The following is a 47,229-nucleotide window of genomic DNA, read 5'->3' as shown; positions in this document are numbered from 1 at the left end:
GCCTCGCGTTCGCGCTGCTTGCGGATGTGGTAGGGCGAGGCGTTGATGTTGATCACGAACGTGGCCTCGCTCCTGGCCAGACTCGCCAACGGATCGCCGGTGCGCCACAGATCCTCGCAGATGGTGATTCCGAACGGCATGCCGTGATAGGCGAAGCCGCGCACGCTGGCGCACGACTCGAAATAGCGCTGTTCGTCGAACACTCCGAAGTTGGGGAGCCACCGTTTGCCGGCAAACCCCTCCTCGCGACCGTCACGCACGAACACCCCGGCGTTGATCAGCCCGGAACCGCCGTGCCGGATCGAGCCGTACACCGCATCGATGCCCAACTCCCCCAGGGCGTGGTGGAAACGACGCTCCACCGCGCGCAGTTGATCCAGAAACAGCGGCTTGTGCAGCAGATCCTCGGGGGGATAGCCGGTAAGGGCCAGCTCCGGAAAGATCACCAGACGCGCACCCGCCTCGGCGGCGCGCCGGGCGTGCGCGAGCAGGGTCTGAAGATTCTTCTCCAGGGCGCCGACATGCGGATTCACCTGGGCCAGGGCCAACAAAAGTTCCATGGGCTTCGTGACGACGCTTTCCAAGCGGGTGGCGAGAGGGTGTTTTCAACAAACCGTCACAGTGTAACGGATCGCGACGCGTTTTCCAAAGATCGAAATCAATGCCAGGCTGCGAACGGATCGATCCGGGACAATCCGGGGACGGATTCAAAATCGGCGCGGTTACGGATTACCAGGGGCAGAGCGCATTCCAGTGCCGTGGCGACGACGGCATCCGAAATTTTCAGACACCGGTACTCCCGGCCATGCTCGCCAATCGCCTCGCCAATCGCCGGTATGCGCGTCTCCCTTGGGAATCCCTTGATTTCGTTCCTCGACCCGATGCGTCTACTCTAGCACGGATCCGTGCCCGGATTAAACCATCTCCCGTTCACCCCGCGCCCTGAACCAGGGCGATCATGGCCGTCTCGTCCAGAATCTCCACCCCCAGTTCGCGCGCCTGGGTGAGCTTGGAACCCGGCGCCTCGCCTACGATCAGATAGCGGGTGCGTTTGGAGAGACTCCCCGACACCTTGGCGCCCAACGCCTCGAGCCGGGCCTTGGCCTCCTGACGGGTCCAGGCGGTCAAGGTGCCGGTCAACACCACGGTGGCCCCGGCCAGGGGATGACCGATCGCGACCGCGCGCGCGGCTGCCCGATGCCAGCCGGTAGCGGGCTCGGCCAGAAGCCGCTCGAGAAGCGCCTGACTCCCCGGAGCCCGGAAAAAGGCCCACACCCGCCCGGCGGCCACCGGTCCGACCTCGGGAGCCCCTTGCAACTCCGCCTCGGATGCGGCCATCAGCGCCTCGATGGTACCGAAATGGCGCGCCAGACTCGCCGCCGTCGCCTCCCCCACCTCGCGGATCCCGAGCGCGAACAAAAAGCGCTCCAGGTCGCGTCCGCGACTCTCCTCGATGGCGGCCAACAGGTTTTCCGCCGATTTCTCCCCCATGCGTTCCAGGCCCGCCACCCGCTCCGACATCCCGTGCAACCGGTAAAGATCCGCCACATCGCCGATCAACCCGCCGGCAAACAGCGCCTCGACCAGCTTTTCGCCCAAACCCTCGATGTTCATGGCGCGCCGCGAGGCGAAATGACGCACCGCCTCCTTGCGCTGCGCCGGGCAGAAAAACCCCTCGATGCAGCGAATCACCACCTCGCCCTCGGGTTTGGCCACCGCCCCGCCGCAAACCGGACAGCTCGCAGGGGTCACCACGGGCAGGGCATCCGCCGGACGCTTTTCCAGCACCACCTCCACCACCTCCGGGATCACATCCCCGGCACGCCGCACCCGCACCGTATCGCCGGCACGCACATCCTTGCGATACAGCTCCTCGAAGTTGTGCAGGGTGGCGTTGGTCACCGTCACCCCGCCCACCCCCACCGGTTGCAACCGCGCCACCGGGGTCAAGGCGCCGGTGCGCCCCACCTGCACATCGATCGCCTCGACCGTGGTGAAGGCCTCGCGCGAGGGGAACTTGCAGGCGGATGCCCAGCGCGGCGCACGGGCGACAAACCCCAACCGCTCCCGCCAGGCAAGCACGTTCACCTTGAAGACCATGCCGTCGATCTCGTAGGAAAGCTGATCGCGCCGCGCCCGCAACCGCTCATAATAGTCCCGGCACCCCTCCACCCCGACCACCACCTCGGCATCCGGACAGGTGGGCAATCCCCAGTCGCGAAACAGCGCCATCACCTGGTCATGCCGGGTCGGCCACCCCTCGGCCCTCACCTCGCCCACGCCGTGACAGTAGAGTTTAAGCGGGCGTTGCGCGGTGATGCGCGGATCGAGCTGACGCAAACTCCCCGCCGCCGCATTGCGTGGATTAGCAAAGGTTTTTTCACCCGTTTCCAGCGCACGGGCGTTGTACGCATCGAACGCCGCCAGGGTCATGAACACCTCGCCGCGTGCCTCCAGCAACTCCGGATGCCCCTCCCCGAGCAGACGCAGCGGCAACGACGGAATGGTGCGCGCCTGGGCGGTCACCTCCTCCCCCTCCCGGCCATCGCCGCGGGTGGCAACACACACCAGCAGACCCCGCTCGTAGATCAGACTCACCGCCACGCCGTCGATCTTCGGCTCGGCGGCATATTCGACCTCCGCCTCGCCCAACCCCTCGCGCACCCGGCGATCGAACTCGGCCACATCCGCCACCGTGTCGATGGAGAGCATCGGCGCCCGATGGACCACCTTGGCAAACCCCTCCAGCGGCGCCGCCCCGACCCGCCGGGTGGGCGAATCCGGGGTGATCAACACGGGATGGAGCTGTTCCAGGCTCTCCAACTCCCGAAACAGCGCATCGTAGGCGTCGTCGCCGATCTCGGGTGCATCGAGCACATGATAGCGATGGTTGTGATGGGCCAACTCGGCGCGCAACGCCCGCACGCGGGCCAGGGTCTCGGGGGTGGGGGTGGTCATGCTTGCAATGTTTCCAGAGTTCGGCAGGGCAATGGAGAAGACGAATGGCGCGCGGAAGATGAGTTGCCTTCGGTAGCAGACTCCGGGCCATGTCCGCGGCATCGTTTCGCCAAAGACGCGCGCGGAAGATTGAGTTGCCTTCGGTAGCAGACTCCGGGCCATGTCCGCGGCATCGTTTCGCCAAAGACGCGCGCGGAAGATTGAGTTGCCTTCGGTAGCAGACTCCGGGCCATGTCCGCGGCATCGTTTCGCCAAAGGCGCGCGGAAGATTGAGTTGCCTTCGGTAGCAGACTCCGGGCCATGTCCGCGGCATCGTTTCGCCAAAGACGCGAAACGATGCCGCAGCCAAGGCGGCGCGCAGCGTTTTTTCGCAAAAAACGCGAAAAAACGCTTTTTTGAAGAGCGCGCTAAAAAGCCAAAGTCAAAAGCCGAGGTCAAAAGCCGAAGCCAAAAGCCGAAATCAAAAGCCGAAGCCAAAAGCCGAAGTCAAAAGCCGAAGTCAAAAGCCGAGGTCAAAAGCCGAAGCCAAAAGCCGAAGTCAAAAGTCAAAAGCCAAAAGCCAAAAGCCAAAAGCCAAAAGCCAGAGTCAAAAGCCAGACCTCGGAGGCTCTGCCTCCGAACCTCCGCCGGGGACCTTGCGGTCCCCGGTCCCCTGCAATCGTGGAATCCTGAATCGGGACCTCACGGGAAGCGTCGGCAGGCCGTCCTGACCAAAAAACGCCCCCGCCAGTCCCCATCACGCCCGCCCAGGACGCAGCCGCCGGATAAAACTCACCAGGTCGTCCACATAGCCGTAAATCACCGGGATCACCAGAAGCGACAGAAAGGTCGAGGCGAGCAGACCGCCGATCACCACAATGGCCATCGGGGAGCGGAAGCTCGGTTCAGCGCCGATCCCCAACGCCACCGGCAGCATGCCGGCGCCCATGGCGATGGTGGTCATGACGATCGGACGGGCCCGTTTGCGGCAGGCATCGATCAGAGCATCGCGGCGGTTCAGACCCCGTTCGCGACGCGCCACCACCGCATATTCCACCAACAGAATCGAGTTCTTGGTGACGATCCCCATGAGCATCAGAATGCCGATCACCGAGGGCATGGAAAAAGCGTTGTGGGTGACCAGCAACGACACGAACGCCCCGCCCAGGGAGAGCGGCAAGGCCACCAGGATGGTGATCGGCTGAAGAAAATCATGAAACAGCAGCACCAGAACGATGTAGATGCACATCACCCCGATGGCCATGGCCCCGGCGAAACTGCCAAACAGCTCCTTCATGCGCTGGGCGTCGCCATCCGGGGGACGCTGCACCCCCACCGGGAGGTTCTTGAGCGCCGGGAGGTCGTTGACTTCGGTCAGCAGTTCGCCGATCACCCGTTTCCCCAGCTCGATGTCGATGCTCACGCGCCGCTGCCGGTCCATGCGGTCGATGCGGGTCGAACCCCCGAGAATTTCGATCCTGGCCACCGTCTCCAGAGGAATGACTCCGGCCCGCGAGGCGACCGGCAGTTGGCGGATCGCGGCCAGATCGTGACGCACCCCCTCGGCCAGACGCACGCGAATCGGGATCTGGCGTTCCGGAAGATTGAGCTTGGCGAGCATCATCTTGAAATCCCCCGCCGTGGCGATGCGCACCGCCTGGGCGATCGCCTCGCTGGAAACCCCCAGATCCGCCGCACGGGCGAAATCCGGGGTGATCTGGATCTCCGGTCGCTCCAGATCGGCGTTGGAGCGCACGTTGCCGATCCCCTGGATACCCCGTATTTGCGGTTCCAGCGCGTCGATGACCCGCGACAGAGTGGTCGGATCGTTGCCGGTGAGCACGATGGTCAGCTGGATGCCCGGACCGCTGGAGATCATGGCCACGCGGATGCCGGGCAGTTCACGGAGTTTGTTGCGGATCTTCTCCTCCACCCCGGACTGCTTGAGCGCCCGTTCGCGGCGATCCACCAGGTTGACCACCAGGGTGGCCTTGCGGGTGTCGCTCATGGTGCTGACGTTCATGGGACCGCCGCCGACGTTGGCCGAAGAGCCCACCGCCGCATGGACGCTGGTCACCTCCGGGATCTGCTTCAACAGAGCGATGGTCTTTCGGGAGGCCTCATACGTATCCTCCAGCGCGCTGCCAGGAGGCAGTTCCACCTGCAACATCATCTGGTTGCGATCCGCAGCGGGCACGAAGCCCGAAGGGAGCATGGGCGCCAGGGCCAGGGAGCCGACCAAAAAAAGGATCGCGGCGATCAGGGTAATCCTGGGATGATCCAGACAGCTCGTCACCCAGCCGAGATAACGGTGCAACAGGGCCCCCTCGTGGATCTGGCTGTCGTGAGGCCGCATGAGATGGGCGCACATCATCGGCGTCAAAAGACGCGCCACCACCAGCGAGGCGAGGATCGCCGCCACGGCGGTCATGCCGAAGGGACGGAAAAACTTGCCCGGAATCCCGGCCATGAAGGCGGTGGGCATGAAGACCGCGACCAGGGTCAGGGTGGTGGCGATCACCGCCATGCCGATCTCGTCGGCGGCCTCCATGGCAGCCTCAAAGGGTTTTTTCCCCTGTTTGAGATGGCGGACGATGTTCTCCACCTCGACGATGGCGTCATCCACCAGGATGCCCACCACCAACGCCAGGGCGAGCAGGGTGAGGGTATCCAGGCTGAAACCGGCCAGCCGCATCACCAGGAACGCCGGAATGATCGACAAGGGGAGCGCCGCAGCGGAGATCAAGGTGGCACGGATGTCGCGCAGAAACCACCACACCACGATGATGGCCAGAAAGGCCCCTTCGTACAGCAGTTCCATCGATCCCTTGAAGTTATCCAGGGCCGGGGCGAAGGTGTTGTACCCCTCGCGGATGGTCACCTGGGGGTGCTCCTTGGCAAAAACCCCCACCACGCGGCGCACCTCGGTGGCCACGCTCACCTCGCTCCACCCCTTGGAGCGGGTCAGCTCGAAACCGATCACCGTTTCGTCGTCCAAAAGAGCCATGGTGCTCCGTTCGGCGAAGCCGTCGGTGATGGTGGCGATTTCGGACAACGGAACCGATCGACCGCCGGAGAGCGGGATCTCCAGACGGCGCAGATCCTCCACCGATTCGGGCGCAGCCAGGGTGCGGATCGACTGCACGGCGCCGGAGATGTCACCGCGTCCGCCCGAGGCATCCTTGCGGATCTGGCGCAGGGCGCGGGAGATCTCGTCCGAGGTGATCTTGAGGGCGCGCATGCGGGCCGGATCCAGATCCACCTGGATCTCGCGATCCACGCCGCCGGTGCGGGAGAACTTGCCCACGCCCGGCACCGAGAGGAGACGCTTGGAGAGTTCGTTGTCCACCAGCCAGGAGAGTTCCGCCTCGTCGAGCTGTTTGGAGCTGGCCACAAAGGCAATCATGACGCCGCCGGTGGTGGTTTTTTTCGAAACCACCGGCACGGTGAGATCCTGGGGAAGGTCGGAACGCACCGAATCCACGGCGTTGCGCACCTCGTTGAGGGCGGCATCGGCGTTCTTGTCGATGTCGAACTCCACCGAAATCGACACCGAGCCATCGGTCAAGGTGGTGCGGATGTGCTCCACCCCGCCCAGGGAGGCCACCGAGTCCTCGATCTTGCGCGCCACCTCGGTTTCGAGCTGGCTTGGGGCCGCCCCCTCCAGGGTGGCGTTCACCGAGATCACCGGAACCTCGATGTCGGGGAAGTTCTGGATCCCCAACGCCTTGAACGAAGCAAGCCCCAGCAGCGTCAGCAGGGCGAACAGCAGAATCGCCGGCACCGGATGGCGAATGGAAAGGGCTGAAAAATTCACGGTTTATCTCCGCTCACTTTCACCCGGTCGCCATCTTTTAAAAAGGCCCCGCCATGGGCGATGATCCGGGCGTTATCCCCAAGACCCGAGAGGATCTCCACCTGATTCTCCATGCGCCGTCCGGTGGTCACCTTGCGACGGCTCACCCGGTCGGTGTTTTCAGGCAGCTCGAACAGATAGGTGAAGCCGTCGTGAAACACCAGGGTGCTCTGCGGCAGAACGACCGCCGGCTGTTCCCCGAGCTGGATTTCTCCCTGGGCGAACATCCCCGGCTTGAAGGGGGTATCCTCCGGCAGATCGAAATAGACAAGCCCCTTGCGGCTCTCCGGATTCAGGGTCGGGGCCACCTGACGGGCGCGCGCCTCGACCGGCGCCTGGCCCGGCAGCTCCAATCTGGCCTGCTGACCCGCCTGGATGCGACCGATCTGGCTGTCGGTCACCTCGGCGCGCCACTCCAGACGCCCCTGCCGCACCAGTCGGAACAGCTCCACCCCTGGCTGCACCACCGCCCCAAGCGTGGCGTTGCGCGCCGAGATCACCCCATCGTCCGCGGCCAGGATGCGGGTCTGGCGCAAGCGGATCTCCTCGTGTTCCAGGGCGGCCTTGGCCGCCGCCAGTTCCGCCTCCGCCGACTCCTCGGCGATCAGGTGCTGGGTGATCTGCTGCTCGGAGTAGGCGCCGATCCCATCCACGGATTTCACCCGGTTGGCATTGGAGCGCGCCAGGGCCAGGGCCGCCTTGGCCCGCGCCACCATGGCCTTCTGCTGGGCGAGGGCCGCCTTCACCGACTCGTCGGAAAGGCGGGCCAGCTCTTGTCCCCGTTTCACCGGCGTGCCCACATCCACCGGCAACCAGACAATCGCCAACCCCCCGATCTCGGCGGAAACCACCGCCTCCTGCCAGGCATGAACCGCACCGCTCACCAGCAGGGTCTGGGGCCAGACCACCTGGCGCGCTTGGGTGAGGGTCACGGTCAGCGCGGCGCGCTCCTCGCCATTGGCCGCGCCCTTCTCGGCATGAAGATCCCCGATCGGTCCCGCCATCAACCATCCCGCAACCACCAGGCCAAGCAGCGCAAGCTGTCTTTTCATGCAAAAATCCTTTTCTTCAAAACAGGTTCCACGCCAACCGCAATCCAGTGTGGAAATGCGTTTGATGAGGCGGATAGAGTTTGATTTATCTTCCAAGAAAGCAGTTATCGGCATACTATTGACATTCGAACCAATTTGCAAGATTATGAAGCGTTAAATATTGTCAAGGGAGCATGATATGAACACAATCCTGCAACACATCATCGCAGCGCATCAGGACAACTGGCCCGAAGAGTTCGATCCCATGGCCCTGCCATTCGCCCTGGCGTTTCATCGGTCCCACGGGCTGATGTATGGACGGGCCTGCGCGGCCATGGCCACGTTCGAACTCACCCCAGCCGAGTTCGATGTCCTGGCCAGTCTGCGTCGATCCCCCGCCCCGCACGCCCTCACCCCCTCGCAACTGCGGCAGGCGCTGTTGATCACCTCGGGCGGTTTGACCAAGGTGTTGCATCAACTGACCGCGCGCGGTCTGGTCGAGCGTCCGCCCGGCGTCGGCGATCGCCGGGTCAAACCGGTTCGTCTGGCCGAGCCGGCCTATCCGTTGATCGATCGAGCCATGCGGGAAGTCATGCAAGTGACTCGCCAACGACTGTTGAAGTTCCTGTCCGGCGAGGAAATTCGTGATCTGACCGAACTTTTGGCCAAACTGGCCGCGGACGAGCAGGAGGATTGATCCTTCGCCGCCATGGGGAAATCGCGTGGTCCGGCTGCACAACAAAAATATAAGTTATCGTTTCGACCGGAAACAACCGGTTCAGAGGTGGGCATGAATGCCCACCTGCCGCTTGCGTTGACCTGCCGGTTGCGTTGACCTGCCCAGAGGTCTAGTTGTCCAACTCGTCCACGCCCACCCAGCGTCCCGAGGGGAGATCGGCAAAAGGATCGCGCGGCGCCGGCTGAATCTCCCGGCGGACCGGTTTGGCCCCGCGACGCGGCCCGGCGCCGCGAGTCGCGATCCCCTCGCTCTTCACCTTCACCCCGCGCCAGACCGTGAAGGTTTCGTCCCCGTCGATCTCCTCGACCGCGCCAAACCGCTCGGAGAGCAGCGCGCCGTAGTCCAGAAAACGATTGCCCACCAGACTCAAGGTACCCCCTGGGTTCAACCGGTCGCTGGCCGCGGCCAGGAAGGCCATGGTCGCCTCGTGATCGGTGCGCACCCCGCGATGGAACGGCGGGTTGGTGACCAGGGCATCGAAACGCATCCGGCTCAACCGCTCGCCCATGCCATCCTCGGTGATCACCGTGCAACGCTCCTGGAGTTGGTTCAGCTCCACGGTCCGGCTGGCGCAGCGGGTGGCGGTGACCAGATCGTCGCTGAGGATCACCTGGAGCGACGGGAACCGTTTGGCCAGGGTGACGCCGATCACCCCGGAGCCGCAGCCCCAGTCCAGCACCCGCGTGCCGGGCGGTGCGTCGCGCAGGGTGTCGAGCAGCAGCAGCGTGGCCGGATCGATGGCGCGCCAGGAGAAGATGCCCGGCTTGACCGCGATTGTCATCCCCTCGTGCCGCACATGGGCGAAACCATCGGCCTCGGGTGTGAAAGGGCTCTCCTGGTTCTTCTCGTCGAGCGCGCGGCTCTCCGGGGTGAGGGTGTGCAGCCGGAGATGGCCCTTGCAAAGCGCGGTTTCGCAGTCGCTGAAACGTTTGGACAACGACCGGATGCCCGATTCACGCTCCCCGAAGAGCCACAGCCGTCCATCGGGCGTCAGGGTCGCGAGCGCGCTTTCGATGGCCAGTTTCGCGGCCTCGCGGCCTTGGGGCAGCTCCATCAGCAGGTTGCGGGTCGGTTCTCCGGCACTGGGATGGTCATCGAGCCGGATGTTCACCCCCGGATGTTGCTGACGGATCGCGGCGGCCAGCGAGGCGCGCGCCACCACCACGGAACCGGTGAAACCGGCGTCGCGCAGAACATCGAGCGGCGTGGGGGCGTCGAGGGGCCAGTGGACCAGATGCAGGTGGTCGATCCGGTCGATCGGGCAGACCTCGCCCAGACCGGAGAAGAAACGCTGAATGGAGCGGGAATCGGGAAGCACGGCGGATGTCTCGTCAAGAGGCTGGATGCCCGTTGCCTTGGCTCCGCGGATCGGACCCAAGGCAACGGGCGAGGAACATTCATCCAGGAATCGGCACCGGTTGGACCGGAACGCCCTGGAGCAACTCACGAAAAATGTCGCGCACATGCACCAGACCGGTATGACGGGTGGCGTTGGTGCCGGTGAAGACCAGACCGTTCTCCATGTCCCCCTGCTGGGCGCGATGCAGGGCCAGGGCGATGCAGAAGGTCTCCTTCTCCTCGCGACAGCGACAGGCGTCCAGACAGGTGGCGATGCAGGTGTCGGCCACTTCCCCACCCCGCAACAAGGTCTTGGTGAATGGGGTGTTCAGGGCCCGTCCGGGCAGACCGGCGGGCGAATCGACGATCACCACGTCGCCATCCTGGGCGTCGATGAAGGCTTGTTTGTAACGGTCGTGGGCATCGCACTCGAAGGTGCAGATGAAGCGGCTGGCCATCTGCACCCCCTTGGCGCCCAGAGAGAAGGCGCGATCGATATCCTGGCGATCCCAGATCCCGCCCGCGGTGACGATGGGGATCTCGTCCGCGTACTCGACGCGGGACCATTCGGCCAGCTCCGGCACCACGATATCGGTGTCGTATTCGGCAGAGAAGAGCTGCTGGGCGTTCTTGACCCCCAGGTGCCCCCCGGCGCGATTCGGATCTTCGAAGACGATGGCGTCCGGCAGTCGCTTGTAGAGCTTGTGCCAGCGCTTGGCCAACAGTTTGGCGGCGCGCAGCGAGGAGATGATCGGGACCAGGGCGGTCTTGGGATTGGCGGTGGCAAATTCGGGCAGACGCAGCGGCAGACCGGCCCCGGAGATGATCAACTGGGCGCCGTTCTCCACCGAGGTGCGCACCATGGCCTCGAAGTCGCGGATGGCCACCATGCAGTTGACGCCGATGATGCCAGCCGGACTGGCCGCGCGGGCCATCTGCAGTTCGTCGATGAGCGCCTTGACGTTGGCGCGGTAATAGTCGCGTCCCTTCACATAGTATTTCGAGGCCAGGGAGAGCGCCACGGCGGCGATCACGCCGACCCCCCCCTCGTTGGCCACGGCGGAGGCGAGCCGATGCGCCGAAACACGCACCCCCATGCCACCCTGAATGATCGGGACCGGGATGGTATATTCGCCGATGCGCAACGGTGGCAGGGGCGGCAAAGTCGGTTGGACATCGGTCTGGGTCATGAAACGGGCATCCTAGAGTGAAACTTCCAAACGGTTTCCGGCGCGTTCGTCCGTGTTGAACGCGCCACCATCGCGGGCCTCCCGAACCAGGAGGTCACCAGGCGGCCCAATCGGGTTTGCGCGCCACGACCTGAACCGACCCGCACGACAACACCCGCTCCGCTTCGACATCGGAGGGATGGACGATCCCCAATCCGCTCCGTTGGCCATGGCCAGGGGTCACGCTGGTCAGGACGCCGGTCTCCTTGCCGCTCGGCAACAGGATCGGCGTGCCTGGCGCGACCTCGGCGCCAGCGGACAGAATGAGGGAATAGAGCCTTTTTTTCAAGGTGCCGCGATGATGGGTGCGCGCGGTGGTCTCCTGTCCGACATAGCACCCCTTGGCAAAATCCACGCCGTTCATCTCCAGAAGCCCGCTCTCCAGGGGAAGGCTCACCTCCGGGATGAAATCGCTGCCGCCGCGCGGCAAGGCCAGGTCGATGCGGCGGGTCTCCCAGGCCAGAAAACCGGCGGGCGGAATCCGTTTGACCAGCTTGTCCCACCACCCCCCGACCAGCGCGGCGGGAACGAGCAGTTTCCAACCGAATCCGGCGTGACGCGGATCACGCCACAGACGAATGCCCGGCTCCGGGGCCATGGTATCGCCCGGATTGGCCTGCTCGATGGGAAATTCCGGGAAGATCCCCTGCAAAACCCGGCTCGCCTCGGGACCGGCGATGGTGAGCAGGGCCGGATCCGGATCCACCTCGACCCGAATCCTGGCGCGCAGGATGAATTGCGCCAAACGGCGGGCCAGGGGGGCGCCCGAACCGGGTTCGGTGATCAGAAGCAGTCGGTCTCCATCGCGCAACAGGGTGCAATCCCACAGAAAACGACCCTGGGGCGTAAGATGGGCCGCATAGATGCTCCGTTGCGGGGAGACGTTCTTGACCTGATTGGTGATCAGACCGCCCAGAAAATCGTGGATGTTCTCACCCGAGATGGCGACCGCTTCCATGTGGGTGGAATCCACCAGCGCCACGTCGTCACGCAGGGCGCGCAACTCGGCCTCCGGATCGCCGAAGTGCATGGGCACCGTCGCGGAACGGTCCGAACTCCAGGCGATGCGCCCTCCAAAATGGGATTCAAGCCGACTCATGGGAAAACTCCTTGTGAATAACGGACAGGGGTTGGCACAATTGCATCCGGCGCGGCTCGATCCTGGCACTCCCGGATCGGGAACGGGCGCTTTTTTTCGATTGGACCCTTCATTTCGCCAAGGAGTTCGCATGAGCGCCTTTCGCTCCGCATGGATACAGGGCCGCACTGGGAACGTTACCCAGATGCATTACGCGCGGCAAGGTCAAATCACGCCGGAAATGGCTTTCGTGGCCCAGGAGGAGGGGCTGGATCCCGAGCTGGTGCGCGCCGAGGTGGCGCGCGGACGCATGGTGATCCCGGCCAACATTCACCATCCGGAATCCAGACCCGTGGCCATCGGCATCGCCGCGCGTTGCAAGATCAACGCGAACATCGGCAATTCGCAGATCTCCTCCGGTCTGGACGAAGAGGTCGAAAAGCTGCGCCTGTCGCTCCACTACGGCGCCGACACGGTGATGGACCTCTCCACCGGCAAACGGATCCGCGAGATCCGCGAGGCGATCCTGCGCAACTCGCCGGTGCCGATCGGAACCGTGCCGATCTACGAGGCGGTGGAACGGGTGCCGGACGTGCGCGCCCTCACCCCGGAGATCATGCTCGAGGTGATCGAGGAGCAGGCCAGACAGGGGGTGGACTACATGACCGTCCACTGCGGGGTGACGCTGGAGGTGCTGCCGCTGATCGAATCGCGCATCACCAAGATCGTCTCGCGCGGCGGGGCGTTGATGGCGCAATGGATGCTTCATCACGAAAAGGAGAACCCCCTGTTCACCCACTTCGACGCCCTGCTCGAGATCTGCAAGCGTCATGACGTCACCCTGTCCCTCGGCGACGGGCTGCGACCCGGCTGTCTGCACGACGCCTCGGACGCCGCCCAGTTCACCGAACTGCGCATTCTCGGCGAGCTGACCCGACGGGCCTGGGAGCAGGAGGTGCAGGTGATGATCGAGGGTCCGGGCCATGTGCCGCTGGATCAGATCGAGGAGAACATGCTCAAGGAGCGCGAACTGTGCCACGAGGCGCCGTTTTATGTCCTGGGACCGCTGGTCACCGACATCGCCGCCGGCTACGACCACATCGCCTCGGCGATCGGTGGCGCGGTGGCCGCCTGGAAGGGGGCGTCGATGCTCTGCTACGTCACCCCGAAGGAGCATCTGGGACTGCCGAACGCCGAGGATGTGCGCGCGGGGATCATCGCCTACAAGATCGCCGCCCACGCCGCCGACATCGCCCGGCATCGACCCCGCGCCCGGGATCGCGATGACGCGATGAGTCGCGCCCGCTTCTCGTTCGACTGGAACCGGCAGTTCGAATTGGCGCTGGATCCGGAACGGGCCCGCGAGTATCACGACGAGACCCTGCCGGAAAACGCCCACAAAAGCGCGGAGTTCTGTTCGATGTGCGGTCCGCGCTTCTGCGCCTACAAGCTCTCCCAGGATGTGGCCGAAAAGTCGCGGCACCTGGCCGAACGGTTCACCCCGGACTTCTGCCCCCAGACCGGCGACGCGGCCAGGAGCAGGCTGGCGGGCAACACCTGAAAAACCCGTTCACATGGGATCGGGGGCGGTCTCCGTCCCCTGGCGCGAGATCGATCGACAGCCTATGCCATCCCCACGCCCTCCCGTGACCATTCCCCTGTATCGACCGGATTTCACCGGTGACGACGCGCGGGCCTGTCTGAGCCAACTGGCGCGCGCGCCGTTCGTGGATGCCGGGGCCGCGCGCGCCTGGGAGGCGGGCTGGGAGCGGCTCTGGGAGCGTCGCGCTGTGGCCTTTGCCAGCCATGACGAGGCGTTGGGGGCCGTGAAGGGGCTGTTCGGCTGGCGCTCCGGTGACGTGGTGGCCGTGGATCCGCTGCTGGATCCGGCCTGGATCGAAGCCCTGGAGGCCAACTGGCTGCATGCGGCCTGGCGGGATGTGGATCCGGTGACCGGTTGGGCCCTCGGCGGGCCGCTGGCACGGGCCGAAGGGAGCGGCGTCACCCGCGCCGTGGTGACGCACCACCCGTTCGGTCTGCCGGTTCCCGGCCCTGATTCCGGCGTCGAAGCACGACACGATGCAGGAGATGGCGCGCGACAGGTCGGGCTGCCGGACACGGCGCCCGTGATCCTCGAGGAGATCTCGGCGATTGTGCATCCCTTGCCAGGGATCGGCCAGGGCCGGATACAGATGGTCAATCTGGAGGGGCCGCGTATTTTGCCGGTTGGCGTGGGGTGCGTGCTGCTTTCGACCGATGAACCCCTGATCGAAGCGCTGCGAAAACGAAGATCACGCCCTCCGGGTGGCCCGGCCTGCGCGTTGGGATGCGCGCTGCTCGCCTCCCTGCCAGGCCGTCTGGAGCGCCGCGCGGAGCTGGCCGGGCGCTATCTGGCGTTGCGGCTGCGCGGTCTGGGAACGCTCCCGGCGCAAGGCGCGCATGGCCGGACCTGGGAGCTTTTTCATCTCATGATGCGCGATGCGCGCACCTGTTCGGCTTTGCGGCACTTCCTGCAACGCTCCGGCATCGGCTGCGCCACGCCGGTCTGGTTTGCGCCGCGCCTGCCGCAGGGGATCCTTCTGCCCGGTCTGCACGCCCTGCAAACCCGTGCCCTGGCACTCCCCCTGCACGCGGCACTCACAAACCCGGAGAGCAAACGCATCGTCAACCGCATCCACCGCTGGGCGGAACGGTATGGACGAAGCCAACCTCCCCCGCACGACGACGCCAGCCCCCCGTAACCGTCAGCCGTCCTTCACCCGCCCCCCGCACGACTCCAACGCCCCTCCGGGGACTGCACCCAATACTCCATCGCCAACCCGCGCGCCTGATACCACCGATACCGCTCCCGCGCCGGGGCCGGATCCCCCACCACAAAATCCACCACCACGTCGAATCCACCCGCCCCCTCGACCAATCCGGCATCCGCCGCGACCACCACCGTGGCCCCGTTGCGATCGTCCGGCGTCAAGGCGAGCAGAACCGGCTGCAACTGGGGATCCGGACCATCCCACACCCCGTGGGGCAGGAAACGCTCCAACGGATGACGCCACAACAGATCATCCCAATGCCGCGACCGGGCCGGACTCCCCACCAGCAAACAGACCTTCAACCCCTGTTCCACCAGTTTGTGCAACAAACCGGTCAACACCCCATCCACCGAGGCGCCGGCGACCTGGTAGAACCGGGCCACCGGACTCCCCTCGCGCGCTCGCGCCATGTCACACCCGCTCCGCCAGGGCGTATTCGCACAACAACCGCACCCCGACCCCCACCGCACCCTTGGGCATGTGCGGCTTGGACGAAGAGAGATCATACGCGGTGCCGGCGATGTCCAGATGGGCCCAGGCGCGGGATTCATCCACGAACCGGGAGAGGAAACAGGCGGCGGTGATGGTTCCGGCCTCGCGCCCGCCGACATTCTTGATGTCGGCCACCACGGACTTGATCTGCTCCTGATACTCCGGGAACATCGGCAACGGCCAGACCCGCTCTCCGCACCGGTCGCCGGCCTTGCGCAATTTCTTCCGCAACCCTTTGTGGTTGCCCATCAGACCCGTGGCATGGGATCCCAGGGCGATGACGCAGGCTCCGGTGAGGGTGGCCAGATCGATGATCACGTCCGGATCGAAGGTGGCGGCGTGATGCAACGCATCGGCCAGGATCAGACGCCCCTCGGCATCGGTGTTGATCACCTCGACGTGGATCCCCCTGGCGGTCTTGATCACGTCTCCCGGACGCTGGGCCGTGCCCGAGGGGAGATTCTCGGCGGCGGGGACGATTCCCACCACGTTGATCGGCAGCTCCATCTCGGCGATGGCGTGCAGAAACCCGAACACCGCCGCCCCGCCGCTCATGTCGAACTTCATCTCCTCCATCTTGGCGCCGGGCTTCAGGGAGATGCCCCCCGAATCGAAGGTGACCGCCTTGCCCACCACGGCCAGGGTCGGACGATCGCCCCCCTTGCGATACTCCAGGATGATCATGCAGGGTGGATGGGCGCTCCCCTGTCCAACCGCCAGAATGCCGTTCATCCCCTTCTGGGCCAGCACCTGCGGGGAGAAGATGGTGGTCTTGATCGGCAACCGCTCGGCCAGTTCGCGCCCCTTCCTGGCCAGAACGTCGGGGGTGAGGAGATTGCCCGGCGTGTTGCACAGATCCCGCGCCAGCATCACGCCACGGGTGATCTTCTCGATCCGTTCCAGACGCTTGCGCCCCCCCTTGAGCCTGGCGGCGGGAAGCAGGAAGTCCAGCCGCTTGAGACGGTGACGGGGAGCATCCTTCCTGCTGACCCCCTGATAGCGATCGAAACGGTAACTCCCCAGCCAGGCCCCCTCGGCCATGGCCGCCATCACCCGTGACGGCCCGATGCCGTGCTGCTCGTCGAGGGAGACCAGCACCAGCGCCCGATCCACGGCGCTCTTCTCGCACGCCTTGACCACACTCGCCCCGAGGGCGCGCAGACTCTCCAGGGTGACCGACTCGCGCTTGCCCAATCCAACCAGCAGCAACCGCTCCACCGCCAACCCCTCTCCCGGAACCACGGGCAGAAACAGCGTCTCCCCGGCGTCCCCACGCAGCCAGCCGGCCTTGAGCACCCGTTTCACCTCGCGCGCCACCCCGTCCGGACAGCGCGCCAGGGCGGCCTGGGCCTCGCCCCCCGAGTGGACGCCGATCACCAGCAGATCGGCCTCGTGGGCAACCGACGTCTCGTCGAACAGATGGATCTTTACATGGGCTTCCGACATCGCGACCTTATCCTTTGTCTTGGCATGAAAAATGAACTACTGAAACTTTGCCAAGAATCCTTACCACAAGCACGAGAAAAACACAAAGACCCTCGCCCGCGCACGCCCATGAAACGCCTCTCCCGCCATCTTTTCCAAGATTGCGCCGCGACCTCGCTGGTCACGCTGGGCACGCTCACCTTTTTGATTATGCTCCCGCAGATCCTGCTGCTCACCGATGTCTGGATCAACAAGGGCGCACCGTTTTCGGTGCTGCGTCAAATGATCCTCCTGGCCATCCCGCAATTCATGGTCGGAACCCTGCCCATGGCGCTCCTGACCGGCATTCTTTTGACCCTCAACCGCATGGCCCGTGACAGCGAACTGGTGATCATCAAGGCCAGCGGGGTGAGCATCTGGCAGATGCTGCGCCCGGTCGGGCTGCTGGTGGTGCTGTTCACCGTGCTCTCGCTGCTGCTCAACTGGATCTGGGTACCCAGGGCCTTCTTCGAATTCACCACCCTCAAACGGGCCCTGCTCACCTCCAGCTCGGCCCTGACCCTGCAACCGCGCACCTTCAACCGCGACATCCCCGGCCTGACCCTGCACGTCGAACGCCAGGATCCCATCTCCGGCACCCTCGAGGGGGTGCTGATCCACGATCAGCGCAACCCGAAAGAGGTGGTGACCATCACCGCGCGTCGCGCCCATCCCCACACCCGCGCCGACAACAAGGCGGCACTCTTTCTCGAGGATGGCAGCCGCCACTGGGTCACCCAGGCCGGATACTACCGCCACATGCAGTTCACCCGCTTCGACCTCGGGCTGGAGGTGGTGCTGGGACTGGTGCCCGCCCACCAGAAGGAGTCCGTGGATGAACTCGATCCGGATGAGTTGCTGGCCATGCTCGACCAGGGCACGCCGGAAAAACGCCACGCCGCGCTCCTGGAGTGGCATCGCCGCCTGGCCTTCCCGGCGGCCACCCTCATCATGGGGGCGCTCGCCCTGCCGCTGGGGGTGCGTCAATCCCACCGCACCGGCAAAAGTTTCGGATTCGCCGCCGCGCTGCTGATCCTGATTCTCCACTTCCTGCTGCTGGCCTCCGGAGAGGCCCTGGCCACCCGGAAATTCACCACCCCCCTGATCGGTCTGTGGCTGCCCAACCTCATCATGGCCGCGCTCACCGCCTGGGCCTTCCACTTCGGCGCCCAGGGACGTCTCGCCCCGGATTGGCGCTGGCCCGGTAGCGCCGCGCCCGTCCCCGATCCCGCCCCACCCGATCCGCACGGCTCGATGACCCGGTGACCCGCATGCCCATTCTCTTCCGCCATCTGCTGAGCTTCTTTCTGACCGGCTTCCTGAAGACCCTCGGGGTCTTCGTCGGCCTGTTCCTGCTCATCGACGGCATCGAGGGGATCCGGCGCTACACCCCCAAACCCAACTTCAACACCCTGGATCTCGCCCTGCTGATCTTAAGCCGGCTGCCCAACTATCTGGGCATGCTCACCCCGTCGATGCTGCTTCTGGCCACCCTCATGGGCGTGGCCCGCCTGACCCGCGACAACGAAATCACCGTCATGCGCGCCAGCGGCGTGTCGCTGGTCGGCATCCTCGCTCCGCTGCTCACCGGTGGTCTGATCGTCGCCCTGTTCCACGGGCTGCTGATCGCCCAGATCGTCCCCCGCACCAATGCCCTCGCCCAGAAAATCGAAGATCACATCGTGGACCGGCTCATCGCCCCGCCCTCCAAAAGCGGCGACCTGTGGCTGCGCGACGGCGGACGCATCATCCACATCCAGAAGTTCGACCCGGATCGGACCACCCTGCACGGTGTCACCGCCTTCACCTTCGACGCCGAACACCGTCTCGCCGCCCGCCTGGAAGCCAGCCGCGCCACCTTCGACGGCCAGGGCTGGAAGCTCCACGAGGGACTCGACTACCGTTTCCTCCCCACGGTCGAGGTCCAGGCCTTCGAGGCGCGTCCCTGGCAGGTCTCCCTGGACCCGCAACGCCTCGCCGCCAGCACCCCGCCGCCGAACATGCTCACCGTGATCGAACTGATCCCGGTCATCGACCGGCTGGAACAGGATGGTCACGATGCCACCCGTCACCGCATGATCCTGCACCGACGCCTGGCCGCGCCAGCCATCAACCTGGCCGCCATCGCCCTCGCCTTCCCCTTCGCCCTGCGCCTGCCCCGCTCGGGTGGCGCCCTGCGCTCCTCCCTGCTCGGCACCCTGCTGGGTTTCCTCATGTTCGTGCTCGTCGATCTGGCCACCGCCTTCGGACTCGGCGGACGCCTCCCCCCGATCCTGGCCGCCTGGGCCCCGGTGCTCTTCTTTGCCGGGGTGTCCGGATTCCTGTTTCTCCACCTCGCCTATCCCAGACACTCACGATAACGCCTAACCCGCGACATTCCTTGAAAGAATCCCTTATCCGCCCCCCCCGGACGTCCGATACACCTTCCAGCGACGGATGATTTTCACGACACCATCTTTCGTATCCTAAGAGATCCAATGCATTTCGCCCGGGATGGGCGAGGGAGATGAACTCATGAAGGGATTGCTCACCCATGTCGGGAAAAACGGTGGACAATGGCTGCTGATCGCCGCCGTCGCTCCCCTGGCCGCGGCCTGCGGACATACCGTGGACCCCACCCAGGCGCCTCTGACCACCTACGAAATGCCCGCCGCGGTGGTGGTTCATACCCCTCCGGTCACGCTTCCTCCCGGTTCGCCCTGGCAGAGCCCCATGCCCGCCGGCGCGGCGAGCGCCTACGCCAATGCCCCGGTGGTCGCCCCCAACGGCACCACCGTGACCAGTCCGGCTCCGTCGCTCACCCCCGCCACCGATGCCCTCGGCCATCCCGCCGGCTCCACGGTGGTGCGTCAGGCGCCGATCACCATCGAACGCCCCTCGATCGTGGTCAACCAGCCGCCGGTGTGGGTCGGGAATCCGCCGGTGGCCATTCCGCAACCGCCGGTGATCATGCATCAGGCCCCGATCACGGTGGAGCAGCCCTCGTTCGTGATCCAACCGCCGAAAGTGGGCTTCCAGGTTCCGCAAGCCCAACCGGTGGCCGAAGCCAAACCGGCTCCGGAGGCCAAACCGGCCCCGGTGGTCGAAGAGAAGCCCAAGCCCGAGGCCAAGAAGGCTCAACCGACCAAAAAACCGGCCAAGAAGGCGGTCAAGAAGGCGAAGAAACCGGTCGCCAAGGCTCCCAGGAAGTCCCAGGCGCCCGGAGACGATCTGCCGCCGAAGTAACCTTGCATGCCGGGGGGAGAAACCCCCTCCCCCCCAGTACCATGGACCCCCCTGGCGGGAGTTCCACGGTACGGATGCGCGCCTGGCGAAACTCTGGAGAAGCCGGAACGTTTCGCCGGATGAAAAAAGAGCTTGGATAAGGATTCTGGATCAGAGGCGTCGTGAAACGCCGGACAAGGAGTGACACAACCCATGCCTAAGTTCATACCACCCGTGGCCGCCCTGCTGCTCGCACTGAATGGGGGCAACGCCCTGGCCGGGGAACTGATCGTGCCGCACCAGCCGGGGGATACGATCTCGATCCACGTCCGTCCCGGACGCTATGCCCACCCCTCGGACTACTGGTGGCAAAGGGATCCCTCCAGCCAGGGGAAGTGGGACTATTTCACCCCGGTCGATCATCTGCGACAACCGGTGCTCCTGGAGCCCGGCGAGGAGACGGGCGGGTGGTTCCAGACCTTGCGTCTGACGCCGGCCCTCCAGCCGTCGGAGGAGCACAAACCCGCCGCCACGATCCCCGTGACCAACCGCCCCTTGCGGTGAACGCGGCGATCCCGAAACACGCCTTGCTCGTGATTCAACCCACGACACTCGTCATTCATCCATAAGGGAAGAGTCTCATGAAGATCCACAGCACCCCCCGCCTTCACAAACCGTCGCTGCTCGGCACGGCCACCCTCGCCGCGACCCTGCTCGCGCTCCCCGCGCCGGCCAAGGCCGAACCGACCACCACCGCCGTGGCTGCGGTGGTCTCCGCGGGCTGGCTGGCGGTGATCACCGCCTTTCACGGCTCCTCCCGCGATCATGGCTATCCCATGGCCTCCTCGTCGGACTCCGGCGCGCCCCGCCCGTATGTGATCCCGGCCCACGCCGTGAACCTGCCCCCAGCCAACAGCCCGGCCTTCGGCTCCGGCGGCATGATCTACTCCTCGGTCTCGCCCCTGGCGACCACCAACCAGACCCAGGCCCAGGTGCAACCGGTGGTGCGCATGGAGACCGCGCCGGTCGCCTACTACGCGGTGCCGAGTCCCGGCCTGCAGGTGGTGACCCCGGTGAGCGCGGCGTATGGCGAACCCAGGAAATAAACCCCGAGCGACGACGCATCCGTTGCTTTAAATGCTTTGCGCCCGACGATCAGAACAGCGCTTCTCGTCGTCGGGCGTGGATGATTCAAGAAAACCGAGGAACGCGCCATGAACCCCAGGAACCTCCCCCGCCCAGCGCAACTTCCGACTCTCGCGATCGGGTTTGGCGCGGCTGTTTTCGTCCTCTGGAGCGTCAGCGCCGAGGCCGGCAACGCCTCCGTGGACAAAACCGGCGTCAAAAAACCGGAAAAGAGCAGCGCCAGCGGTTCCAGGCACATCTACTACCCGGATACGGCCCGTTCCTTCTTCGACTATCAGGATACCGGGGCCTTTGCCGGACGTCCGATGGTGATTCCGCCCACCTTGCCGATCATCAGCCAGCCGACCCATCTGGTGATCCACATGCCGGCCCCGGATCCGGTCAAGGCGCCCCTGCCGACCCTGGCGCCGCAATCCGCCGCCGCGCCCAAGCCGGTCGCATCCGCCGCGCCGCCCGCCGCGCCCAAGCCAGTCGCACCCGCCGCGCCCAAGCCAGTCGCACCCGCCGCGCCCAAGCCGGTCGCATCCGCCGCGCCGCCCGAAGCATCCAGGGAGCCCGCCGCCGCGATCCCCAGCGTCCCGCGCCGACCGGTCGAGGTCGAACCCCCGGTGCGTCCCCTGCCGGTGAGCCGGGACTGATCTCGCCCAACCTCTTTCCAACCCCATCGGATGGAAGGCGCTTCCCGCACCTCGAACGATCCACGCCTGCCGTAAAAACAAACACAGGTCGCCGTCAACACGGCGACCTGTAACGTGATCACACCCGATCCAAACAACCCCCCGTAACTCACGCCGGGCTCTTGTCCTGCCCCTGTCCCTGCTGCTCCTCGTCGATGAAGCTCTCCAACTCGGTCTGGTCCAGGATCTGAATCACCCGTCCCTTGACCTCGATCAGCCCGAGTTTGCTCAAGCGGGACAGGATGCGCGAAAAGGTCTCGGGTTGGATCGACAACCGCGAGGCGATCACCCGCTTGGAGGCATCCAGGCGCACCATCCCCCCGACCGGTCCGGTGCCCGGACTCTTGTTGGTCAGAAGATAGCGCGCCAGGCGCACCGGCGCGCTCTGCAGGCTCAAGGTGCGAATCTCGGTGAGCTGACCGTGGAGACGCTTGCTCATCTCGGCCATCATCCGGAAACAGGTATCCGGAGACTCGCGCAGGATGGTAATAAAAGTTTTGTTGTCAAATGCAAGCGCATCGCAGGCGGTCAGCGCCGTGGCGAAAACCGGGTAGCCCGGCTGCTCCATGAACATCACCGCCAGGGCGATGGCATCTCCGGGCCCCATGATGCGCAACACCTTTTCCGCGCCGTTGACCGCCAGATGAAAGAGCTTCACCCGCCCTCTCAGGATGATGAAAAAACGGTCCGCCGGCTCCTGGGCATGAAACAGGGTCTCGTTCTCCTCCAGATGGATCTGCCGCATGGTGCGTTGCACCCGTTGCACCTGTACGTCGGAGAGCGCGCGGAACAGGGTGGTTTCACGGAAGATCCGATGGTTCAGATCCCGAATGGGTGGTGGCATCATGACCTGTTCCTCCTTTGTTTGCCTTTCCGGCATCCTCAACCCGAATCCGGCATCGGACGCCGCCGGCGTTTGTCCGCGCGCCGCTTGATCAGACGCGCAAGCTCCGCGCGTTGATAGACCTCGTGCAGACTCCCCAGATTCAAACCGAACGACCATTTCTCCAATCCACCCCGAAAGGCGGACATCAACCGTTTTTCGGTGCGCCACAGCTTCTCGAAACTCTTGCCCATGGGCGCCAGAATGGCAAGATGCCGTTTTTTCTTGTCCGAGGCCATGATGATCGATTCCCCAATCGGCTCTCAGTCTGATCGCCGATCCTGACTGACATCTCCGCGGGGTGGGAACACGCCCGCCCCGATCCCGATCGACCTCGTTTGGGAGGTCCAGGGAGAAGGCAACTTTTTCCGGCCCAGGCCGTAAGAATCCGGCAAAAGCTGCCCATCCTCGAGTCCGAATCTAACAGACAATCCCACGCATCCACAACCGAAAATCATGGCACGTTTCTGGCTTTACGTTAATTGCCATCCGCTTGTTCGGAACCGGTGGCCGGAACCCGGCCTTGTCACGATTTTCGTTAATACAATCAACCCCCACGAAGGAACGACACCATGGCGGTCATGGATGTGCGCTGTCCCGATTGTCACGGTTTGAACGTGGTCAAATACGGGGTCCAGCCCAACGGCAAGCAACGCTATCTCTGTCAGGATCCCAACTGCGCGCGACGGATTTTCATTCTCCGTCCACCCACCGACACCGGCATGGCGCGCCTGCCCACCGACATGCGCCGGGTCATCGAACGGGCCCTGGCCGGCGCCGAAATCAGCCGTACCGCCCAGGAGCTGCATCTGCCCACCGAAACCGTGGCCGAGGTGTTTCAACTGCTGGCCCGTTTCACGCCCCCCCCCGGCGGGGTCAGCCGTCAGCGTCGCACCCTGCGACGGCGCGCGGCGGGATGAACCTTTCGCGCTCCAACGCCAAACCGTGCCCGGATCCATCACTTTCTTGTAAACATTTCTTCCCGATGTGACGAAACAGACCTTGCACCCGCGTCATGTGGCGCAGGCGCCACCGTATTCTCACGCCGTCGGGAAAGTCGATGCACCGTTCCACGGAGATCAATCAACGCCTGGAGACCCTCAAGTCGCTCCTGGAGCGGATTCACCGCGCCTGGGGACCGGACGACTTCGAGGCGTTGATGCGTTTTTTCGTGGATATCCTCCCTCCGCTCACCCAAGCCGAACGGTGCAGCGTCTTCATCGTCGATTCGGGCAGCGAACGGATCTGGCTCAAATTCGGCACCGGCCTGAAAGAAAAGGCGATCATCGCGCCGATGCGCGGCAGCGTGGTGGGGGAGGCGATCTCCACGGGGCGCACCGTGATGCGGTTGGGATTGGAGTCACGGGAGGGGTTCCACGCCATCGCCGACCGGCAGACCGACTACACCACCCGCAATCTGCTCTGCGTGCCGATCATGAGCCTGGCCGGAAACTATGCCATCGGCGCCGTGGAACTGCTCAACAAGCAGGATGGACCCGGTTTCTCCCCGGCGGATGAAACGCTGCTGCACCAACTGGTCAAATATCTGGCCCTCTCCATCGAACACAATGCCGTGACCGAAGAGATCGTGGAGATCACCCGCGGCATGCATGCAGAAATGGCCCGTGCCGCCAACCCGCTCCTCGGCGAAGAGCGCTACGTCGCCGAAAGCCCGGCCATGCGTCGGATCTTCGCCCTGGTGAACCAGATCGGTCCGTTGCCGGTCAACGTCTTCGTCTCCGGGGAGAGCGGCACCGGCAAGGAGGTGATCGCACGGTTGATCCACGAACGGGGTGGCGCCGCGCGCACCCGACCCTTCGTGGCGGTCAACTGCTCGGCGATCCCGGAAAATCTCATGGAGAGCGAATTCTTCGGTCACGAGAAAGGGGCCTTCACCGGCGCCACCGCGAGCCGCATGGGCCGTTTCGAGGAGGCCGCCGGCGGCACGCTCTTTCTGGATGAGATCGGCGACATGCCCGTGTCGATTCAACCGCGCTTCCTGCGCGCCATCCAGGAGATGGAAGGGGTGCGGCTGGGTGGGAGCAAGGTGCATCGGTATGATTTCCGGCTGATCAGCGCCTCGGGCAAGGATCTGCGCGAAGAGGTGCGGGGGGGACGTTTCCGCGAGGATCTTTTTTTTCGACTGTTTTCCATCGACATCCATCTCCCACCCCTGCGCGAGCGCCGCGAGGAGATCCTGCCGCTGATGCTGCTGTTCCTCGACCAGGTGAGCACGCGGTTCAAGAAGCGTCCGCGCGGCTTCTCACCGGAGCTGGTGGCCCTGTTCGAGTCCCATCCCTGGCCCGGCAACGTGCGCCAACTGGAGCACGAGGTGGAACGTCTGGTGGCCCTCACCCCGGACGGAGAATGGATCACCCCGGCGCACTGCTCCTCCGCGCTCCTGGAGACGCGGCCAGCCACCAGCGGGGCCTGTACGCGCGTTGCCGATACCTTGTCGCTCCCCGAACAACGCAAGCGGCTGGAGATCGATCTCATCGCCCAGGCGCTGCGCCAGGCGGGGGGCAACAAGGCCCGCGCCGCCGAACTGCTGGAGATCACCCGCCAGTCCCTGCACAACAAACTGCGCCTGTACCGGATCGATGAGGGAGGCGAGCCTTTTCATGGTTGATTTCGTCCCCAAAATGGTCGTCAGTCCCCTTCAGGAGATCGTTGAATCCCTCACGGGCGTCCACTGGGCCCTGCTCGACCCCAACGGCATCATCGTCGCGGTCAACCCTGCCTGGCGCGCCTTTTCCGCGCTCAACGGCGGCGTGGGCGACTATCTGGGCGCCAATTACCTCGAGATCTGCGCACGAGCCTGCCAGGAGAACGACCAGCTCTGGGAGGCCGAACGGCTGCTCCATCAACTGCGCGACCATCTCGAGGCGCGGGCGCAAGATCCCTCCCCCTCGGTCTGCTACTCCTGCCACGCCCCCACGGAACACCGCTGGTTCGAAGTGAACATCCGCCCCTGCGCATGGGAAGGGAACAGGCACCTGTTGATCGTCCATCGCAACGTGACCACCGAAAAGCACCTCGAGTTCTCACGGGAGCGGGCCCTGGGCATGATCATGCACGATCTGCGCGGCCAGATCGGCAATCTCTACAACACCATCGATCTGCTCCAGATGATGGAACAGGATCCGGAACGGCGGATGCTTCTCTCCCTCTCCCAGAAGTCCGGACGCCGCGCGCTGGAGATCATCGCCTCCCACTCCCGATTCATCGCCCTCGAACAGGGCGCCCTGCATCTGGAGTGCGAGACACTGGACCTGGCGGCGATGATCGACGGGTGGCGGCAGAGAAGCGACAGGCAACTCGGTTCCCGGAAGATCCAACTGGCGGTCCACGCCGACCGCGCCCCCGCCGCCCCCGCGCCGCGCGGGGAGCGCACCCTGATCCAGAGCGTGCTGGACAACCTTTTGACCAACGCCCTGGAAGCCGCGCCCTTCGGTGGCCTCATCCAGGTGACACTGCGCATCGATTCGAGGGGACTGCATCTGAGCATCCACAATCCGGGCGCCGTACCGCCGGAGATCCGTTCCCGATTTTTTGAAAAGTACGTCACGCATGGCAAATCCCATGGCACGGGTCTGGGCACCTATACGGCCCGTCTGATCGTGGAAGCCCATCGTGGCACGATCCGCATGCGCACCCCGAACGAAAACAGCACCGAGATTCTGATCTTCATCCCGCATTGACCGTGCCGAATGCCCGCCCTCCCCGTCGCCGACATCCCGGATCGTTGTCGCTTGCCAGACAGCCGGCGACGACACCTGTGCAAACACTATCCATTCGGCAACAGCCAAACAACCCGGCCTGAAATCTTCTCTCTCGACACCCGCCGGATCCAATGATGCGGACATGCCTCTCAAGGAAATCGCGTGACCGGCGGGGTTTTCCCCCGAATTGACACCCGTTCACAATCCGTTGAATCCACGGCCAAAACAACTTGGCACCGTTGCTGCAATCCGTTATCGATTGAAAATCCGGCAGCTCCATCGAAACAACGCCGTGGCGGCAAGAGCGTGTGACCACGAAGGACGAATCGGCATGTCAAGGATCATCGGCATCGACCTGGGAACCACCAACTCCTGCGTGGCCGTGCTGGAGAGTGGCGCGGTTCGGGTGTTGAGCAACCCGGAGGGGGAACGCACCATCCCTTCCCTGGTGGCTTTCGCGGCCAACGGCGCGCGCCGGGTCGGACAGAGCGCCAAACGGCAGATGCTGGTCAATCCGGAAAACACCCTTTCGGCGATCAAACGGCTGATGGGACGGCGCTTTTCCGATCCCCTGATCCAGCGCGAGATGGAACGTCTGCCCTATCGGATCGTGGCGCTGGAGAACGGCGATGCCGGGGTGGAAGTCCATGGCGAAGCCAAGGCCCCCGCCGAGATCGCGGCGATCGTGCTGCAACGGTTGAAGCAGACCGCCGAGGAGCAGCTCGGGGAACCGGTCGCACGGGCGGTGATCACGGTCCCGGCCTACTTCAACGAGGCGCAGCGCCAGGCCACCCGCGACGCGGGCCGGATCGCCGGACTCGAGGTGGTGCGCATCATCCACGAACCGACCGCCGCGGCCCTGGCCCACGGACTGGAGGGGTGCGAGGGTCGGACCATCGCGGTCTTCGATCTGGGCGGCGGCACCTTCGACATCTCCATCCTCACCATCGGTTCCGGAGTGTTCCAGGTCCGGGCGACCAACGGCGACACCTTCCTGGGCGGGGAGGATTTCGATCGGTGCGTGATCGACCATCTGGCCGGAATCTGCCTGGAGCAACTCGGCTTCGACCCGCGCGCCAACAAGGAGAACGCCCAACGTCTCAAGGAGGCCGCCGAGACGGCGCGCATCGAACTCTCCACCGAATTGACCACCGAGATCCATCTCCCCTTTCTGCACGCCGAAAAGAACACCCCCCGGCATCTGAGCGCCACCCTGACCCGCGCCAGGCTCGAAGAGCTGGTGGAAGGGTTGATCCAGCGCACCATCGTGCCCTGCGTGATCGCGCTCAAGGAGGCCGGCGTCGGGGTGGATGGCATCGACGCGGTGATCCTGGCCGGTGGCATGACCCGCATGCCGAAGATCCGTCAGACCGTGGCCAACTTCTTCGGCATGGAACCGGTCGCTGGCGTGGACCCGGATCTGATCGTCGCCGAGGGGGCGGCCATCCAGGCCGGCATCCTGGCCGGAGCGCTTCAGGATGTGGTGCTGTTGGATGTGACGCCGCTCTCCCTGGGGATCGAAACCAAGGGGGGTCTGTTCGGCGTGCTGATCCCGCGCAACACCACCATCCCGTGTCGTGTCGCCCGCACCTTCTCCACCGGCATGGACGGTCAGCAGTTCGCCACCGTGCGGGTGGCCCAGGGGGAGCGGGGGCTGTTCGGGGCCAACCATCTGTCGGGAGAGTTCACCCTGACCGGCATTCCGCCCGCGCAACGGGGCGTGCCGCGCATCGAGGTCTCCTTCGAGATCGATGCCGATGGCATGGCCAGGGTATCGGCCATCGATCTGGCCACGGGGCGGGAGCAATCGATTCACGTCAAGGCATCCGGCGGGTTGTCCGAGGCCCAGATCGCCCGCATGATCCGCGAGGCCGAACGCCATGCCGAGGAGGATGCCCGCCGGCGCCGGCTGATTCAGGCGTTGAAACGGGCCGACAACGTGTTGCACCGCACCCGCGAATTCACCCTGCGTTACGGCAATCGCCTCGAAAGCTCCCTGCGCGCGACCCTGGCCGAGGAGATCCAGACGCTGTGCCTGGCGCTGGAAAACAATCCCGATCCGGCGACCATCGAGCGGCATGCCGATACGCTGGACGGAATGCTCGCCCACATTCCCGTTCCGGCATCCGACCCGGCCCCGACCGCCGCCTCGGCGTCACACCCCAGCGGCACTTCCGGTGAACGGGGGGCAGACTCACGGAGCGGCGCGCTCGAGGAGACGATCGAAACCTTCGCGATTCCCGAGGTGGCCGATCCGTTGGATCTGGAGTTCGAATCGGGCGAGACCCTGGATTGGCACTTCCCCAGCGAGGACGAGGAGTATCTGGCGGAGATGCCGGCGGCCTGGGCCGAGGATCTGGACGCCTGGTTCGAGCAGGGGTTGTCCGGCAGCGACGACCTCTTTCCGCTTCCCGACGTGGTGCGCGCCTCCACCACGGGTGGCACGCGTCCACTTGTCGCCTCCTGGTGACCCAGGTGTCCGCGTCGGACGACGAGCCGACCGCATCCGGTCCCCTGGCCGGGCTGGTCCAGGCGGTGGCCGGACGGCTGCTCGATCACCCGCGCGGCAAGGCCACTCAGTTGGCGCGGCTCTGGCGCCAGCTGGTGGGTCCGCAACTGGCGCGGCATACCGAGCCGGTACGGTTGATGAACGGGGAGTTGACCGTGCGGGTGGACTCCTCGGCCTGGCTGAGCGAGTTGAATTTCCTCGCTCCGGACATTCTGCTTCGCTTCCAGGAGCAACTCCCCGCCGGAACGCTGAAAAAATTCCGCTTCAAGCAGGAGTCCCTCAAGTTCACCCCGGCGCCCCGGAGCAAGCCTCCCCCGCCACGGGAGCCCCCCCTGCCCGAGGAGTTGGAACGGGCGGAACGGTTGTGCGCGCCGATCACCGACCCGCGGTTGAAAGAGACGGTGCGGGCGTTTCTGCTGGCGGACATGGGAACCAAACGGCGCGAGGGTCGGCGCAACTGACGGTCATGCGTCGTGTCGCGCTCATCCCGCCGCACCCCGCGCCCCCTTCTCCACCAGGCGGGACGGTGCCACCACCATCCCTCCGCTGCCACCCTTGCGCAGCCCCACCAGCAGCAGAATCGCCTCCCGAGCCGGATCCGCGTGGACCGGCACCAGCCGTTCCGGATTGAGTCCCCGTGCCACCCCCCCGGTCAGCAGTTCCACCAGCCGCTCGGGGCGGTGCATCAGCGTCATCACCCCGCCGGCGCGCAGCAGCAGCGCCCCACAGCGCAGAAAATCCCCCAGACCCCCCGTCTGTTCGAATCGGGCCATGGCCCGCGACCGCTCCGGGGGGAGCCGACCCGCGCCCAGGGCGAAGAAGGGGGGATTGCACACCACCCGGTCGTAGCCACCCGGCGCCATGTCCGGCGGCGGGTCACGCACATCCCCTTCCACCACCCGCACCCGTTCCGTGAGCGCATGCCGCTCGACCAGATGCCGCGCCTCGGTGCAAAGTTCCGGTTGAATCTCCAGGCCATCCACCCGGATGCTGGGGTGGGCAAGGGCCAGACGCACCGCCACCTCGCCGCAACCGCACCCCAATTCCGCCACCCGCTCCCCGGCCTCGACCCCGACCTCCCCGGCCAGAAGCCCGGCCTCGATCCCCCCGCCCACCCGACGACACAAACCGGGTGGCAGCCCCTGAAAAACCGGTTTCATCCCCTCCACACCTCTCCTTTCTGGCAATCTTTCCAATAAACACATAATATAAATGGATAAAATAAATTATTGTTAATAATTGACATGCCAATCACTAAAAATTATGATCCTGAAACTTGCCAAGCTTGCAACCGAATCCATCTCGAACCAAGGAGGGGGATAGAAAAATGAATATTCTAAAAAAAATCAAATTGCAAACCCAGATCTGGCTCCTGGCAATGATCGCGCTGGGCGGCATTATCGCCATCAGCGCCATCATCTACCACGACGAGCGCGTCATGATGCTCGAAGACCGTTACGCCAAGACCCGCAACCTGGTGGAGAGCGCCCACTCCCTGCTGGTTTACTATCACGACCTGGGCAACAAGGGAACCCTGACCCCGGAGGCGGCCCGCGCCGCGGCCCGGGAAGCGGTGAAAAAACTCCGCTTCAATGAGAAGGATTACTTCTGGATCAACGATTTCCATCCCAACATGGTGATGCACCCCTTCAAGCCGGAGTTGGACGGCAAGGATCTCTCCAACTTCAAGGATCCGAAGGGAACCGCCCTGTTCGTGGAGATGGTGAAGGTGACCCGGGCCCAGGGAGCGGGATTCGTGCCCTATCTGTGGCCACGACCCGGCCAACAGGAGCCGGTTCCCAAAATTTCCTACGTCAAGGGGTTCGAACCGTGGGGCTGGATCATCGGTTCGGGCATCTACATCGACGACGTGGATGCCGCGCTCGCCAAGCGGCTGCGCGAGATCGGCACCGTGACCCTGGTGGTGATGCTCCTGTTGGGAGCGGTCACCTTCGCGATCACCCGACTGATCAACGCCCAACTCGGCTGCGACCCCCTGATCATCCAGGAGGTGGCCATGCGGGTGGCCAGCGGCCATCTGGACGTGACCGATGCCAGGCACCAGGCGTGTCGTACCGGCGCCCTGGCCTCGCTGCAGGCCATGGCCAGACAGCTCAAGGAGACCATCGTCGAAATACGCAATATCTCCTCGAGTCTGGTGGAAAAAGGCGGGGAGTTTTCCCACAACGCCGAGTTCATCTCCGCCGGCGGCCAGGCCCAGGATCACGGTCTGTCCGAAACCTTCCAGGCCATGAACGAGATCGCCGCCACCACCCGGCGCAACACCGACAACGCCTCCGAGACCGGACGCATCGCCACCCGTGTCGCCAACGACGCCGAAAAGACCGGCGAGGCGGTGGCGCGCGCGGTTCAAGCCATGCGCGAGATCGCAGACAAGATCTCCATCATCGAGGAGATCTCCCGTCAGACCAACCTGCTGGCCCTGAACGCGGCCATCGAGGCGGCACGGGCCGGCGAACATGGCAAAGGGTTCGCGGTGGTGGCCGCCGAGGTGCGCAAGCTGGCAGAACGGAGTCAGGGGGCGGCGGGCGAGATCATCGAACTCTCCGCCAGCAGTCAAAGCATCGCCGAGCAGGCCGGGGTGATGCTCCACGACCTGTTGCCGAACATCCGCAAGACCGCCGGGCTGGTCCAGGAGATCATCGCCTCCGGATCCGAACAGGCCGGACACGCCGACCGGGTGTTGGCCTCGCTGAAGGAGCAGGTGGAGATCAGCCACCGCAACTCGGCGGCCTCCCAGAACATGGCACGGGATTCCGAGGCGCTGCGCGGGTTCGCGGACCGTCTGGAGGAGGTGATCGGCTTCTTCAAGGCGTGAGACGGAGCGAGGATGCACCGGACCAGAGCGCTCCTGTCCGCCAGGCGGGTGGCGATCATGGACAACGGGACGCCGATGGCCTATTCTGTGAAGCGATAATCGTGAATCGTCGAAACTCCCGCTCCCAGGCAGACCGCGACCCTCGACCCATGTCCAACGCCACGCCACCCGATCTTTCCGACTCCCTGGCCATCATGATCCGGGCCGCCCACGAAGCCGGAGACGCGATCATGCGCTATTTCCGTCTCGGTCAAACCGTCTCGGCCAGCGCCGAGGTGCGGGAAAAGGGGCATGACAACCCCTTGACCAAGGCCGATCTGGAGGCGGATACCCTGCTGCGCGAACGGCTGCTCGGCAGCCACCCCCACTGCGGCTGGCTCTCCGAGGAGACCGTCGATCACCCGGACCGGCTGGAGCGGCGTTCGATCTTCGTGGTCGATCCCATCGACGGCACCAAGGAGTTCATCGCCGGTCTGCCCCAGTTCGCCCTCTCCCTGGCCCTGGTCGAGGCCGGACGACCGGTGGCGGCCTGCATCCACAATCCGGCCTCGAACGAAACCTTCACCGCCCTGGCCGGCAAGGGGTGCCGACTCAACGACCAACCGATCCGGGTCACCGACCGGCGCGACCTGGCCGGCGCCTCGTGCCTGGCGAGCCGTTCGGAGACCGCGCGCGGCGATTGGGAGCTTTTTTTAAGCGAATGGAAAATCCAGACCATGGGATCGATCGCCTACAAGCTCGCCCTGGTCGCCTCGGGCCGCTTCGACATGACCTTCACCCTGTCGCCGAAAAACGAATGGGACTTCTGCGCCGGCGACCTGCTGGTCCACGAGGCGGGCGGCACGGTGACCCACAAGAGCGGCGCCCCCTTTCTCTACAATCAGGTCAACCCCATGGTCCGTTCGGTCCTGGCCACCAACGGCGCGTTGCACGCCCCGCTTCTGGCCCGGCTGATCGACACCCCTCTGGCTCCGGACCGCCATGCACGGTCCTGTTCCCACCCCGCGAAAGGATAAACGCACCATGAAACGCCACCACGTTTACGGCATCGGTCACGCCCTGGTGGATACGGAAATCCGGGTCACGGACGACTTCCTGAAACAGGCCGGCCTGACCAAGGGCTCCATGACCCTGATCGACGAAGCGCGCCGCGCGGAGCTTCTGGCCCTGCTCGGCGATGCGCCGCGCCACCGCGCCTGCGGCGGCTCTTCGGCCAACACCCTGATCGGCGTGGCGCAACTCGGCGGAAACGCCTTTCACGCCAGCCGCGTGGCATCCGACGAAAACGGCCTCTTTTTCACCGGCGACATGCGCGCCAACGGGGTCGCCAACGATCTCGAAAAGCGTCCCAGAACCGGCACCACCGGCCAATGTCTGGTGCTGATCACCCCGGATGCGGAACGGACCATGTGTACCCATCTGGGGATCTCCGAGTTCTTCTCTGCGGAAGATCTGGCCCCCGAGGAGCTGGCCGCCTCGGAGTGGCTCTATGTGGAGGGGTATCTGGTCACCTCGCCGAGCGCCCGCCATGCCGCCTGCAAAGCGGTCTCCCTGGCGCGCGAACACGGGGTGAAGATCGCCCTGACCTTCTCGGACGCCAGCATGATCGACTACTTCGGGGCCGGCCTGGAGGAGATCATGGGATCCGGGGTGGATCTGATCTTCTGCAACCAGACCGAGGCGCTCCGTTACGCCGGGAGCGACGATCTGGAGGTGGCCAAGGCGGCCCTCGCCCGACGCGCCCCGGCCTTCGGACTGACCCTCGGCGCCCAAGGCGCGGTGGTCCGTCTCGATGGACGCGACACCCTCATCCCCGGCATGCCGGTCCAGGCCATCGACGCCAACGGCGCGGGGGATCTCTTCGCCGGCGCTCTGCTTTACGGCCTCACCCACGGTTTCTCCCCGGAGCGGGCCGGACGGCTCGCCTGTCGCGCCTCGGCCCGCCTGGTCACCCGGCACGGAGCGCGCCTGTCCCGGGAGGAGACCCGGGATGTCCTGAACACCCTGGATTGACCCCATGGCCGTGCGTTCCAAATCCTCGGGAGGGCCGCGCGACCGTCGCGCCAACTCCCGCGTGGATTTCGAAGACGAACTGGTGCTGCGCGACGAGGAGGGCCGCATCCATCGCGGCGCCTTTGGCAACATCAGCCTGCGCGGTCTGCTGTTCCACGGCGAGGATCCCCTCCCGGCCCTCGGCACGATCCTCTCCGGCACCCTGATTCTGGGCACCATCTCCCTGCCGTTCAAGGGTGCGGTGATCCATGCCCAACCCGGACGCGGGGTGGCGATCCGTTTCCAGGAGATGGACATCGAGTGTTTCAGCCATCTGCGCCGTCTGGTTTCGCTCAATCTGGGCGATTCGGACACCATTGACGACGAATTCCTGGCGGATCGATGAGCAATCCCGCGCTCCCCACCGGCATTCTGCCGATTCTGGATGCCGACTGGCTCGAAAGGATCGCGCCCGCCTCCATGCCGCCCGAGGCGGTGGCCCGTCTCATCCACGCGCTGGCCATTCCGATGGTGCAACTGCGCGCCAAGGGCGGGGAGGCGTCGGCCCGCGTCTTCATGACCGGCTGGCTCAAGGCGCTGCGCGACCACGCCCCCGAAACAAAAGTGATTCTCAACGACCGGCTGGCCTGGGTGCTCTCCTTGGATGCCGACGGGGTGCATGTCGGACAGGAGGATACGCCGGTGGAGACCTGTCGGAACGCGCTCGGCGCCGGGCGGATCATCGGTCTGTCCACCCACACCCTGGCGGAGATTCGCCAGGCCGAGGCGCTCGGAGTCGATTACATCGGCTTTGGACCGATCTTCCCGACCGCCACCAAATCGGATACCCACGCGGTTCAGGGGGTCGAGACCCTCAAGGGGATGGTCGAGGCAACCCGGTTGCCGATGGTGGCCATTGGAGGGATCACGTTGGAGAATCTGGACGCGGTGGCCGCGACCGGGGCCCATGGGGCGGCGTTGATCAGCGCGTTGTGGCAAGCGGATTGGGAGCGGAGACTGAGCGCGGCGGTCGGGAGCTGGCGACGAGGCTGACAGGGCGGCGCGGTCCAGGATGAAACCGCACCCGATCGGAAAGGTATCGTTCTTACCGTTGAAAAAAAAGAGAGAGTTTGGGAGATTCCTCTCCCAAGGTTTGGCTTTTGACTTTGGCGCGCTCTTTACAAAGAAGCCTTTTTCGCGTCTTGTGCGAAAAAGGCGCCGCGCGCAGCCTTCACGAGCGTCGTTTCCGATTTTTGGAAACGACGCTCGTATCTTGCACGGCAGGCTTGCGGAAAACGACGCATCCCATACGGGTTTGCGTTTGAGAACACCATTCAGAAACACCATACGCCGGAAAGGCGATCAGCAGGAGCGATGCGCCGGAAAGGCGATCAGCGGGAGCGATGCGCCGGAAAGGCGATCAGCAGGAGCGATGCGCCGGAAAGGCGCGATCAGCTCTCGAAATGGACCTCCTCGGTAACCCGGGAGACCTTCTCCTGACGTTCGGCGGTGGTCTTGCAGCTGATGCACAGATCGGTGACCGGACGGGCCTCCAGACGACGCAACCCGATCTCCACGCCACACTCCTCGCAATACCCGTATTCGTCCTCTTCGAGGGCTTCGATGGTGCGCTTGATCTTGGAGATGAGCTTGCGTTCGCGGTCGCGGGTACGCAGCTCGAAGTTGCGATCGGTTTCCAGGGAGGCGCGATCGGTGGGATCGGCGAAGATGGCCTTCTCCTCGGTCATGATGTTGACCGTTTTTTCCGCCTCCTCAAGCAACTGCTGCTCCCATTCCAGCAACAACCTGCGGAAATAGGCCCGCTGATTGGGGCTCATGTACTCCTCGTCCTCGGTGGGACGATAGTCTTCTGGCAATTGGATGTCGGCGATTTTCATGTTTCACGCTCCGAACCTGCATGATGGGGGGAGTACCCTCTCACCCCCCGACCGAGGACCCTCCCTGCCGAGAGTTCCACGGCAAAAGATAATGACATCGCCTAGAATATCGTTTTATGAGGAGAGAAGTCAATCCATTTCGGGCCCGATTGCCGGTCATTGTCCATCGATCGGAAAGATCTTGCCAGGATTGAGGATCCCTTTCGGGTCGAAGAGCCGTTTGATGGCCCGTTGCATGCGCAAGGATTCGGGATCGAGTTCCCGGTCGATGAAATCCCGTTTCATGATGCCGACCCCGTGTTCGCCCGAGAGGGTGCCGCGCAGGGCCAGAACTAGGTCGAACACCCGTTCCAGGGCCTGGTGGACGCGGGGTCCCTGGGTCGGATCCGCCGGGTCGGTGAGGAGATTGACATGGATGTTGCCGTTGCCGGCATGGCCGAAACCGACGATCGGCACGCCGCTCTCCTGGGAGATGGACGCGAGCCCCGCCACCAGATCGGCCAGTCGGGTCACGGGCACCACCACATCCTCGTTGACGCGCTTGGGGGCGATGCGGGTCAGGGTGGGCGAGAGGGCGTGTCGGGCGGCCCAGATCCGTTTGGACTCCGCCTCGTCGCGGGCGACGGTCACCTCGACCGGTGCAAACGCCTCCAGCCGTTCGCGCATGGCGCGCGCGCGTTCTTCGATTTCCGCGCGGGCGCCCTCGACCTCGATGAGGAGCAGGGCGCGACCCAGGGGATGACACACCTCGGGCAGCGTTCCCCGCACCAGTTCCAGGGCCGCCGGATCGAGAAATTCGAGTGCCGACGGGGGCTCGCCTCGCGCCATGATCCCGGCCACCGCCCGCGCAGCGCCATCCATGTCGGCGAAGGCGGCTCGCAACGTCCGCCGCGCCTCGGGGAGCGGAGCCAGTTTCAGGGTCGCCTCGACCAGCACGGCCAGGGTTCCCTCGGAACCGATCAGCAGTTGGGTCAGATCATACCCCACCACCCCCTTGGTGGTGTATCCGCCCACGCGCATGGTCTGTCCGTCGGCCAGGATCACGGTCATGCCGAGCACCCAGTGTCGGGTCACGCCGTGACGCACGGCGTTGGGCCCCGCAGAACACATGGCCAGGTTGCCGCCGATGGTGCAGGAGCGTGCCGAGGAGGGATCCGGGGGCCAGCAGAGCCCCTGTTCGGCCAGACGTCGCCCCAATTCGGCGTTGACCACCCCCGGCTCCACCACCGCGAACCGATCCCCCGGCTCGACGGCCAGGATGCGGTTCATCCGCTGGGTGGAGAGCACCAATCCCCCCTCGATCGCCAGGGCGCCCCCCACGCAACCGGTGCCGGCTCCGCGCGGGATCACCGGAATTCCGGCCTCGTGACAGATCTTGAGCGTGCCGGCCACCTCCTCCCGACTCTTCGGCAGGGCCACGGCCCAGGGGAGAAAGCGCCGTCCGCTGTTGTCCCGGGCATACGCCTCGCGTTGCGCGCCGCCGGTCAAAAGACCGGTCTCCCCCAGCACCCGCCGCAATGCCGCAAGGCTGTTGGCGGACAACTCAGAACTTGGAATCAACGGTTCCATCCGACCTCTTCGAGACTCCAGCCGCGCCCGCATCCGTCGCGCCGCCCGGTCGGGTCACTTCCGGGGCCTTGACACCCTCCCCCTCGCCACCCTGGCGCGTCGTCGCGCGACCACTCTCCTTCCGGCCCGACTCGGAGCGATGCACCTGTTGAGCCTTGGGATCGATCTCGATGTAGGAGACCACCTCCTTCACCCCGCCCACCTGACGGGCCACCTCAACGGCACGGTTGCGCTCGGACACCGACTGCGCGGTACCGGTCAGGTAGACCACCGCCTTGGTGGTCTCGACGTGAATATCCAGGCCGCGCACCTGCTCGTCGGCCAGCAGACGAATTTTCACCTCGTTGGTGTACCAGGCGTCCTTGGTCAGTTCGCCGAAGGTGGCGTGCTGCACTTTGAGTTCGGAGTGGACCTTGACCACGCCGCGGGTCGCCTTGGCGATGGAGATGGCGCTGTCGATTTCGGCCTGGGAGGCGGCGGTTCCGGTCAGCAGCACCGCGCCCTGATAGACGCTGACGTTGATGTTGGCGGCACTCACCTTGTCGCTGCGCATGTAGTAGCTGCGCAATTTCATGGCCAGCACGTTGTCCTCGATGGCGCCCTCGGGACTGCGACGCTCACCCATGAAACCGGACGTCGCCGCGCCGCTGTTGGAATCCATCGGCACGCAGGCCGCCACCCCCAGCATGGCCACCAGGGGCAGAAGGCCCCGATACAGAATCGAACGGCTCATCGATTTATTCTCCAGAAAGAAACGTCAATGAAAAGGAGGATATGAACGCAAAAACACCTCGTCCGTTCTGACATGCATAAATCATTCCCATCCAGGTCTGAACGCATCGGCGATCACCTCGGCGCGCCAGCGCCACCCCTCGCGGCGAATCAACACCGCATCGAAACGACAGTCGCACCCGGCCAACTCCGGATGATCGCGCAGATACGCCTCGGCCAGACGGACGATCCGCTCCTGCTTGACCCGATCGATCGCATCCGCCGGATCCGTGCCGGTGGCCACATGCCGCGCCTTGATCTCGCAAAAGATCACCATCCCGTCCCGCCAGGCGACCAGATCGATCTCCCCGCCCCGCGTGCGCCAGTTGCGCTCGATGATCCGGTAGCCCGAACGCGTCAGACAGCGCGTCGCCACCCCCTCGGCCCAGATGCCAAACCGCTTGCGATCCATTCCGACTCCCGACATGACCACCCCCATGAAACCCGCCGCCCGACACGACACGACACATGACGGCCAAACCATCATGGCACAGGATGGCCGCCCAATTCCAGACGGATGCCCCCCCTTCAAACCGCGTCCAGTTTGGAAGGTGTCGTTTTTACCGTCGAAAAAAGAGAGAGGGTCCAGGAGATTCCTTTTCCAAGGTTTTGCTCTTGACTTTGGCGCGCTCTTTATCAAGAAACATTGTTCGCCTCTTGTGCGAGAAATGCGCCGCGCGCAACCTTGCGGAAAACCACGCATCCCATGATGGGTACGGTTTAGGATGCGCAACCAAATTATACATCATAAATTTGTCTTGACTGGAGACGGCTGTTAGGATCAAGTATGAAGGTGAAGACTCATCCATCGTTTGGCTCCAGGGGGGAAAACATGCGCATCGCGACGATCCTGATGGGAATCCTGTTGGGAATGACGGGTTGCGTCTCCCTCGCGGATGCCCAGGAATTGCCCAAACTGCTCATCAGCGCGCCTGGCCCGCGCAACCTCTCCTACCTGCCCATCGATCTGATCCCGGTGATCGGCGCGGACCGCGAGGAGGGTGTCGATCTGGAGATCGTCTCCGTGGGCGGTGGCGGCGTGGCCCTCCAGAACCTGACCCAACGCAATGTCGATTTCGCCGTGGCCGGCGTGCCGGCGGCCATGTCGCTACGGGCCAACGGCGGTGACGTGGTGGTGGTGGCCCCGGTGGATGACGCGCCGCTCTTCGTGCTCATGGTCCGTTCGGGTCTGGCCGGACAGGTGAAACGGATCGCGGATCTCAAGGGCAAGGTGATCGGGGTCAACACCAGCACCAAAACCAGCAAAACCACCTCGCAGCAACTCATGGAACTCCTGCTGCGCTCCGACGGCGTGCCGCTGGACGCGGTGCGCATCGTGCCGGCGGGTCAGAGCTGGGTGGAACAATCCTCGCTGCTCAAATCCGCCACCGCCGACGCGGTGATGGGCGACGAACCGTTCGCCTCGCGTCTGCTGGCCGATGGCAAGGTGTTCTTTCTGGCCAATCTGGCCGAACCGGCCACCCTCGGATCCCTCAAGGAGGCCAATTTCCTGCACGCCGCGCTCGAAACCCGCTCCGAGGTGATTGCCCAGGATCCGAAAAAGGTGGCCAAAATGGTGCGCATGCTCAAAAAAAGCCTCGCCTGGATCACCACCCACCCCGCCGCCGAAATCGTGGAAAAACTCAAGATCGCCGACGAGGCGGAGCGAGACGCGCTGCAACGGGCCTTGGAGAGATATCCGCACGCCTTCAAGGGGGATGGTCGCTTTTCGACCGAACAACTGCGCAACACGGAAGCCTTCTTTCACAAATCCATGCCCAACGATCCCAAATCGCTCTCCCAGACCATCGAATCGATGGTCGATGACCGCTGGGCAGGCAGAGCCCCGTGAATCACGCCATCGGCAGGCAGGCGGCCCTCCGACTCATCGTCAGTCTCGGACTGCTGGTGGGCCTGATCGCCCTGACCACGGTGTTCATCTATCAACACGCCCTGGCCAAGGCCGCCGAAGAGCGCGCGGACGATCAGGAGCGCTTCTACCGCGCCCGCCTGGCCCAGGTGGAACGGGAGTGGGAGCTGCATACCCAGGATTTCAGGACCCGCCTGGAATTGACCCGCCTCCTGGAGCGGGATGAGACCCCCTCCGGAGAGACGCTCGACCTGCTCAACGCCTTCATCACCGTCCAGAGCGCGGAGCGGCGCTTTCACTATCTGGTGATCGTGAATCGTCACGACCGCATCCTGTTCGATTTCGGCAGCATGACGCCACGCGGCAATCCTCTTCCCGAAGGGGAGGAGAGCGGATACTTCAGGGACCAGGAACTGGACATGCTGTTCCGAGTGCTGCAGACACCGATCTGGCTCGGCGAACGCCAGGGGACCGGTCGGCTGGCACTCTTTTACCGTCTGGACAACGCCCTTCTTTATCGAATCGGCGCGCCGGGCCTGACCCTGGGATTGACCCATCACGATCGCGCCGTGGCCAGTTCGGCAGGCAACCACGATCTGGAACGGCTCAACCAGGGCGAACAGACATCCGAGTCCCGGCAACGCAGTCTGCCCTGGTCCGGGACAAAAGGGGATCCGGTGCATCTGGTGATCGAAGCGCCGGTCAAACCCCTCTTCTCCAATCTCGAACTCTCCCTGGGGATGAGCCTGATCCCGGTGGTCGATGGTCTGATCCTCTGGTTCACCCTCGGCTTCTGGCTGCTGCGTCAGACCGGACGGATCACCCTGCTCGAACGGGCGGTGGGCCTGTTCACCGAAAAGCGCCGCCTGACCTCCGAGTTGACGCACCAGCTGGACAAGGCCGAAACCGGCCACAACGACGAGATCACCGCCGTGGCCGGGGCGATTCGCAACATGGCCACCGCCATCTCCAACCGCGAACAGGCCCTGATGGATGCCGCCAGGGAGCTGGAACAGGCCCGACGAAGCGCCGAGTCGGCCAATCTGGCCAAAAGCGAATTCCTGGCCACCATGAGCCATGAAATCCGCACCCCGATGAATGCCATCATCGGCATGGCGGATCTGCTGTCCGAAACCAGACTCGATCCCGAACAGCGCTCGTTCGTCAAGGTGTTCCAACAGGCGAGCAACACCCTGCTCGAACTGATCAACGACATCCTGGATCTTTCCAAGGTGGAGGCCGGTCAGTTCAATCTGGACCGGATCCCCTTCGATCTGCCGGATCTGGTCGAAGGGGTGATGCTGATTTTCGATACCCGTGCCCGCGAGAAGGGGGTTCAACTGGAGTGGGTGATCGCGCCGGACGTGCCGGAACATCTGCTGGGCGATCCCAAGCGGTTGCGGCAGATTCTGGTCAATCTCATCGGCAACGCGATCAAGTTCACGCCGGCAGGCCGGATCCTGGTGGTGGTGACCACCCTGGGCGGGCAGAGCGAACGGGTCTGTCTGCACTTTTCGGTGGCCGACACCGGCATCGGCATCGATCAGGAGAAACTTACCCAGGTTTTCGAACCCTTCACCCAGGCCGACTCCTCGGTGACGCGCCGTTTCGGCGGCACCGGCCTGGGGTTGACCATCAGCAACCGCCTGGTGCGCCTGATGGAGGGGACGATGCACGTCACCAGCAAGCTCCACGAAGGGAGCACCTTCAGTTTCACAGTGCTCCTGGAACGCCACGCCCTGCCGATGATTCAACCTCCCAGCGGCGAACCCGCGCCGTTGACCGGCACGCGCATTCTGCTCATGGATGACAACCGCGCCAACATCCGCATCTACCGGGAGATTCTCGAACATGCCGGCTGCGAGGTGGATGTCACCGCCCAGATGGAAGAGGTCGCGGAACGGATCATCGGACGCGGCGGAGGTTCCAGACCGTATCAACTGCTGCTGCTCGACTATCATCTGCCCGAGGCCAATGGTCTGCAACTGATCGAACGGTTGCGCGCCAGCGAGGAGACCGCCGGGATCCCCATCGTGCTGCTCACCTCCGACGATCGCGCCCACGTCTGTCGTGAGGCCCAGCGGCACGGCGTGCATCTGCTGGTCAAGCCGGTGCCGCGCAAGGGGTTGCTCGCCGCCTTGCAGACGGTGATGGAACCATTCCGGTCACCCGCCGCCGCCCAAACCACCCCGATTCCCGCGCTCGAAACCACCCCGGACTCGCCCTCTGGATCGCTCCCGGACTCCCCCGCGCCGCATGAAAGGGGCTGGTCGATTCTGCTGGCCGAGGATGCCGCGGACAACGTGATGCTCATCGAGGCCTTTCTGCAAGCGACCCCGCATCGGCTGACCGTGGTGGACAACGGAGAGGAGGCGGTGCGCCGGGTTCGGGAGGAGCGCTTCGACGTGATTCTCATGGACATGCGCATGCCGCTTCTGGACGGCTACGAGGCAACCCGGCGGATACGCGCCTGGGAACGGGAGAGTCCCGGCACACCGCACCATCGGATCATCGCCATGACCGCCCATGCCCTGGCCGACGACGAAGCCCGCTGTCTGAAGGCGGGTTGCGACGCCTATCTGGCCAAACCTCTGCGCAAGTCGGTGCTGCTGGAAGCACTGAGCTAACCCGCACGCCGCGCCTGTCCGTGGACCTTGGTTGCCAAACCGCACCCATTTTTTGGGCGCGTCCTTTCCCGCAACGCCTCTGTGCACAATACGAGCGTCGTTTCCAAAAAACGGAAACAACGCTCGCGTAGGCGGCGCGCGGCGCCTTTTTCGCAAAAGACGCGAAATCCGCAAGGCCTCTGTGCAAAATGCGAGCGTCGTTTCCAAAAAACGGAAACGACGCTCGCGCAGGCGGCGCGCGGCGCCTTTTTCGCAAAAGACGCGAAAAAGGCTTCTTTGTAAAGAGCGCGCTAAAGTCAAAAGATAAAAACACAAAATCAAAACCCTGAGAGAAGAATCTCTCAGACTCTCTCTTTTTTTTCAATAGTAGGACTGCGGAGACTTATCCCCACGTCTGAGCAACGCCAGGGCATAAAGCTCCGAGGCGGGACGACCGGAGCGGGCCGCGACCCCGCGGGCCGCCTCCTTGACTCCCACTCCCCGACCCAACGCCTCGTCCAGCCACTGGCCAATCTCCTCGTCACCTGGAGGCGAGAAAACCGCCCCCTCGAGCAGCACCACGATCTCGCCGCGCGGCGGCTCGGCCTGGAACCAGGCCGACAGCTCGGCGACGGTGCCGCGATGGTAGGTCTCGTAGATCTTGGTCAGCTCCCGGGCCACGATCGCCCCCCGCTCCCCCGCGCCCAGGGCCGTCAGTTCCGCCAGGGTGGCGGCCAACCGTTGCGGGGACTCGAAAAAGCTCACCGTCCGCGTTTCGCGCAGCAACGACTCCAAACGCGCGCGCCGTTCCGCCCCCTTGCGCGGCAAAAACCCCTCGAACACGAACCGCTCCCCGGGCAGACCGCTCCCCGAGATCGCCGTGGTCAGCGCCGAGGCGCCCGGCAGGGCCTCGACCGGCACCATCTCCCGCACCGCCCGCACCAGCGCGCCGCCCGGATCGCTGATCCCCGGCGTGCCGGCATCGGATACCAGAGCCAGACGCGCCCCACCGATCAGGGCCGCGCGAATCCCCGGAATCAACCGCTCGGCGTTGTGGTCGTCGAAGTGGCTGACCGGAGTGCGAATGGCGTGATGATCCAACAGGATGCGGGTGCGCCGGGTATCCTCGGCGAGAATCCGTTCCACCTCGCCCAGCAGGCGCAACGCGCGCAGGGTGATATCTTCCAGGTTGCCGATCGGCGTGGGGACGATGTACAATCGACCCGTGGATGACGCTTGCTCTTTCATGGATCACGACCCCGAAATGACCGTTCCGCCGCCTGTTTCAACCCGCTCCGTCACGCGCCTCCGACCGCTCTTCACGCGATGGATGCTCGTGATCCCGATTCTTCTCGCCTGCACCGCGCTTCCGCATGCCACCGCCGGGGAGTCCCCCTGGGAGCGGATGATCGAGGAGAGTCTAAGCGCCCCGGAACCGGAACGCGGCAAGCCGGCCCCGATCGTCAAGACCCTGCCTGCTCCGGGCAGTCCGGAGCAATTGCGCGAACTGTTGCTGGCCCTCGAGCCTCGCGATCGTCACGAGTTGGAGGCCCTGCTCGCCCGACACGGCGGCACCCTCGCGCCGTTCGTGCGACTGATCCTCGGGGATCGTCTGGCCGCCGACGGCGCGGAGAAGGAGGCCCAGGCCAACTGGCAGAAGGCCGCCCTCGTGCCTTTGCTCAAGGAGGAGGCCCAGCGGCGTCTGGCCAACGACGGACGCGCCACCCCGGATGGGATCGTGGCCGGGTTGATGGTGCCGATGAGCGGTCCTTCGGCGGCGATGGGCAACACCCTGGTGATGGCGGCCCGCAAGGCCATGGCCGATCACCGGGATGTCAATCTGCAACTCGAGGTGGCCGACAGCGGCGGCAATGCCGCCGGCGCCAAGGCGGCGGTGGAGTCGCTGGTCAAACGCGGCGCCCAGGTGATTCTCGGGCCGGTTTTCCACCCCGAGGCCATGGCCGCCGCCAAGGCCGCCAAGGCCGCCAACGTGCCGATCATCCCCTTCAATCCCCGCGCCGAGATCCTTTCGGTGGGCGGTGCGGTTCAGCTCAACGCCTTCCATCCCGATGCCCAGGCCCGTGTCATGGCACGGTACGCCATTTCGGAGGCCAAGGTCAAACGAATCGCCATTCTGGCCGCAGATTCGGAGTACGGTCAACTTCAGGCCCAGACCTTTGCCAACGAGGTGGTCGCCCTGGGGGGAATCATCACCCATTCGGTGCTCTTTCCGGACAACGAGACCGATTTTTCCAATGCGCTCAAGATGCTGGTCAGTCAGGAGCCCGACGCGCTCAAGAGTCGTCTGGCCGCGGCCCGTTCCGCCATGTTGCTCGACCCCCTCGACCGTCCCCCGCCGCGCACCGAAAAGGAGCTGGAGCCAGTACGTGCCTTCGATGCGTTGTTCCTGCCCACCTCGGCCAAGCAGGCCCGGCTGATCGCGCCGCAGGCGGCGTTGTTCAACATCCGCGCGCCGGAGACCCTGTTTCTCGGCACCTCGCTCTGGAACCGTCCGGAGTTGTTGGAGGAGGCCGATTCCTTGAGTCGCGCGGTTTTTTGCGACATCGACATGGATGCCCGCGAGCAGTTCACCACCCTGCACAAAAAGCTTCTCGGCACGGCCCCGGTGCCGGCTCTTTCCATGCTCACCTATGACGCGGTGGCCATTCTGGCGCAACTGGCGCGCGATCAGCGTCTTGGCGGTTTGGAGTGGCAGCAGGGTTTGACCCGCGAGAGCGGTTTTCACGGCAGTGCCGGCACGGTTCATTTCCATGCCGACGGTGTAAGCGAGCGATATTATCACGTCTACCGTGTCGAAGAGAAGAAGATCGTCCCCCTTGCCACCCCTCCGCAGACCGGCGCGCCGGATCCGAACCGTTCCCCCCTGGCGCCGCGCGGCGAGTTTCTCCCTGCCGCCGAGGAGGTTGTCATTCGCGATCATGAGTCCGACTCCCCGGTTCCGGCTGGGGATTCCGTCACCGTTCCATTGCCTTCAACCAAGGAGTGACCGACATGTCCGCCATTCCCTCCGTCTCATCCGAGCACACCTGGTCCATGCGCAAGCCCTTGAGTTCGGTGTTGCATGGTCAGAAGCAGAAGGCCGATCCGCGTCATTCGGTGTTGAACGAGGCCAAGCGTTCCGAGCAGGCGAGCCGTCTGGAGGAGAAGCAGGCCCGGATACGCACGCCGCGCGAGTCTGCCAATGCGGCCAAGGCCGGGCCGTTTGCCCAGGAGGTTTCGAGCAATCCGAGGGAGACGGCCAATGCGTTGCGGGTATCGCCGGAGGCGATCAACGACCTGCGCGAGGCGAGGCGCGAGGCGGAGAGGCCTGCGGAGGAGCCGACCCCGGCGCGTGAGCGGCGGGTGGATGTGTATGTCTGAGAAGAGAGGCGGAAGAGGAGGAGGATGGGGATGGATGGATCAATCAGATGAGGTGAGGTGAGAGTCTTATAACTGTTACGGGGGACGGGGGGCCGAAGGTCCCCGGCGGGGGCGGGGCAGCGCCCCGCGACTTTTCCTTTGACTCTGTTCTTCAACTCTTTTTTATTCTTTATTCTTTACCTCTTCTTTATCCTTGAAACTCTGTTCTTGAGACTCTGTTTCTTTGTCCTTTGATTTTAGCGCGCTCTACAAAAAAGCGTTTTTTTCGCGTCTTTTGCGAAAAAAACGCTGCGCGCCGCCTTGGCTGCGGGAACGTTTCGCGCTTTTGGCGAAACGTTCCCGCGAACATGGCCCTCAAACTGGCCGCTTCCGGCGACTCGTATCCGAACGGCGCGCGTTTGCGCGATTTATTCGAAGAGGCGCGAACAATCGTGTATCGTGAAAAGCGGTCGAAAAAGAGTCATAGAAGTCCAACACAAAGTCGTGGGGCGCTGCCCCACCCCCCGCCGTGGGCGATCATCGCCCCCGGTCCCCCGTGAACGTGTGCCATGAAATCAACCACCGCAACCATTCCCCCCGCCGCCGCCCGATCCCCCGACCCTCTCGCCAACGCCACCCTCTGTACCCAGTGCGGCTACTGCCTGCCTGTCTGCCCGACCTATTGGAGCGACAACGACGAAACCGAATCCCCCCGAGGCCGGATCTCGCTGCTGCTGGCTCTGCGCGACGGCACTCTCAGCATGGACGAGGCTGCCGCTCCCCTCTCCCACTGTCTGCTCTGCCGCGCCTGCCAGACCGCCTGCCCGGCCAAGGTCAAACCCGCCAAACTGATCGGACATCTGCGCGCCAAGCACCCGGTGCCAACCTCGTTCACGGGCCGCTGGTTCCACCGCATCACCGATCACCCGCGCCACACCCGCCTGCTGGCCAAACTGATCGGCTGGTATCAATCCTCGGGTCTGCAACGCCTGGTACGCGCCTCGCGCCTGCTGCATGGGATCCCACCGTTGCGCCGACTGGAAAACCTGCTCCCCGAACCCACCCCCACCCCTCCACCCGCCTGGCCCCCCGCCGCGCCCGATAAACCACGCGTGGCCCTGGTACAAGGGTGCATGAGCCGGCTGTTTTTTCCCAATGCCGGTCCAGCCACGGCCAATCTCCTCCACCTGACCGACTGCAATGTGGTTC

General features: G+C 64.6%; 40 protein-coding genes and 1 pseudogene (1 of these 41 cut by a window edge). 24 read left to right on the top strand and 17 right to left on the bottom strand.

Features of this window, described 5'->3' with window-relative positions; translation table 11 throughout:
* From ACOY6C_RS16900 to ACOY6C_RS16885, 4 genes are all read right to left on the bottom strand, one after another.
* The coding region (locus tag ACOY6C_RS16900; protein ID WP_420906693.1) for a nitrilase-related carbon-nitrogen hydrolase at positions 1 to 560 on the bottom strand (560 nt) is incomplete at its 3' end.
* Positions 561 to 930: 370 nt separating this feature from the next.
* Positions 931 to 2,958, bottom strand: a complete 2,028-nt coding sequence (gene ligA / locus ACOY6C_RS16895; RefSeq protein ID WP_420906692.1) for an NAD-dependent DNA ligase LigA — start codon at positions 2,956 to 2,958, stop codon at positions 931 to 933.
* Between the two features lie 736 nt (positions 2,959 to 3,694).
* Positions 3,695 to 6,754: an efflux RND transporter permease subunit gene (locus ACOY6C_RS16890; RefSeq protein WP_420906691.1), complete on the bottom strand. Its 3,060-nt coding sequence runs from the start codon at positions 6,752 to 6,754 to the stop codon at positions 3,695 to 3,697.
* Positions 6,751 to 7,845, bottom strand: a complete 1,095-nt coding sequence (locus tag ACOY6C_RS16885; protein WP_420906690.1) for an efflux RND transporter periplasmic adaptor subunit — start codon at positions 7,843 to 7,845, stop codon at positions 6,751 to 6,753. The genes ACOY6C_RS16890 and ACOY6C_RS16885 overlap by 4 nt, the downstream gene beginning before the upstream one ends.
* Before the next feature lie 178 nt (positions 7,846 to 8,023).
* Here ACOY6C_RS16885 and ACOY6C_RS16880 point away from each other — a divergent pair, with 178 nt between their 5' ends.
* Entirely contained in the window at positions 8,024 to 8,521 is a 498-nt protein-coding gene (locus ACOY6C_RS16880) for a MarR family winged helix-turn-helix transcriptional regulator (protein WP_420906689.1), read from the top strand.
* 151 nt (positions 8,522 to 8,672) lie between these two features.
* Here ACOY6C_RS16880 and ACOY6C_RS16875 read toward each other — a convergent pair whose 3' ends face one another.
* The 3 genes from ACOY6C_RS16875 to ygfZ form a co-directional block, all read right to left on the bottom strand.
* A complete protein-coding gene (locus ACOY6C_RS16875) occupies positions 8,673 to 9,881 on the bottom strand; it encodes a class I SAM-dependent methyltransferase (RefSeq protein ID WP_420906688.1) in 1,209 nt (402 codons plus the stop codon).
* Between the two features lie 79 nt (positions 9,882 to 9,960).
* Positions 9,961 to 11,091, bottom strand: coding sequence for an NAD(P)H-dependent flavin oxidoreductase (locus ACOY6C_RS16870; protein ID WP_420906687.1), 1,131 nt, complete (start codon positions 11,089 to 11,091; stop codon positions 9,961 to 9,963).
* A 94-nt stretch (positions 11,092 to 11,185) separates the two neighbouring features.
* Positions 11,186 to 12,229: a CAF17-like 4Fe-4S cluster assembly/insertion protein YgfZ gene (gene ygfZ / locus ACOY6C_RS16865; protein WP_420906686.1), complete on the bottom strand. Its 1,044-nt coding sequence runs from the start codon at positions 12,227 to 12,229 to the stop codon at positions 11,186 to 11,188.
* Between the two features lie 130 nt (positions 12,230 to 12,359).
* Here ygfZ and thiC point away from each other — a divergent pair, with 130 nt between their 5' ends.
* Entirely contained in the window at positions 12,360 to 13,769 is a 1,410-nt protein-coding gene (thiC, locus tag ACOY6C_RS16860; protein ID WP_420906685.1) for a phosphomethylpyrimidine synthase ThiC, read from the top strand.
* 64 nt (positions 13,770 to 13,833) lie between these two features.
* On the top strand, positions 13,834 to 14,949 hold the full coding sequence (locus ACOY6C_RS16855; RefSeq protein ID WP_420906684.1) for an aspartate aminotransferase family protein: 1,116 nt from the start codon (positions 13,834 to 13,836) through the stop codon (positions 14,947 to 14,949).
* Between the two features lie 14 nt (positions 14,950 to 14,963).
* On the opposite strand, the gene ACOY6C_RS16850 is transcribed toward ACOY6C_RS16855, so the two are convergent.
* Positions 14,964 to 15,428: a DNA polymerase III subunit chi gene (locus tag ACOY6C_RS16850; RefSeq protein WP_420906683.1), complete on the bottom strand. Its 465-nt coding sequence runs from the start codon at positions 15,426 to 15,428 to the stop codon at positions 14,964 to 14,966.
* 1 nt (position 15,429) lies between these two features.
* Complete coding sequence (locus ACOY6C_RS16845; protein ID WP_420906682.1) at positions 15,430 to 16,956, bottom strand: leucyl aminopeptidase; 1,527 nt, start codon at positions 16,954 to 16,956, stop codon at positions 15,430 to 15,432.
* Between the two features lie 108 nt (positions 16,957 to 17,064).
* On the opposite strand from ACOY6C_RS16845, the gene ACOY6C_RS16840 reads away from it, so the two are divergent.
* The 6 genes from ACOY6C_RS16840 to ACOY6C_RS16815 all read left to right on the top strand — a co-directional run bounded on the left by ACOY6C_RS16840 (position 17,065) and on the right by ACOY6C_RS16815 (position 21,962).
* Positions 17,065 to 18,240: an LptF/LptG family permease gene (locus ACOY6C_RS16840; RefSeq protein ID WP_420906681.1), complete on the top strand. Its 1,176-nt coding sequence runs from the start codon at positions 17,065 to 17,067 to the stop codon at positions 18,238 to 18,240.
* A gap of 5 nt (positions 18,241 to 18,245) precedes the next feature.
* Positions 18,246 to 19,334, top strand: a complete 1,089-nt coding sequence (gene lptG / locus ACOY6C_RS16835) for an LPS export ABC transporter permease LptG (RefSeq protein WP_420906680.1) — start codon at positions 18,246 to 18,248, stop codon at positions 19,332 to 19,334.
* 154 nt (positions 19,335 to 19,488) lie between these two features.
* A complete protein-coding gene (locus ACOY6C_RS16830; protein WP_420906679.1) occupies positions 19,489 to 20,199 on the top strand; it encodes a hypothetical protein in 711 nt (236 codons plus the stop codon).
* Between the two features lie 192 nt (positions 20,200 to 20,391).
* Positions 20,392 to 20,742 (top strand): hypothetical protein, encoded by a 351-nt coding sequence (locus ACOY6C_RS16825; protein ID WP_420906678.1) that lies wholly within the window; start codon positions 20,392 to 20,394, stop codon positions 20,740 to 20,742.
* Positions 20,743 to 20,819: 77 nt separating this feature from the next.
* On the top strand, positions 20,820 to 21,284 hold the full coding sequence (locus ACOY6C_RS16820; protein WP_420906677.1) for a hypothetical protein: 465 nt from the start codon (positions 20,820 to 20,822) through the stop codon (positions 21,282 to 21,284).
* Between the two features lie 108 nt (positions 21,285 to 21,392).
* Positions 21,393 to 21,962: a hypothetical protein gene (locus tag ACOY6C_RS16815; protein ID WP_420906676.1), complete on the top strand. Its 570-nt coding sequence runs from the start codon at positions 21,393 to 21,395 to the stop codon at positions 21,960 to 21,962.
* 148 nt (positions 21,963 to 22,110) lie between these two features.
* On the opposite strand, the gene ACOY6C_RS16810 is transcribed toward ACOY6C_RS16815, so the two are convergent.
* A complete protein-coding gene (locus ACOY6C_RS16810; protein ID WP_420906675.1) occupies positions 22,111 to 22,848 on the bottom strand; it encodes a Crp/Fnr family transcriptional regulator in 738 nt (245 codons plus the stop codon).
* 35 nt (positions 22,849 to 22,883) lie between these two features.
* The gene (locus ACOY6C_RS16805; protein WP_420906674.1) at positions 22,884 to 23,123 is read right to left on the bottom strand and encodes a hypothetical protein; all 240 of its coding nucleotides are present in this window, start codon (positions 23,121 to 23,123) and stop codon (positions 22,884 to 22,886) included.
* Positions 23,124 to 23,456: 333 nt separating this feature from the next.
* On the opposite strand from ACOY6C_RS16805, the gene ACOY6C_RS16800 reads away from it, so the two are divergent.
* The 5 genes and pseudogenes from ACOY6C_RS16800 to ACOY6C_RS16780 all read left to right on the top strand — a co-directional run bounded on the left by ACOY6C_RS16800 (position 23,457) and on the right by ACOY6C_RS16780 (position 29,576).
* Positions 23,457 to 23,804 carry an IS1/IS1595 family N-terminal zinc-binding domain-containing protein gene (locus tag ACOY6C_RS16800; protein WP_420906673.1) on the top strand — a complete coding sequence of 116 codons (348 nt, stop codon included), beginning with the start codon at positions 23,457 to 23,459 and terminating at the stop codon, positions 23,802 to 23,804.
* 140 nt (positions 23,805 to 23,944) lie between these two features.
* Positions 23,945 to 25,513 (top strand): sigma 54-interacting transcriptional regulator, encoded by a 1,569-nt coding sequence (locus ACOY6C_RS16795; RefSeq protein ID WP_420906672.1) that lies wholly within the window; start codon positions 23,945 to 23,947, stop codon positions 25,511 to 25,513.
* Complete coding sequence (locus ACOY6C_RS16790; protein ID WP_420906671.1) at positions 25,506 to 26,585, top strand: sensor histidine kinase; 1,080 nt, start codon at positions 25,506 to 25,508, stop codon at positions 26,583 to 26,585. The genes ACOY6C_RS16795 and ACOY6C_RS16790 overlap by 8 nt, the downstream gene beginning before the upstream one ends.
* A 352-nt stretch (positions 26,586 to 26,937) precedes the next feature.
* A pseudogene (dnaK, locus tag ACOY6C_RS16785) lies at positions 26,938 to 28,833 on the top strand (molecular chaperone DnaK); the annotation flags it as partial.
* A gap of 248 nt (positions 28,834 to 29,081) precedes the next feature.
* On the top strand, positions 29,082 to 29,576 hold the full coding sequence (locus tag ACOY6C_RS16780) for a DciA family protein (RefSeq protein ID WP_420906670.1): 495 nt from the start codon (positions 29,082 to 29,084) through the stop codon (positions 29,574 to 29,576).
* 21 nt (positions 29,577 to 29,597) lie between these two features.
* On the opposite strand, the gene ACOY6C_RS16775 is transcribed toward ACOY6C_RS16780, so the two are convergent.
* Positions 29,598 to 30,275, bottom strand: coding sequence for a tRNA1(Val) (adenine(37)-N6)-methyltransferase (locus ACOY6C_RS16775; RefSeq protein WP_420906669.1), 678 nt, complete (start codon positions 30,273 to 30,275; stop codon positions 29,598 to 29,600).
* Between the two features lie 167 nt (positions 30,276 to 30,442).
* Between ACOY6C_RS16775 and ACOY6C_RS16770 the strand changes: the two genes are divergently transcribed.
* The 5 genes from ACOY6C_RS16770 (at position 30,443) to thiE (ending at position 34,999) form a co-directional block, all read left to right on the top strand.
* Positions 30,443 to 31,954 carry a methyl-accepting chemotaxis protein gene (locus ACOY6C_RS16770; RefSeq protein ID WP_420906668.1) on the top strand — a complete coding sequence of 504 codons (1,512 nt, stop codon included), beginning with the start codon at positions 30,443 to 30,445 and terminating at the stop codon, positions 31,952 to 31,954.
* Between the two features lie 149 nt (positions 31,955 to 32,103).
* Positions 32,104 to 32,970: an inositol monophosphatase family protein gene (locus ACOY6C_RS16765; protein ID WP_420906667.1), complete on the top strand. Its 867-nt coding sequence runs from the start codon at positions 32,104 to 32,106 to the stop codon at positions 32,968 to 32,970.
* A 7-nt stretch (positions 32,971 to 32,977) separates the two neighbouring features.
* Positions 32,978 to 33,967, top strand: coding sequence for an adenosine kinase (locus tag ACOY6C_RS16760; protein ID WP_420906666.1), 990 nt, complete (start codon positions 32,978 to 32,980; stop codon positions 33,965 to 33,967).
* 4 nt (positions 33,968 to 33,971) lie between these two features.
* Positions 33,972 to 34,352 (top strand): PilZ domain-containing protein, encoded by a 381-nt coding sequence (locus ACOY6C_RS16755; RefSeq protein ID WP_420906665.1) that lies wholly within the window; start codon positions 33,972 to 33,974, stop codon positions 34,350 to 34,352.
* Positions 34,349 to 34,999 (top strand): thiamine phosphate synthase, encoded by a 651-nt coding sequence (thiE, locus tag ACOY6C_RS16750; RefSeq protein WP_420906664.1) that lies wholly within the window; start codon positions 34,349 to 34,351, stop codon positions 34,997 to 34,999. The genes ACOY6C_RS16755 and thiE overlap by 4 nt, the downstream gene beginning before the upstream one ends.
* Positions 35,000 to 35,397: 398 nt before the next feature.
* On the opposite strand, the gene dksA is transcribed toward thiE, so the two are convergent.
* The 4 genes from dksA to ACOY6C_RS16730 all read right to left on the bottom strand — a co-directional run bounded on the left by dksA (position 35,398) and on the right by ACOY6C_RS16730 (position 38,611).
* Positions 35,398 to 35,844: an RNA polymerase-binding protein DksA gene (dksA, locus tag ACOY6C_RS16745; RefSeq protein WP_420906663.1), complete on the bottom strand. Its 447-nt coding sequence runs from the start codon at positions 35,842 to 35,844 to the stop codon at positions 35,398 to 35,400.
* Between the two features lie 156 nt (positions 35,845 to 36,000).
* The gene (locus tag ACOY6C_RS16740; RefSeq protein ID WP_420906662.1) at positions 36,001 to 37,413 is read right to left on the bottom strand and encodes an FAD-binding oxidoreductase; all 1,413 of its coding nucleotides are present in this window, start codon (positions 37,411 to 37,413) and stop codon (positions 36,001 to 36,003) included.
* Complete coding sequence (locus ACOY6C_RS16735) at positions 37,388 to 38,146, bottom strand: BON domain-containing protein (RefSeq protein WP_420906661.1); 759 nt, start codon at positions 38,144 to 38,146, stop codon at positions 37,388 to 37,390. The genes ACOY6C_RS16740 and ACOY6C_RS16735 overlap by 26 nt, the downstream gene beginning before the upstream one ends.
* Before the next feature lie 81 nt (positions 38,147 to 38,227).
* Entirely contained in the window at positions 38,228 to 38,611 is a 384-nt protein-coding gene (locus tag ACOY6C_RS16730; RefSeq protein ID WP_420906660.1) for a YraN family protein, read from the bottom strand.
* Between the two features lie 405 nt (positions 38,612 to 39,016).
* On the opposite strand from ACOY6C_RS16730, the gene ACOY6C_RS16725 reads away from it, so the two are divergent.
* Both ACOY6C_RS16725 and ACOY6C_RS16720 read left to right on the top strand, forming a co-directional pair.
* Positions 39,017 to 40,036 (top strand): ABC transporter substrate-binding protein, encoded by a 1,020-nt coding sequence (locus ACOY6C_RS16725; RefSeq protein WP_420906659.1) that lies wholly within the window; start codon positions 39,017 to 39,019, stop codon positions 40,034 to 40,036.
* The gene (locus tag ACOY6C_RS16720) at positions 40,033 to 42,681 is read left to right on the top strand and encodes a response regulator (protein ID WP_420906658.1); all 2,649 of its coding nucleotides are present in this window, start codon (positions 40,033 to 40,035) and stop codon (positions 42,679 to 42,681) included. The genes ACOY6C_RS16725 and ACOY6C_RS16720 overlap by 4 nt, the downstream gene beginning before the upstream one ends.
* 360 nt (positions 42,682 to 43,041) lie before the next feature.
* Here ACOY6C_RS16720 and rsmI read toward each other — a convergent pair whose 3' ends face one another.
* A complete protein-coding gene (gene rsmI / locus ACOY6C_RS16715) occupies positions 43,042 to 43,908 on the bottom strand; it encodes a 16S rRNA (cytidine(1402)-2'-O)-methyltransferase (protein WP_420906657.1) in 867 nt (288 codons plus the stop codon).
* 88 nt (positions 43,909 to 43,996) lie between these two features.
* On the opposite strand from rsmI, the gene ACOY6C_RS16710 reads away from it, so the two are divergent.
* The 3 genes from ACOY6C_RS16710 to ACOY6C_RS16700 all read left to right on the top strand — a co-directional run.
* A complete protein-coding gene (locus ACOY6C_RS16710) occupies positions 43,997 to 45,667 on the top strand; it encodes a penicillin-binding protein activator (protein WP_420906656.1) in 1,671 nt (556 codons plus the stop codon).
* Between the two features lie 5 nt (positions 45,668 to 45,672).
* Complete coding sequence (locus tag ACOY6C_RS16705) at positions 45,673 to 46,041, top strand: hypothetical protein (protein WP_420906655.1); 369 nt, start codon at positions 45,673 to 45,675, stop codon at positions 46,039 to 46,041.
* A 548-nt stretch (positions 46,042 to 46,589) separates the two neighbouring features.
* On the top strand, positions 46,590 to 47,229 hold the 5' end (the start) of the coding sequence (locus ACOY6C_RS16700) for a (Fe-S)-binding protein (RefSeq protein WP_420906654.1). The gene runs 671 nt beyond the window's last position; 640 of the gene's 1,311 nt are visible here — the first part of the coding sequence; the start codon lies at positions 46,590 to 46,592; its stop codon lies off the right edge, out of view.

Source organism: Candidatus Magnetaquiglobus chichijimensis, assembly GCF_045865675.1.
GTDB lineage: Bacteria > Pseudomonadota > Magnetococcia > Magnetococcales > Magnetaquicoccaceae > Magnetaquiglobus > Magnetaquiglobus chichijimensis.
The sequence above is the reverse complement of the archived record's forward strand: the minus strand, read 5'-3'. Positions and strand labels throughout refer to the sequence as shown.

What these genes read in the sequence shown, in the direction of transcription:
- ligA (WP_420906692.1), bottom strand. Translation starts at nt 2,958, where the DNA reads ATGACCACCCCCACCCCCGAGACCCTGGCCCGCGTGCGGGCGTTGCGC.
- ACOY6C_RS16885 (WP_420906690.1), bottom strand. Translation starts at nt 7,845, where the DNA reads ATGAAAAGACAGCTTGCGCTGCTTGGCCTGGTGGTTGCGGGATGGTTG.
- ACOY6C_RS16880 (WP_420906689.1), top strand. Translation starts at nt 8,024, where the DNA reads ATGAACACAATCCTGCAACACATCATCGCAGCGCATCAGGACAACTGG.
- ACOY6C_RS16870 (WP_420906687.1), bottom strand. Translation starts at nt 11,091, where the DNA reads ATGACCCAGACCGATGTCCAACCGACTTTGCCGCCCCTGCCACCGTTG.
- ygfZ (WP_420906686.1), bottom strand. Translation starts at nt 12,229, where the DNA reads ATGAGTCGGCTTGAATCCCATTTTGGAGGGCGCATCGCCTGGAGTTCG.
- thiC (WP_420906685.1), top strand. Translation starts at nt 12,360, where the DNA reads ATGAGCGCCTTTCGCTCCGCATGGATACAGGGCCGCACTGGGAACGTT.
- ACOY6C_RS16855 (WP_420906684.1), top strand. Translation starts at nt 13,834, where the DNA reads ATGCCATCCCCACGCCCTCCCGTGACCATTCCCCTGTATCGACCGGAT.
- ACOY6C_RS16850 (WP_420906683.1), bottom strand. Translation starts at nt 15,428, where the DNA reads ATGGCGCGAGCGCGCGAGGGGAGTCCGGTGGCCCGGTTCTACCAGGTC.
- ACOY6C_RS16845 (WP_420906682.1), bottom strand. Translation starts at nt 16,956, where the DNA reads ATGTCGGAAGCCCATGTAAAGATCCATCTGTTCGACGAGACGTCGGTT.
- ACOY6C_RS16840 (WP_420906681.1), top strand. Translation starts at nt 17,065, where the DNA reads ATGAAACGCCTCTCCCGCCATCTTTTCCAAGATTGCGCCGCGACCTCG.
- lptG (WP_420906680.1), top strand. Translation starts at nt 18,246, where the DNA reads ATGCCCATTCTCTTCCGCCATCTGCTGAGCTTCTTTCTGACCGGCTTC.
- ACOY6C_RS16830 (WP_420906679.1), top strand. Translation starts at nt 19,489, where the DNA reads ATGAAGGGATTGCTCACCCATGTCGGGAAAAACGGTGGACAATGGCTG.
- ACOY6C_RS16825 (WP_420906678.1), top strand. Translation starts at nt 20,392, where the DNA reads ATGCCTAAGTTCATACCACCCGTGGCCGCCCTGCTGCTCGCACTGAAT.
- ACOY6C_RS16820 (WP_420906677.1), top strand. Translation starts at nt 20,820, where the DNA reads ATGAAGATCCACAGCACCCCCCGCCTTCACAAACCGTCGCTGCTCGGC.
- ACOY6C_RS16815 (WP_420906676.1), top strand. Translation starts at nt 21,393, where the DNA reads ATGAACCCCAGGAACCTCCCCCGCCCAGCGCAACTTCCGACTCTCGCG.
- ACOY6C_RS16810 (WP_420906675.1), bottom strand. Translation starts at nt 22,848, where the DNA reads ATGATGCCACCACCCATTCGGGATCTGAACCATCGGATCTTCCGTGAA.
- ACOY6C_RS16805 (WP_420906674.1), bottom strand. Translation starts at nt 23,123, where the DNA reads ATGGCCTCGGACAAGAAAAAACGGCATCTTGCCATTCTGGCGCCCATG.
- ACOY6C_RS16800 (WP_420906673.1), top strand. Translation starts at nt 23,457, where the DNA reads ATGGCGGTCATGGATGTGCGCTGTCCCGATTGTCACGGTTTGAACGTG.
- ACOY6C_RS16795 (WP_420906672.1), top strand. Translation starts at nt 23,945, where the DNA reads ATGCACCGTTCCACGGAGATCAATCAACGCCTGGAGACCCTCAAGTCG.
- ACOY6C_RS16790 (WP_420906671.1), top strand. Translation starts at nt 25,506, where the DNA reads ATGGTTGATTTCGTCCCCAAAATGGTCGTCAGTCCCCTTCAGGAGATC.
- ACOY6C_RS16775 (WP_420906669.1), bottom strand. Translation starts at nt 30,275, where the DNA reads ATGAAACCGGTTTTTCAGGGGCTGCCACCCGGTTTGTGTCGTCGGGTG.
- ACOY6C_RS16770 (WP_420906668.1), top strand. Translation starts at nt 30,443, where the DNA reads ATGAATATTCTAAAAAAAATCAAATTGCAAACCCAGATCTGGCTCCTG.
- ACOY6C_RS16765 (WP_420906667.1), top strand. Translation starts at nt 32,104, where the DNA reads ATGTCCAACGCCACGCCACCCGATCTTTCCGACTCCCTGGCCATCATG.
- ACOY6C_RS16760 (WP_420906666.1), top strand. Translation starts at nt 32,978, where the DNA reads ATGAAACGCCACCACGTTTACGGCATCGGTCACGCCCTGGTGGATACG.
- ACOY6C_RS16755 (WP_420906665.1), top strand. Translation starts at nt 33,972, where the DNA reads ATGGCCGTGCGTTCCAAATCCTCGGGAGGGCCGCGCGACCGTCGCGCC.
- thiE (WP_420906664.1), top strand. Translation starts at nt 34,349, where the DNA reads ATGAGCAATCCCGCGCTCCCCACCGGCATTCTGCCGATTCTGGATGCC.
- dksA (WP_420906663.1), bottom strand. Translation starts at nt 35,844, where the DNA reads ATGAAAATCGCCGACATCCAATTGCCAGAAGACTATCGTCCCACCGAG.
- ACOY6C_RS16740 (WP_420906662.1), bottom strand. Translation starts at nt 37,413, where the DNA reads ATGGAACCGTTGATTCCAAGTTCTGAGTTGTCCGCCAACAGCCTTGCG.
- ACOY6C_RS16735 (WP_420906661.1), bottom strand. Translation starts at nt 38,146, where the DNA reads ATGAGCCGTTCGATTCTGTATCGGGGCCTTCTGCCCCTGGTGGCCATG.
- ACOY6C_RS16730 (WP_420906660.1), bottom strand. Translation starts at nt 38,611, where the DNA reads ATGTCGGGAGTCGGAATGGATCGCAAGCGGTTTGGCATCTGGGCCGAG.
- ACOY6C_RS16725 (WP_420906659.1), top strand. Translation starts at nt 39,017, where the DNA reads ATGCGCATCGCGACGATCCTGATGGGAATCCTGTTGGGAATGACGGGT.
- rsmI (WP_420906657.1), bottom strand. Translation starts at nt 43,908, where the DNA reads ATGAAAGAGCAAGCGTCATCCACGGGTCGATTGTACATCGTCCCCACG.
- ACOY6C_RS16705 (WP_420906655.1), top strand. Translation starts at nt 45,673, where the DNA reads ATGTCCGCCATTCCCTCCGTCTCATCCGAGCACACCTGGTCCATGCGC.